53 protein-coding genes, 4 pseudogenes and 1 riboswitch (2 of these 58 only partly in view) are annotated in these 57,671 nt (G+C 36.6%); of the genes and pseudogenes, 15 read left to right on the top strand and 42 right to left on the bottom strand.

Annotated features, from left to right (window positions below; translation table 11 throughout):
• Nucleotides 1-368 carry the end of a YhgE/Pip family protein gene (locus SJW71_RS00880; protein WP_431811654.1) on the top strand. Its footprint begins 1,636 nt before the window's first position, so the window shows 368 of its 2,004 coding nt (coding positions 1,637-2,004); its start codon lies beyond the left edge, outside the window; its stop codon occupies nt 366-368.
• Between the two features lie 254 nt (nt 369-622).
• Here the strand turns inward: SJW71_RS00880 and SJW71_RS00875 are convergent, their stop codons facing one another.
• From SJW71_RS00875 to queF, 5 genes are all read right to left on the bottom strand, one after another.
• Complete coding sequence (locus tag SJW71_RS00875; protein ID WP_274795061.1) at nt 623-1,162, bottom strand: VUT family protein; 540 nt, start codon at nt 1,160-1,162, stop codon at nt 623-625.
• 47 nt (nt 1,163-1,209) lie between these two features.
• Nucleotides 1,210-1,938 carry a 7-carboxy-7-deazaguanine synthase QueE gene (gene queE, locus SJW71_RS00870; RefSeq protein WP_312506368.1) on the bottom strand — a complete coding sequence of 243 codons (729 nt, stop codon included), beginning with the start codon at nt 1,936-1,938 and terminating at the stop codon, nt 1,210-1,212.
• Nucleotides 1,931-2,401, bottom strand: a complete 471-nt coding sequence (gene queD, locus SJW71_RS00865; protein WP_312506367.1) for a 6-carboxytetrahydropterin synthase QueD — start codon at nt 2,399-2,401, stop codon at nt 1,931-1,933. Before queD ends, queE begins: the two co-directional genes overlap by 8 nt.
• A 3-nt stretch (nt 2,402-2,404) precedes the next feature.
• Nucleotides 2,405-3,064 (bottom strand): 7-cyano-7-deazaguanine synthase QueC, encoded by a 660-nt coding sequence (gene queC / locus SJW71_RS00860; protein ID WP_431811653.1) that lies wholly within the window; start codon nt 3,062-3,064, stop codon nt 2,405-2,407.
• Nucleotides 3,065-3,168: 104 nt separating this feature from the next.
• On the bottom strand, nt 3,169-3,669 hold the full coding sequence (gene queF, locus SJW71_RS00855) for a preQ(1) synthase (protein WP_322605765.1): 501 nt from the start codon (nt 3,667-3,669) through the stop codon (nt 3,169-3,171).
• A 123-nt stretch (nt 3,670-3,792) separates the two neighbouring features.
• Nucleotides 3,793-3,839: riboswitch (PreQ1 riboswitch) on the bottom strand.
• 332 nt (nt 3,840-4,171) lie between these two features.
• Between queF and SJW71_RS00850 the strand changes: the two are divergent.
• Nucleotides 4,172-8,106, top strand: a pseudogene (locus SJW71_RS00850) (S8 family serine peptidase).
• 247 nt (nt 8,107-8,353) lie between these two features.
• Here the strand turns inward: SJW71_RS00850 and SJW71_RS00845 are convergent.
• The 3 genes from SJW71_RS00845 to SJW71_RS00835 are packed head-to-tail and all read right to left on the bottom strand — an operon-like array spanning nt 8,354 to nt 10,589.
• Entirely contained in the window at nt 8,354-9,082 is a 729-nt protein-coding gene (locus SJW71_RS00845; RefSeq protein WP_396631789.1) for an amino acid ABC transporter ATP-binding protein, read from the bottom strand.
• Nucleotides 9,083-9,109: 27 nt separating this feature from the next.
• Complete coding sequence (locus SJW71_RS00840) at nt 9,110-9,775, bottom strand: amino acid ABC transporter permease (RefSeq protein ID WP_274795069.1); 666 nt, start codon at nt 9,773-9,775, stop codon at nt 9,110-9,112.
• Nucleotides 9,776-9,806: 31 nt separating this feature from the next.
• Nucleotides 9,807-10,589: a transporter substrate-binding domain-containing protein gene (locus tag SJW71_RS00835; protein WP_274795070.1), complete on the bottom strand. Its 783-nt coding sequence runs from the start codon at nt 10,587-10,589 to the stop codon at nt 9,807-9,809.
• 1,259 nt (nt 10,590-11,848) lie between these two features.
• Between SJW71_RS00835 and SJW71_RS00830 the strand changes: the two genes are divergently transcribed.
• The 3 genes from SJW71_RS00830 (at nt 11,849) to SJW71_RS00820 (ending at nt 13,011) form a co-directional block, all read left to right on the top strand.
• A complete protein-coding gene (locus SJW71_RS00830) occupies nt 11,849-12,211 on the top strand; it encodes a DUF2085 domain-containing protein (RefSeq protein ID WP_431811652.1) in 363 nt (120 codons plus the stop codon).
• 21 nt (nt 12,212-12,232) lie between these two features.
• Nucleotides 12,233-12,514: a zinc ribbon domain-containing protein gene (locus SJW71_RS00825; protein ID WP_431811651.1), complete on the top strand. Its 282-nt coding sequence runs from the start codon at nt 12,233-12,235 to the stop codon at nt 12,512-12,514.
• A gap of 173 nt (nt 12,515-12,687) precedes the next feature.
• A complete protein-coding gene (locus SJW71_RS00820) occupies nt 12,688-13,011 on the top strand; it encodes a zinc-ribbon domain-containing protein (RefSeq protein ID WP_431811650.1) in 324 nt (107 codons plus the stop codon).
• A 192-nt stretch (nt 13,012-13,203) separates the two neighbouring features.
• Here SJW71_RS00820 and SJW71_RS00815 read toward each other — a convergent pair whose 3' ends face one another.
• Entirely contained in the window at nt 13,204-13,413 is a 210-nt protein-coding gene (locus tag SJW71_RS00815) for a TM2 domain-containing protein (protein WP_431811649.1), read from the bottom strand.
• A 375-nt stretch (nt 13,414-13,788) separates the two neighbouring features.
• Nucleotides 13,789-13,878, bottom strand: a pseudogene (locus tag SJW71_RS00810) (purine-nucleoside phosphorylase); the annotation flags it as partial.
• A 206-nt stretch (nt 13,879-14,084) separates the two neighbouring features.
• Between SJW71_RS00810 and SJW71_RS00805 the strand changes: the two are divergent.
• Nucleotides 14,085-14,434: pseudogene (locus SJW71_RS00805) on the top strand (transposase); the annotation flags it as partial.
• 11 nt (nt 14,435-14,445) lie between these two features.
• Here SJW71_RS00805 and rlmH read toward each other — a convergent pair.
• The 9 genes from rlmH to SJW71_RS00760 all read right to left on the bottom strand — a co-directional run bounded on the left by rlmH (nt 14,446) and on the right by SJW71_RS00760 (nt 24,060).
• Entirely contained in the window at nt 14,446-14,925 is a 480-nt protein-coding gene (gene rlmH / locus SJW71_RS00800; RefSeq protein ID WP_274795071.1) for a 23S rRNA (pseudouridine(1915)-N(3))-methyltransferase RlmH, read from the bottom strand.
• 90 nt (nt 14,926-15,015) lie between these two features.
• On the bottom strand, nt 15,016-15,180 hold the full coding sequence (locus SJW71_RS00795) for a CxxH/CxxC protein (protein ID WP_431811648.1): 165 nt from the start codon (nt 15,178-15,180) through the stop codon (nt 15,016-15,018).
• A 235-nt stretch (nt 15,181-15,415) separates the two neighbouring features.
• Nucleotides 15,416-16,708: a S1C family serine protease gene (locus SJW71_RS00790; RefSeq protein WP_431811647.1), complete on the bottom strand. Its 1,293-nt coding sequence runs from the start codon at nt 16,706-16,708 to the stop codon at nt 15,416-15,418.
• Nucleotides 16,709-16,875: 167 nt separating this feature from the next.
• Nucleotides 16,876-17,664 (bottom strand): MBL fold metallo-hydrolase, encoded by a 789-nt coding sequence (locus tag SJW71_RS00785; RefSeq protein WP_274795076.1) that lies wholly within the window; start codon nt 17,662-17,664, stop codon nt 16,876-16,878.
• Complete coding sequence (locus SJW71_RS00780) at nt 17,664-18,491, bottom strand: two-component system regulatory protein YycI (RefSeq protein WP_274795077.1); 828 nt, start codon at nt 18,489-18,491, stop codon at nt 17,664-17,666. The genes SJW71_RS00785 and SJW71_RS00780 overlap by 1 nt, the downstream gene beginning before the upstream one ends.
• Nucleotides 18,478-19,803 carry a YycH family regulatory protein gene (locus SJW71_RS00775; RefSeq protein ID WP_322611482.1) on the bottom strand — a complete coding sequence of 442 codons (1,326 nt, stop codon included), beginning with the start codon at nt 19,801-19,803 and terminating at the stop codon, nt 18,478-18,480. The genes SJW71_RS00780 and SJW71_RS00775 overlap by 14 nt, the downstream gene beginning before the upstream one ends.
• A complete protein-coding gene (walK, locus tag SJW71_RS00770; protein WP_274795079.1) occupies nt 19,800-21,665 on the bottom strand; it encodes a cell wall metabolism sensor histidine kinase WalK in 1,866 nt (621 codons plus the stop codon). The genes SJW71_RS00775 and walK overlap by 4 nt, the downstream gene beginning before the upstream one ends.
• A gap of 5 nt (nt 21,666-21,670) precedes the next feature.
• Complete coding sequence (yycF, locus tag SJW71_RS00765; protein WP_274795080.1) at nt 21,671-22,384, bottom strand: response regulator YycF; 714 nt, start codon at nt 22,382-22,384, stop codon at nt 21,671-21,673.
• 212 nt (nt 22,385-22,596) lie between these two features.
• A complete protein-coding gene (locus tag SJW71_RS00760; RefSeq protein WP_312506361.1) occupies nt 22,597-24,060 on the bottom strand; it encodes a M23 family metallopeptidase in 1,464 nt (487 codons plus the stop codon).
• Nucleotides 24,061-24,439: 379 nt separating this feature from the next.
• On the opposite strand from SJW71_RS00760, the gene SJW71_RS00755 reads away from it, so the two are divergent.
• A complete protein-coding gene (locus tag SJW71_RS00755) occupies nt 24,440-25,303 on the top strand; it encodes a YitT family protein (RefSeq protein ID WP_274797396.1) in 864 nt (287 codons plus the stop codon).
• A gap of 47 nt (nt 25,304-25,350) precedes the next feature.
• Here the strand turns inward: SJW71_RS00755 and SJW71_RS00750 are convergent, their stop codons facing one another.
• The 8 genes from SJW71_RS00750 to rpsF form a co-directional block, all read right to left on the bottom strand.
• A complete protein-coding gene (locus SJW71_RS00750) occupies nt 25,351-26,640 on the bottom strand; it encodes an adenylosuccinate synthase (RefSeq protein ID WP_274795082.1) in 1,290 nt (429 codons plus the stop codon).
• Between the two features lie 236 nt (nt 26,641-26,876).
• Nucleotides 26,877-28,238, bottom strand: coding sequence for a replicative DNA helicase (gene dnaB, locus SJW71_RS00745; protein ID WP_004233370.1), 1,362 nt, complete (start codon nt 28,236-28,238; stop codon nt 26,877-26,879).
• Nucleotides 28,239-28,251: 13 nt separating this feature from the next.
• On the bottom strand, nt 28,252-28,698 hold the full coding sequence (gene rplI / locus SJW71_RS00740) for a 50S ribosomal protein L9 (protein ID WP_274795084.1): 447 nt from the start codon (nt 28,696-28,698) through the stop codon (nt 28,252-28,254).
• Nucleotides 28,698-30,668: a DHH family phosphoesterase gene (locus SJW71_RS00735; RefSeq protein ID WP_274795085.1), complete on the bottom strand. Its 1,971-nt coding sequence runs from the start codon at nt 30,666-30,668 to the stop codon at nt 28,698-28,700. Before SJW71_RS00735 ends, rplI begins: the two co-directional genes overlap by 1 nt.
• 13 nt (nt 30,669-30,681) lie before the next feature.
• Nucleotides 30,682-31,623: a YybS family protein gene (locus tag SJW71_RS00730; RefSeq protein ID WP_274795086.1), complete on the bottom strand. Its 942-nt coding sequence runs from the start codon at nt 31,621-31,623 to the stop codon at nt 30,682-30,684.
• 227 nt (nt 31,624-31,850) lie between these two features.
• Nucleotides 31,851-32,087: a 30S ribosomal protein S18 gene (gene rpsR / locus SJW71_RS00725; protein ID WP_012296211.1), complete on the bottom strand. Its 237-nt coding sequence runs from the start codon at nt 32,085-32,087 to the stop codon at nt 31,851-31,853.
• A gap of 40 nt (nt 32,088-32,127) precedes the next feature.
• Nucleotides 32,128-32,697 carry a single-stranded DNA-binding protein gene (gene ssb, locus SJW71_RS00720; protein WP_274795087.1) on the bottom strand — a complete coding sequence of 190 codons (570 nt, stop codon included), beginning with the start codon at nt 32,695-32,697 and terminating at the stop codon, nt 32,128-32,130.
• Between the two features lie 43 nt (nt 32,698-32,740).
• Nucleotides 32,741-33,028: a 30S ribosomal protein S6 gene (rpsF, locus tag SJW71_RS00715; RefSeq protein WP_274795088.1), complete on the bottom strand. Its 288-nt coding sequence runs from the start codon at nt 33,026-33,028 to the stop codon at nt 32,741-32,743.
• A gap of 177 nt (nt 33,029-33,205) precedes the next feature.
• Between rpsF and SJW71_RS00710 the strand changes: the two genes are divergently transcribed.
• Nucleotides 33,206-33,775, top strand: coding sequence for a DUF3267 domain-containing protein (locus tag SJW71_RS00710; RefSeq protein WP_322605760.1), 570 nt, complete (start codon nt 33,206-33,208; stop codon nt 33,773-33,775).
• Nucleotides 33,776-33,824: 49 nt separating this feature from the next.
• Here SJW71_RS00710 and SJW71_RS00705 read toward each other — a convergent pair whose 3' ends face one another.
• The 4 genes from SJW71_RS00705 to SJW71_RS00690 all read right to left on the bottom strand — a co-directional run bounded on the left by SJW71_RS00705 (nt 33,825) and on the right by SJW71_RS00690 (nt 37,225).
• The gene (locus SJW71_RS00705; RefSeq protein WP_274795090.1) at nt 33,825-34,910 is read right to left on the bottom strand and encodes an acyl-CoA dehydrogenase; all 1,086 of its coding nucleotides are present in this window, start codon (nt 34,908-34,910) and stop codon (nt 33,825-33,827) included.
• A 39-nt stretch (nt 34,911-34,949) separates the two neighbouring features.
• On the bottom strand, nt 34,950-36,050 hold the full coding sequence (gene ychF / locus SJW71_RS00700; protein WP_274795091.1) for a redox-regulated ATPase YchF: 1,101 nt from the start codon (nt 36,048-36,050) through the stop codon (nt 34,950-34,952).
• A gap of 97 nt (nt 36,051-36,147) precedes the next feature.
• Nucleotides 36,148-36,348, bottom strand: a complete 201-nt coding sequence (locus tag SJW71_RS00695; protein WP_274795092.1) for a DUF951 domain-containing protein — start codon at nt 36,346-36,348, stop codon at nt 36,148-36,150.
• Between the two features lies 1 nt (nt 36,349).
• A complete protein-coding gene (locus SJW71_RS00690; protein ID WP_274797397.1) occupies nt 36,350-37,225 on the bottom strand; it encodes a mechanosensitive ion channel family protein in 876 nt (291 codons plus the stop codon).
• Nucleotides 37,226-37,316: 91 nt separating this feature from the next.
• Between SJW71_RS00690 and yyaC the strand changes: the two genes are divergently transcribed.
• A complete protein-coding gene (gene yyaC, locus SJW71_RS00685; protein ID WP_274795093.1) occupies nt 37,317-37,949 on the top strand; it encodes a spore protease YyaC in 633 nt (210 codons plus the stop codon).
• Here the strand turns inward: yyaC and SJW71_RS00680 are convergent.
• The 11 genes and pseudogenes from SJW71_RS00680 to rpmH all read right to left on the bottom strand — a co-directional run bounded on the left by SJW71_RS00680 (nt 37,866) and on the right by rpmH (nt 48,462).
• Entirely contained in the window at nt 37,866-38,582 is a 717-nt protein-coding gene (locus SJW71_RS00680; protein WP_274795094.1) for a DUF554 domain-containing protein, read from the bottom strand. The genes yyaC and SJW71_RS00680 overlap by 84 nt on opposite strands.
• Nucleotides 38,583-38,660: 78 nt before the next feature.
• A complete protein-coding gene (locus SJW71_RS00675; RefSeq protein WP_274795095.1) occupies nt 38,661-39,509 on the bottom strand; it encodes a ParB/RepB/Spo0J family partition protein in 849 nt (282 codons plus the stop codon).
• Nucleotides 39,502-40,263, bottom strand: coding sequence for a ParA family protein (locus SJW71_RS00670; RefSeq protein WP_274795096.1), 762 nt, complete (start codon nt 40,261-40,263; stop codon nt 39,502-39,504). The genes SJW71_RS00675 and SJW71_RS00670 overlap by 8 nt, the downstream gene beginning before the upstream one ends.
• 223 nt (nt 40,264-40,486) lie before the next feature.
• Nucleotides 40,487-41,386, bottom strand: coding sequence for a nucleoid occlusion protein (gene noc / locus SJW71_RS00665; RefSeq protein ID WP_322611483.1), 900 nt, complete (start codon nt 41,384-41,386; stop codon nt 40,487-40,489).
• Between the two features lie 179 nt (nt 41,387-41,565).
• Nucleotides 41,566-42,282, bottom strand: coding sequence for a 16S rRNA (guanine(527)-N(7))-methyltransferase RsmG (gene rsmG / locus SJW71_RS00660; RefSeq protein WP_431811646.1), 717 nt, complete (start codon nt 42,280-42,282; stop codon nt 41,566-41,568).
• A gap of 109 nt (nt 42,283-42,391) precedes the next feature.
• On the bottom strand, nt 42,392-44,284 hold the full coding sequence (gene mnmG, locus SJW71_RS00655; RefSeq protein WP_274795100.1) for a tRNA uridine-5-carboxymethylaminomethyl(34) synthesis enzyme MnmG: 1,893 nt from the start codon (nt 44,282-44,284) through the stop codon (nt 42,392-42,394).
• A gap of 28 nt (nt 44,285-44,312) precedes the next feature.
• Nucleotides 44,313-45,698: a tRNA uridine-5-carboxymethylaminomethyl(34) synthesis GTPase MnmE gene (mnmE, locus tag SJW71_RS00650; RefSeq protein WP_322605758.1), complete on the bottom strand. Its 1,386-nt coding sequence runs from the start codon at nt 45,696-45,698 to the stop codon at nt 44,313-44,315.
• Between the two features lie 251 nt (nt 45,699-45,949).
• Nucleotides 45,950-46,753, bottom strand: coding sequence for an RNA-binding cell elongation regulator Jag/EloR (gene jag / locus SJW71_RS00645; protein WP_274795102.1), 804 nt, complete (start codon nt 46,751-46,753; stop codon nt 45,950-45,952).
• A pseudogene (gene yidC, locus SJW71_RS00640) lies at nt 46,754-47,521 on the bottom strand (membrane protein insertase YidC); the annotation flags it as partial.
• A 361-nt stretch (nt 47,522-47,882) separates the two neighbouring features.
• A complete protein-coding gene (gene rnpA / locus SJW71_RS00635; protein WP_274795104.1) occupies nt 47,883-48,227 on the bottom strand; it encodes a ribonuclease P protein component in 345 nt (114 codons plus the stop codon).
• Nucleotides 48,228-48,327: 100 nt separating this feature from the next.
• On the bottom strand, nt 48,328-48,462 hold the full coding sequence (rpmH, locus tag SJW71_RS00630; RefSeq protein WP_004233310.1) for a 50S ribosomal protein L34: 135 nt from the start codon (nt 48,460-48,462) through the stop codon (nt 48,328-48,330).
• Between the two features lie 558 nt (nt 48,463-49,020).
• Between rpmH and dnaA the strand changes: the two genes are divergently transcribed.
• From dnaA to gyrA, 6 genes are all read left to right on the top strand, one after another.
• Entirely contained in the window at nt 49,021-50,415 is a 1,395-nt protein-coding gene (dnaA, locus tag SJW71_RS00625; protein WP_396631744.1) for a chromosomal replication initiator protein DnaA, read from the top strand.
• A gap of 170 nt (nt 50,416-50,585) precedes the next feature.
• On the top strand, nt 50,586-51,722 hold the full coding sequence (dnaN, locus tag SJW71_RS00620) for a DNA polymerase III subunit beta (protein ID WP_274795106.1): 1,137 nt from the start codon (nt 50,586-50,588) through the stop codon (nt 51,720-51,722).
• Between the two features lie 112 nt (nt 51,723-51,834).
• Nucleotides 51,835-52,059, top strand: coding sequence for a S4 domain-containing protein YaaA (yaaA, locus tag SJW71_RS00615; protein ID WP_274795107.1), 225 nt, complete (start codon nt 51,835-51,837; stop codon nt 52,057-52,059).
• 3 nt (nt 52,060-52,062) lie between these two features.
• Nucleotides 52,063-53,178: a DNA replication/repair protein RecF gene (recF, locus tag SJW71_RS00610; protein ID WP_274795108.1), complete on the top strand. Its 1,116-nt coding sequence runs from the start codon at nt 52,063-52,065 to the stop codon at nt 53,176-53,178.
• A gap of 92 nt (nt 53,179-53,270) precedes the next feature.
• Nucleotides 53,271-55,205, top strand: coding sequence for a DNA topoisomerase (ATP-hydrolyzing) subunit B (gyrB, locus tag SJW71_RS00605; RefSeq protein ID WP_274795109.1), 1,935 nt, complete (start codon nt 53,271-53,273; stop codon nt 55,203-55,205).
• A gap of 25 nt (nt 55,206-55,230) precedes the next feature.
• Nucleotides 55,231-57,671, top strand: partial view of a DNA gyrase subunit A gene (gyrA, locus tag SJW71_RS00600; protein ID WP_274795110.1) — the 5' portion only. Its footprint extends 25 nt past the window's final position; 2,441 of the gene's 2,466 nt are visible here — the first part of the coding sequence; it begins with the start codon at nt 55,231-55,233; the stop codon falls past the right edge of the window.

The raw sequence follows: 57,671 nt of genomic DNA, 5'->3' as shown, positions 1-57,671 counted from the left end.
TACCGTTATTTATCCTATCAAGTATTATCGTGTCATTTACTTTCATGACCTTCATCCTGATGCTTATTATTCTCTTAGGGAATCTTGGTAAATTACTAGCTGTCACTCTCTTAGTATTTCAACTAGCAACCTGTGGCGGAACTTTCCCAGGAGAACTTGAAAATCCAATGTTAGCTAGGGTTGGAGGGTTTTTACCGATGGCCCACTCATTGAAAAGCTTCCAGGAGGTTGTTTCTCTCGGTGGCTGGTCAAACTTAATCACACAAGCATGTATATTACTTATTTACCTTTTACTCGCTTTCATCATCGGCTGGACTTCAAGTCATATACAGCATAAAGAACCAGCAGCCTTAGAAATGGTAAAGTAATAATTCGAGAATAATACTTGTTGAACTTGCTAGATAAAATAAAAATAGTATTTTTAAACTTTGAAGAAAAAGTACCAGCCCATGAGGACTGGTACTTTTTTATAATTTCTGTTGCTTAAGTTATGGTCCGACGCAACTAGTATAAGACTATATTTCTTAAAAAATATAGAAAAGGAAATGCAATACTTCATCTAAAGCCATGTTGTTGAAACACTTCTTTTACAGAAAAGCTCTCTTCATCATATTTCAAAAAATTATCCTGAAATAAGACGTTTTTCTTTCATTGCACCAACTTGGCCTAAAATTAGTGCACCGAACATTTGAATAATCGTTTTCACAATAATTTGTCCAAAAATGGCGGCAGGCACCGCTTCCCAAGGCAACATATTAGCCCCCAATGGACTCAAGCCGATTACTACGAAAATAGCAGAATCCAGAAATCCTCCAACAATTCCACTGTAGAGCACACGCCATGCCATTGGTAATTTCAATCGACTATAAATTTCTGTATCAGCCGTTTCAGCGACAACAAATGATAGGGCTGACGCTACCACAATCAAAAGTGTATCCCCTAGAAGGAATGACACTACTGCTGATAAAATTAAAGCTGTAATAATAACTATATATGTCTTTGCTCTACCATATTTATTTTGCACAAGATCGCGAAAAATAAAAGTCGCTCCAATTAAAAGCGTCCCCATTGGCACGATAAACATACCAAAATGTAACGGCGCAAATGCTGCCGTTACCACATTAGCAACGACAATAGATAATAAATAAAATAGTATTCTCATCCTATTACTCCTCAAATCAATTTCAAGACATTATTGTAATGGCACCCCTATACACCTCTTTTATTCCCCCAAACAAGGGCATGTAACTGTGGTAGTACTTTGACATCTCTTAATTCTTCATCCTTTATTACTCGATCAATGAGCTCATGATATTTATCTAATAAATGGATAGCTATTCGTGAATTATCAATCGACGTAAGATCATCGTTACCAACTTGGAGATAAAAAGGAATCGTTGGATAACGATGATGAATTTGTTTAGCATAGTCGTAATCCTCTTGATTAAAAACGACTATTTTGAGGGATGTATGGTGATTACTGTTTCGATTTTTAAGTTTTTCGAAGATATTTGAGAGCATCGAATAGTCCGTAGTCATTCCAGAACTAGGTGGCTTTGGTGAAATTGTCAGCTCATCAATCTCATACATCCATTTTTGCCATCTACTTCCCTGCGTTTCCACACTAACCTTTATGTTGTTTTCTTTTAAAATCGCAATGAGCTCTTGCAAATTTGGATAGAGTGCAGGATTACCGCCCGAAATCGTAACAAATGAAAATCCACTGCCACCAAGACGTTTTAATTCAGACCAAATCTCTTCTGCTGTCATTTGGACAATAAGATGCTTTCCGCTACCATCCCACGTAAATGATGAATCACACCAGGAACAAGAATAATCACAACCTGCAGTTCTTACAAACATTGTCTTCTGGCCAACTACCATTCCCTCACCTTGAATTGTTGGTCCAAAAATTTCGATAATAGGTACTTTACTCAACTTCCATCCACTCCCGTCTTGCTTCTGCATAGCTTGTAGGAGTTTCGTAAAGCCTGATAAACTCTACACACGCACCGTTATATCCTTCATCAAGCAAGGCCTCAGTCAGCTTTTCGTAAATCCAAACAACAATGTTCTCTGCCGTCGTATTCATAGGTGGAAGTGTTTCATTTAAATAACGGTGATCCAAATGAATCTCTATTTTTTGTTTCCATATCTCTTTTATATCGCCAAAATCAATCATCAAACCACGTTCATCTGTGTAGCCACTCAGTCCTAATATGACACGATAGGTATGACCGTGCAGATTTTTACATTTCCCCTCATAATGATGTAAATGATGAGCAGCATCGAAGGTAAATTCTTTGCTTACGAGAACACGCTTTGCATGGTATTTCAATTGATTTCTTTGAATATCCTCATCTATTTTTTGGAGCCTCTCGACGATTTTATAATCTGACATGTCTTAAAACTCCTTCCTATAACTCAAATACTCATCAAGCCCTTTTTTTCGCAGGTTACACGCTGGGCATTCACCACAGCCATCTGCTATGACACCGTTATAGCAAGTTAACGTTCTTTCTCGAACAAACTCAAGCGCCCCAAGCTGATCAGCAAGCCCCCAAGTCTGTGCCTTATTCAGCCACATCAACGGTGTATCAATGACAAAAGAATCATTCATAGATAAATTTAACGTTACATTCAAGGATTTAATAAAAATATCTCGGCAATCCGGATATCCGCTAAAGTCTGTTTCACACACACCCGTTACAATATGCTTTGCTCCCACTTGGCTCGCTAAGATGCCAGCAAATGAAAGAAAAAGTAGATTTCGACCAGGCACAAAAGTTGATGGAAGCTCACCATTTTCTCCGTCCTTCACCTCTATGTCTTGTCGTGTCAATGCATTCGGGGCAAGCTGATTCAGGAGTGACATATCCAGAATGTGATGCTTGACACCAAGCTCCTCTGTTATCACCTTCGCACATTCAATTTCCAGACGATGCCTTTGACCATAATCAAAAGTTACTGCCTCAATCTCTTTAAAACGTTCTTTTGCCCAGAACAAACATGTTGTGCTGTCCTGACCTCCACTAAATACAACAATCGCTTTTTCCTTCTTCATCCATAAAGACTCCCTTATATCGAAAAAACAGCACTCTAAGAAAAAGTGCTGCTTTCTTCTTAGTTTTTTTAAGAGGGTAGCTAAAAACCTCTTTCTTGCTTCACTTATCGATTATCAATTTTTTCTGGGTTAAGATCGTGGTTCATTAAACGATAATTGGCTATTTCTTCGTATTTAGTTCCTGGCTTCCCATAGTTACACCATGGATCGATCGAGATACCACCTCGTGGAGTAAATTTCCCCCAAACCTCTATATATCTTGGGTCAAGTAATGTAATTAAATCATTCATAATGATATTAACGCAATCCTCATGGAAATCTCCGTGATTTCTAAAACTGAATAAATACAATTTTAGTGATTTACTCTCAACAATTTTTTTATCAGGGATATACGAGATATACATCGTTGCAAAATCAGGCTGATTTGTAAGCGGACATAAACTAGTGAACTCTGGACAATTAAACTTAACGAAATAATCTCGATTGGAATGAAGATTATCTACTGCTTCCAAAACTTCAGGTGCATAATCATATGAATATTGTGTACCTTGGTTACCCAACAATGTTAAATCCTTTAGTCCTTCTTCATGACTTCGACCAGACATAAAAAAACCTCCTTGTAAAATGTTTCCCAACACTTTTCAAGAGAGGCATTACCAATCATTCTATTAAAACATAAGTAAAAACATAAAAAAGCCACGTCCGATATGGACATGGCATAATGTCATGTTTCCATAGTTTTTTATAGAGGGTATCAGCTATGAACCTCTCCCGTACAAGTCCGGGCACATTCTTTTCTTCCATATCGTACAAAAAATAATACAGAACGTCAAATAGATTTTAAAAAAATCTTTCCTATTTGTGCTTTACTAATTAAATTGACAAAATGAATATATTTCTGTAAGTCCTTTCTCATTTTAAAGTTCTATTTTTTAATTACATTACTAGGAAAATAGAATTAAAATATAATTGATAAACTAATACTTATTATCAATATTTTGGTATACTCAAATATTCCGATATTCGAATTACTACTCCTGTGATAAATTTGAATTATCACACTTTTTTGTTTAGTGTGATAATTAAATGTGGAGGGAGAAATGAGTTTTGAAAAAGTTTACGTTTATGAAGTTTTTAAGTAGTATTATAGCTTTCGTTATGGTGCTTTTTCTATTGGTTCCATTATCGAGCGCAAGTGCTGAAGAATCTAAACCATTTAAACAGGATAGTCAAAGTGAAAGTATACTTCAACTTAAGGCGGCTATCGCTGAACAGCTAAGCTTGTCTAAAGATGGTCCAACTCTTCACGAAAGCTTACAAAATGTATCAGGCAATCAAGAAGTTGCAGTCATCGTACATTTATCTGAAACGCCTGTGGCACTAGAGCAGGGAATGAGCCAGGTGAAAGGCCAAAAGTTCTCTAATGCGCGAGCAAATGAAGTACGTTCAAATGTAAAAGCTCAACAAGCAAAAGTAAAAAAAGAGTTAGCTACTAAAAATGTTCAAATGACTCAAGGCTACACATTTGATACTGTTTTAAACGGTTTTGCGGCAACAGTGAAAGCAAATGATCTCCCGAAACTGCTTTCAATAGAAGGAATTACATTAATCGAACCTGATGCAATTGTTTACGCATCAGAAGATAATACAATGAAATCATCGGAACTTATTAAGGAAGATCAATTAGAGGCCCAAATGAACACAAGTATTTCTTTCCTTGGGATCGAACAGCTGTGGAATGAAGGAATTGAAGGACAAGGAATAAAAGTAGCAGTATTAGATACTGGTATTGACGCAGATCACCCTGAATTCGCTGGAATTTACAAGGGGGGAAAAACTTTATTCCAAATTCATCAACTTACACGAAGCCTCGAGCAGATGACGATGCATCGGAAACATTGCCTTCTGAGCGTCCTGCCGGAACACCTGAATTTAATGAAAAAGGAAGCTCGTTCTATACTTCTCACGGTACCCATGTTGCTGGAACCATTGCAGCAATCGGAGCAAACAAATTTGGTATTAAAGGAATTGCTCCAAAAGTAGACCTTTATGCTTACCGTGTTCTTGGTGCATATGGAAGTGGAGCTACATCTGGTATTGTTAAAGCAATTGAAACAGCTGTAACAGAAAAAATGGACGTTATTAACCTTTCTCTTGGTGGGGGAGCTAACTCTGAAACGGATGCTGGTTCATTTGCTATTAATAATGCAATGATGGCTGGAACAATCGGAGTAATTGCGACAGGGAACTCCGGCCCAAATCGCGGAACAATGGGCACGCCTGCAACCGCTCGTTTAGGAATTGCTGTCGGTAACACAACAAATCCTGAAACAAAGTATAACGGGGAAGTAAATGTTACAGTTGGTGACTACAACTTAACAAAACAGCTCCCATTAATGGGAACAACTTTTGGAAGGGATTTAGCAACACAGCTTCAAGGAGAATTTGACCTAGTTGCTATCCCTGGAAACGGGGAAGTAAAGGACTTTGAGGGAATCGATGTAAAAGGTAAAGTGGCATTGATCTCTCGTGGCAGTATCGCCTTTGTTGATAAAATTGCGAACGCAAAGGCAAATGGAGCTGTCGCAACAATTATTCATAACTTTGCTGGTGGAACAAATGCACCTAATATTTCAGGTACATTCCTTGGTGATTCATTTGCTTTTCTACCAACATTTGATATGTCCCAAACGGATGGCGATGCAATTCGAGCTGCATTAGCAGGCGGAACTGGAAAAGTTAGCTTTAGTCAATTTACTTCCACACAGACACTAGGAGATGAAGTAAACGATTCAAGTTCCCGTGGACCATCTACACCAAACTTTGATATTAAACCAGATGTAAGTGCACCTGGAACAAACATTATGTCAACGATTCCAATGTATAAAAAGGATTTCCCTGATGCAGATTATGCAGAAGCATATGATCGTAAAACAGGAACTTCTATGGCAACACCGCATATTACAGGTATTGTTGCATTACTTAAACAAGCAAATCCTGATTGGAACGCGTTCGACATAAAAGTGGCGCTTTCTAATACAGCAAAGGTTTTAGATAAAACAAAATACGATGTGTTCTCTCAAGGAGCAGGTCGTGTAAATGCTTATGCTGCAGCGCATCCAGAAATTCTTGCCTATGCACTGGATAGTGCAATTTTAGATGGAACTGGAGCTGTTTCAGAAAACTTGAAAGGTACAGTTACGTTCGGTCCACAACCACTTAAAGATCAGGATATTTCCGTAACAAAACAAATTTTAGTAAAAGATATAAAAGGGAACGGCGGTAATTATAACGTATCAATTGATGTGACAAAAACATTTGGTGATGCAACTGTTACAGTCGACCAGCCAACATTTAACCTAGCTGGTGAGCAATTGTTAAATATTAAATTAACCGCTTCACAAGCTACTGCACCAAACGGCTCTGAAATACTAGGGTATATTCACATCAGCGGTGGAGCTACAGAAATTTCATTACCATTCGCAGCTGACTTTGGCAGCGAGGCAGTAACTGAACTTAAAGATTTAAAGATTACAGAAACAGACCTATCCTTCAACGGTGATGGAGTGAAAGATTCAGCTGTCCTTTCATTTACATTAACTGGAGATGTAACAACTAACTATATCGAGCTTTGGGATATTATGAATCCTCAAGGTGGAGAATATGGTGACGGCTACATCGGCTATCTTCACGCAGGTACTGCACTAGGAAAAGGATCTTATACGCTGAATATTGCTGGGCAGTACAAACCATGGGGACCAGAACCTGCCACAAAAATTCCAGATGGTCTCTATACAATTGACTTTACTGGTCTTGCGGCATCAGGAGTAGTGTCCGATTATGTTGGACCAATTATCGTGAAAACGACGAAACCAGAAATTACTGGTTCAGTTACTGAAGGTGTCGCTACAGGACAGGTAACAGATAAGTATATCGACTACAATGAAGAGTTATATTTATACGGTTTAAATTACAATTTAAATGATAAATTAAAAGCTTCCTATATTTCGACGATTAATGGCGAAGTACAAGCACCAGTTCCTTTTGAATTAAATCAAGACGGTAGCTTCACATTCCCAGTAACAGCAGAAACTAATGCTGTATCTGTAAAAATTGAAGACGCTGCCGGGAATGTTGGTGAAGCCTTAATATATGAAAAAGATGTAGTTGAACCAAAAGTAACGCTTTCTGTCAATCCAACAGAGTTAAACCTAACAGCTGGAGAAACTGCACAACTTACGGTAACAGAGACATCTACTCCTCCAGAAGGTGAAGCAACAGAGGAAGATGTAACTTCAAAAGCTACTTATGTGGTTGGAGATGAAAATGTTGCAACAGTAGCAAATGGATTAGTAACTGCTGTAGGTGAGGGCACGACTACGATTACTATTTCATACGGTGATAATGAAGCTAAGATAAATGTTACAGTTAAAGCACCTGTTGTAGAAACACCAATCGTAACACTAGAAATTGACCAAGCTAAGGTTGAAACTAGAATAGGTAAAGAAGTTTCAGTTAAGATTACTGAAGTAACTACTTTTGAGGGAAAAACAACAGAAAAAGATGTTACAACGCTTGCAACCTACGAAGTAACAAACGATAAAATAGCTTCTGTAAAAGCGGGGGCTGTAAAAGGAAAAGGTCAAGGTACTACGACAATTACAGTAACGTATGGTGATCACACATTAACATTTGATGTGGTGGTTGAAAAGCCTGGTAACGGTAATGGCAACGGCAACGGTAACGGTAACGGCAACGGCAACGGTAACGGCAACGGCAACGGTAACGGCAACGGTAACGGCAACGGTAACGGCAACGGTAACGGCAACGGTAACGGCAACGGTAACGGCAACGGTAACGGCAACGGCAACGGCAACGGCAACGGCAACGGCAACGGCAACGGTAACGGCAACGGTAACGGCAACGGTAACGGCAACGGTAACGGCAACGGTAACGGCAACGGCAACGGCAACGGCAACGGCAACGGCAACGGCAACGGTAACGGTAAAGATAATAATGAAGTTACCGAGGTTGAGTTATAATTAATTTTAGTTCAAGCAAAAAGAGAAATTGCGCTGTGCAATTTCTCTTTTTGCTATTAAATTTCCATGGTTCGCCTTAACTAGTCTAATTGCAGTTTTTTCGTACATGCTTTATAAGAAATTTAATGATGTGATTTAACTAAATTTTAGTTATTAATATAAAGAATGCTTCTTTCCTCTATAAATTAACAATTTAGTGCTTCAATATAAGAGGTCCTTCCTTTCATATAGGCAGGACCATTTAGTTTTATTTAAGCATTGTCGCAGTTAAAAATTCCCGAGTTCTCTCCTCTTTCGGATGGTTAAAAAATTGTTCAGGTGTGCCGCGTTCAATAATTTTCCCATCATGCATATACACAATCCAATCAGCTACTTCTCTTGCGAATCCCATTTCATGGGTTACAACAACCATTGTCATACCTTCTTCAGCCAAGTCTTTCATGGTTGTTAAAACCTCTCCCACAAGTTCGGGATCGAGTGCCGATGTTGGCTCATCAAAAAGCATAATGTCTGGTTCCATCGCAAGTGCTCTAGCAATCGCCACCCGTTGCTTTTGCCCCCCTGATAGCTTACTAGGATAGACATCCGACTTATCTTCCAAACCTACTTTTTTCAGTAATTGTTTTGCTTTGATGATAGCTTTCTCTTTGCCTACACCCTTTACCATAATAGGTGCTTCAATAATATTTTCCAGAACCGTTTTGTGTGGGAATAAGTTGAAATTTTGAAACACCATACCTACCTTTTCTCTAATCTTGTTAAGGTCATCTGTTCGTGGATTGACTTCATTTCCCTCAATTATAATATGGCCGTTATCCTTTCTTTCTAAAAAGTTCAAACAGCGAAGGAGGGTGCTTTTCCCTGATCCGCTCGATCCTATTAGACAAACAACATCGCTCTCGTAGACTGTCATGTCGATATTTTTCAATACATGTAAGTCTCCGAATGATTTATTCAATTGTTTTATTTTAATCATTTCCTTAGTGTCCAATCTTTTCAGCTCCTATCTGTCGCTTACTGTTAATTTTAGTTCAGTTCGTTTCACTACAAATGTCATCAACGCTACCAGTAATAAATAGTAGACTGCTACAATGAGTAAATAAGTCATTTCATCAAAATTATTTGACCCAAGTGTTGTCGCCACATTAAACAGCTCATTCATGGAGATAAATGCGGCTAACGAAGAATCTTTTAAGCTTATGATAAATTGATTGCCTAAAGGCGGTAATGCTCTACGGAATGCCTGTGGGAGAATAATCCTTCTTAATGTCAGTGTCTTTGTCATTCCCAAAGAGCGTCCTGCCTCAAACTGGCCTTTATCGACTGACTGAATTGCTCCCCTAAGAATTTCAGAAATATAAGCTCCATTATGTAACGCTAGAGCAAGTGAAGCAGCCCAAAAATCAGGAAGAAGGAAAATCCCGCTAATTCCAAAGTAGAGGATAAATATTTGAACAATCAGCGGTGTTCCGCGAACCAAATAGACATATATATCTGAAATAAGTTCTAAAATTTTTATATTAGAAATTTTTAATAAGGCAAAGGCAAGTCCGATGACGATTCCAAGCAAGATAGAAACCACCGTCAGCTCTAATGTTAAAAGCATAGCTTTAAAGAATACACCTTTTGTTTCCATTAGTATATGAAAAAAATGCGAAAAACTTGGCAAAGTACTACTTCCTTTCTTTTATAGCATTCGTTTATTCTGATTTTTTGGTAATGTCCTCACCAAAATATTTGATACTGATTTGAGTCAATGTTCCATTTTCCCGAAGTTGCTCCAAAGTTTCATTTACTCGCTTCAATAGCTTTGGATTATCCTGGGGCAGGACGATTGCTTGTTCACTGCGATTAATTAATTGCTGTCCTTTAATCTCAAACCCTTCCTTTTCAGCAGTTTTTCCTGTAACAAAATCTGTGATTACTGCATCATGACGTCCGCTACTCAACGCCTTTAATGCTGTAATATCGCTGTCATATGTTTTTATTTTGTCTGTATACTTAGAAGCTGTATCGGCATATGTTGATCCTTTTGCAACCGCTACTTCCTTTCCCTTTAAATCTTCAACAGTCCTTATCTTACTATCCGGTCTGGTGAAAATTTTTGGTCCTGAATAATAATACGGGGTAGAGAAAGAAACATGTTTACTTCGCTGTGGGTTAATCGTGTGGCTTGCAACGGCTGCATCTGCTCTGCCTGTTTTTACCCCTTCAACAATCCCTTTGAACTTGATTCGTTTCTGAACCGGCTCAAGGCCCATTTCCTTTGCAATCGCTTCACCAACCTCAATATCAAAGCCCGACATTGTGAGATCGTCATTTATATAACTAAATGGCTTAAATTCACCAGAAGTAGCAAAAACAAATTGATTTTTATTTATTAATTCAGATCCGTCTTCAAGCTTCTGCTTCTCAGCACAACCAGACAAAAAGCAGACTACAATTGTACTAAAGACTAATAGTAACTTCTTATTCAACAACATGTTGGCTATAACTCCTTTCTTTTTCGATTATTCCTTCAATACCTCTTGCTATATAACTTGCTTATGATAGTTAATACCCAATCTACTCCCGATAAAACAAAAAAGTATCAGGCACTTTTAATAGCACCCGACACTTTTCTACAAAATTCGCATTATATAATTATCTTTCAAGTCTTCTCTTTCCTCTAAAAATGCAGCATTTTAGATGTATAGGACTAAGAAAATCTTCCTTACTTATGATACGGTTCGCTGTGATATATCAAAATTAGGTTTGCATTAAATTGCTTTAATTGTAATGCTCTTTTCCACCGCTCTAATTTTTGAAGATTTTTTACCATCTCTGCCAAAAACTTTGGAAACCCCATTTCGATGCATTTATCTTTTACAAATCATTTCATCTACCGAAATGTCCTTTTGCGTGAATTCCCTTTCTTGATAACCAATTCTATTTCTCTGTACCACGAGTTTCAATTTTTTAATGACACGGCACCGCTTTGGCTTCTATAATTCTTCATTCTTTCATAACACTTTTTAACTGATGCTCCCTCGGCTCGTTGCTAATACCTCATTCCCCCAAGGACCAAACGATTATTAAGTTTTTTTAGCAACTCTATAAAAGTCAAGACATATGAGTTATGGTTTAACTTGCCCAATTTCGTACGCTACTTTAATACAATCGTAATGAATCTTTTTATCTTTGCCAGTAAGATTTTCAATTATTTTTTCTTCTATGCCCGTATAATTTTCTTCATTAGCTAATTTATGTGCCAGCTCAATAGACTTAGTTGAGGAGCTAACAGGTTTGCAACTAACATATTATCCCTCATTTATTAAATTTAGTTTATGTAGATGCACATTCTCACATATAACCATGAATCTATATGAGGTTCTTAGCACTATTTAAGTTCGATAATTTGTATTCAATTATATGTTTTGATAATCGGTTAATAAAATTGATACAACCTCTTCATTTTTACAAATACCAATTATGTTACTTATTCTATCTGAATGGTTAGCTTCTGTTGATAAACGGAACCCAAATATAAATTAACGCAGCTTCAACTTCCTTCGCAACAAGCTCAACAAAGTCCTCATAATCCTCTGTCGTATGCGCTTTTGAACATTAATCAAAACAACTCTAAAATCTCATCAATTACTATTTAAAATTATTGTATCTTAAAACTAAAATATGTAGTATATTCCATAATTTCTATTTATATTATATACTATACGCTAGAATAATAAAGGAGTTTATAAATTTGGCAAATAATATTAATTTTTTATTGCGGGTTATTTTCTTTTGCCATCAAAGACCAGACCGTTCATTCTATTATAAAGGGAGGAAATTCCCACTATGTGCAAGATGTACTGGTATGGCAGTAGGTTATCTCTTATCCACAATATTAGTCATACTTTTAGGCTTATTTGATTTATGGATTATAGCCTTATTAATTTTACCAATGGCTATCGATGGTATAGGACAATTATTTGGTAAATGGACGAGTAATAATAATAGACGGTTCCTTACTGGATTGCCTGGTGGAATCGGTATTATTTATATTTTCTACACTATTGGTTATCAATTTTTCTTATTTGGTCAATATGTTGGAAGAAATCTTTAACAAACTATTGGAGGTACTATTATGTATTGTACAAACTGTGGCGAACATATTTCAGAACACGCAGAAATTTGTATCCATTGTGGTGTCCGCGTAAAAAATGCAAGTGGTGAAGACAAACCAAACTGGGGTGTTAACATAATTACACTTTGCTGCGTCCCACTTGTTGGATTAATTATGTTCTTTATTTGGAAAAACGAAAAACCAGTTGCTGCTAAATCAGCTTTAACGTTCTTCTTTATTAACATAGGAATTACCATATTATTCTATATTGCAATGTTCATTATTGGATTATCAAGTAACTAAATCGAGTAATTACATATGTAATGTATTAAATGCAGTAAACATATTTCTGATTTAACAAAAGTTTGCTCTAAAAGTGGCGTATGTTATACGTTACCGGTGCTGCACTAATTGCTATTACACTAAGGCAAACAAGATGGTAAATGGGAATTTTCTAATATGCAGGGGGTTTTGATATGTATTGTCCTAATTGCGGTTCTAGCATTAACGAGAATGCCGAAATTTGTATACATTGCGGTGTTAACGTATTAAAATTTAGCAACCAAGTAACTGCAGCAAAAAATGATACACCAAACATTTGGATTAATGTACTCAGTTTATGCTGTTTCCCTTTACTTGGAATTATTATCTATTTTGTATGGAAAGATACACAACCAAAAGCAGCAAAATCAGCTTTAATTTATGCATTGTTTGGTATAGCTATTTCAATTATTATAATGATTATTTCATTTGTAATAGGATTTACAGCAGGAATGGTGGAGGATAGCTATTATTACTAATAAATAAGGATTGTTTCATTTTAATTTAGCTGCAATATGCCGTTATCGTAAAGTATAACAATAGGATTTGCTCAATCCGCCGCTTAAAAATTAAGAAGGGTAGACATTTCGAAAAGTCTCCCTTCTTTTTATCGTATTACTATAAATAAAAACAACAAGCTTAAAATATGTATATACAAGCCTATCGTTTTTTTATGAAGATTTAATAAGGTTGCCGTCTTTATCAGTAAATTTACCAACGATAATCATTATCAAATCAATTAACGTCCAAATACCGAGACCTCCTAATGTGATAACCATTAAAATACCTGTACCGATTTTACCAACATAAAAACGATGAATACCTAAACTTCCTAAAAAGAAACAAAGTAATAATGTTGCTACGAAACTTTTGTCTGACATATAAATACCTCCTAAAAATTCATAAATCCTATAATAAAGACCATACCCAATAAGTATATTACAAAATAAGTATTTTTCAACATTTTTTTCCTATAAACTTGTTCTACAATATTGATATTTTACTTTCTATAAGAATAGTCCTTTAGAAGGTTGATAATGTATCATTGACCATTACCATTTATATCCACCCCTGCTCCTTGATATTCAGGAGGTTTTTGTTTTGTGAGCTGCCACTAAACACTCCATTCTATAAATACTAGGATAGTTTAATTAAATAATGTTAGTCTACTTCACACAATCTTCTATGCATCTTGGGCATGTTTATACCTAGAACAAGCTAATGGCACGCATGGTAGAAAGAAATATTGTTCTGAAGTAATAGCCTGTGTACCCCAGCATACCTCGAATTTCATTGAAATGAACAGGTTTTTCTATAGAGTTTTCAGCTATAAACTTTGCACGAAGTGTTCTTGTAAAAGTATAGTTTCTATGTGATCTCCCTAAAGCATTCAATCCAAATTTTCTTAAAAAAAACCGCACCTATGAATTGCACCTCCAATTGTTAGACACAACTAACAATTGGAGGTGCAGTTTTTTTATGATCAAATATACTGCCGAAGATAAATTATAAGTTATTGAGTGCTACTTCACGTATACAATTGGCTCTTGACCTCGAACGTTTACCTGAGCTCCACCAGTTACTCATGAATTCCGATCAAGGCTGGCATTATCAAATAAATAAATATCGTTGCGCCTTAGAATCAAGAGGGATTGTTCAAATTATGTCTCGTCAAGGAAACTGTTACGACAACTCTGTCATAGGGAATTTCTTTGGAATTATAAAATCCAAATTCCTGTACATGAGGGAATTTGAAGTATAGAGCATTTTTAAATAGAATTAGAAAAATATATAAATTACTATAATAATAAACGAATCAAGACAAAATTAAAAACGAGTCCGGTGCAATACCGAACTCATTTTACTCAAACTGCCAATGAAATAACCGTGTCTAGCTTTTAGAAGTCACTTCCTTACTTATGATACGGTTCACCCTTCATAATCCTAAAGCTTCGATAAATCTGTTCCACTAGCACGAGCTTCATGAGCTGGTGCGGTAGCGTCATTTTGCCAAAGGATTGTAGTTCGTCGGCTCGTTTTAGGACATCTTCATGTAGGCCGAGGGAGCCACCGATGACAAAGGTGATTTTACTTTTGCCGTAGGTCATAAGAGATTCAATATCCGCTGCCATTTGTTCGGAGGTTTTCATTTTGCCGTTAATAGCTAGAGCGATCACGTAGGCATCTTGGCTAATTTTAGCTAGTATGCGTTCCCCCTCTTTTTTCTTGACGATGTCCATTTCGGCTTCACTTAGTTGTTCAGGCGCCTTTTCGTCTGGTACCTCAATCACATCTATTTTTGCGTAGCCGCCTAGACGTTTTACGTACTCATCGATACCCATTTTTAAGTACTTTTCTTTTAGTTTGCCGACTGATACAATCGTTATATTCACACGTTATCCACCTTTACAATTCATTTACAAACAAATTATCCACAAAAGTTATCAACATATCCACAAGCTCCACCTATATATTGTGTAAAGTTATTTACTTGATACAATATATTCCGCAGGCTGTTCACAGTAGCTACACTTTGTGGATAACTTTTTATCCTCTTTGATTTTATCCATAATTGGGAACTCTTTTTGCTCTGCTACAAACATGTCTAAAGCGTGATCTATATGACTTTCACAGCTGTACTTTTCCATTTTTTGATGTCTCCTTATTTTCCGAAATTTCCACAAACTTATTCACAAATCAGTCTATGTTATCCACAATCTATTGTAACAAAGGAATGGCATGTATGGAAGAAGTGCCTTTTTCTCACGATTTCATGGTATTCACAATTTTCTAGTTATCCACAATATTTCATTAAAGTTTTTCCTCATCCTCATAAAAAAACGATGGGGATTTTTTAGATCACCATCGTTTTTTTCATACTCTTTACAATGTATTACCGTTTGTTAATGTTAGTGATAGTTCGACTAATTTACCTTGACGGTACACTTTTAATGTTAGTTTATCACCAATTTTTTTGTCATTATATAAATGTTTGCGTAAATCAATTGTTGTTTCAATTTTTTGACCATCCATTTCAACAATAACATCATATTGTTGAACACCTGCTTTTGATGCTGGTGAGTTATTCATAACATCTGTTACAACAACGCCTGTTGTCACCTCTGCAGGTAATTTTAATGTTTGTTGCTGATAGAATGATGGGACATCTGTTAAATCAGCCAGTGAAACTCCCATTGTTGGACGTTTCATTTCTCCATTTTTCTCTAATTCCTCGATAATTGGAATAGCTGAATTAATTGGAATAGAAAATCCTAAACCTTCCACTGAGGATTCAGCAATTTTCATGGAGTTAATCCCTACTAATTCTCCAGCTAAGTTCACAAGTGCTCCCCCGCTATTCCCTGGGTTAATCGCAGCATCTGTTTGTAATACTTCTTGTTGCCAATCTTCTGTGCCATCACCATTTAAGTCTACCGGTACAGAGCGGTCTTTACCTGAAACAACACCCGTTGTAACAGAGCCATAAAATTCTAGACCAAGTGGGTTCCCAATGGCAATGACCGTTTCCCCTTGTTTTAAAACATCTGAGTTCCCGAATGTCGCCACTGTTTTAACATTTTTAGAGTTAATAGAAATAACTGCAAGGTCAGTCCAAACGTCATGACCGACTAGTTGTGCAGGTTCTTTTGTTCCGTCTTGCATTGTGACCTCTATCTGCTTGGCCCCTTCAATAACGTGGTTATTTGTGACGATAAAGGCTTTATCACCTTCGATTTTATAAACAACACCTGAACCGCTGCCCGCTTCTTTTGTAGTTGTTGATGGTGGACTCCAAAAACCTCCACTTGTTACTTCTTGAATATTTGCAATACCAACAACTGCATCTGAGGCTTTGTCTACCGCTGAAGTAACATCTGTCGTTACCTCTGTTGCAACTTGGTTAATTGTTGTATTATTTTTTGCAGTACTACTTGATGTTGTTCCAGGCATTTGATTGACAAGTCCTGGTAACATAAGCCATACAAGTAATGCTCCTATAATAACACCAATCAAACCACTAAAGAAATAACCGCCTTTTCCTCCGCCTTTCTTTTTAAGACGCTTGGCCTGCATTTCCTGCTCCTCACGCTCTAACCTTTCTTGCAGCGGTGATTTCGGTATTTCATCCTTTTTTAAGAAATCACTGTTTTTATCATCATCTTGAAAGTAACTCATGTTCCTCATCCTTTCATTTACTGCTATTTGTTTAATTGTTACCCTAATCTTACGATTCAAACATTAAAATCAGATGAAAAACAATTAAAATGGACATAAAAATAGCTGCTCAATGCACATTGTGAAATGCATTGAACAGCATCAAGTTTTCCCTAAATACCTTATGATTAAACCGTGACTAATGTTGTAGGTTCCTCTGCATCTGTATCAAAAAGATGCACATGCTCACCTACAAGAATGCCACAAGATTGCAATGTTTGTGTGACGCTCATACGTGCCAACTCTTTCATATTATTATCCTTACTTAAATGCGAAAGATAAATATTGGTCGTCTTATCAAACACAACTTCACTCATTGCGATAGCGGCATCCTCATTAGAAACGTGTCCTACATCACTTAAAATACGACGTTTAATCGACCAAGGATAACGTCCCATTTGAAGCATATTAACATCATGATTACTTTCAAAAACAAAAGAATCTGCACCACGTATAATACCCTTCATACGATCACTGACATAGCCCGTATCTGTAATAATGACAAGCTTACGATCATTCTCATGGAAAGTGTAGAACATTGGATCTGCTGCATCGTGAGAAACGGCAAAGGATTCAACGGCTAAAGAACCAAAATGTTTCACTGTGTCCATTTCAAATTCAAAGCGTTGCTCTATAGGAATGTCGCCAACTAGCCCGTCCATTGCCTGCCACGTTTTGGCGTTTGCATAAATTGGTACATTATATTTTCGTGCCAGTACACCAATCCCTTTAATATGATCACTATGCTCATGTGTAACAAAAATACCACTAAGCTGCTTCATATTACGGTCGATTTTTGTAAAAAGCTGCTCCATTTTTTTCCCACTAAGGCCAGCGTCGACGATAAAAGAGTAGTCGTCATTTTCTACATAAATCGAATTTCCTGTACTGCCACTAGCTAAAACACTAAATCGCATTATTCAACTCCCCAGTCTTCTTCTTCGCTCTCTTGCTTGTCCTCCTGGATCTCGATGACTTTGCCTTCAACTGCATTGACAAAATACTCTTCCTTTTGTCCATCAGATAATTTCACTTGAACTTCCCATGTTGGCACTAATACCTGAGTTCGAGTTAATTTAACAAGCGTGGAGTAACCTAACTTCATTTGCGTAATACGCGAGTCTGGCTTGAGCGTTCCCTTTGCATATAAAGTTTGAATAATTTGAAGAGGCGGAATGACAGTTTCCTGTTGTTCCATTTCCTCAATATTATCAATCATTGTTTGTTCATACATCGTTACTTCATTGTTAGCATTCCACTTAATTTTTAATGAACCATTATAATAAAACATTCGATTATTGGTTTTCTGGAAAAAAACAGCGACTCGTTCTTCCCTGTCTACTTTCCATAAGGCGTAAGATTCTCCTTCAGTTATGTTTGCAAGGACAAAATCCGTAAAGCTTGCATCATCACTCACATTACGTAATTTAACAGGTTTTATAAAAATAGCACGAGCCTTTGAATCCGCCTTTGAATCCTTAATATTAATTTGTTGGTTGCTATTACTAAATTCAGCTGTTGTGAATTTATGGACTTGAGCTGTCATATACGAAGCAGTTTCAATATTATTTGGTAGTGTGCCATACGTAATATTATCATCTTTTAAACGAGCTTCTATTGTTTTTTCACCTGGAACCTCAATATCTTTCGCTTCATTATAGCGATTTACATAAAGGGAATACAAGAAGATGTTTAGAATTAAAAAAACGAATATAAAAATAGATTTTGTTCTATTCCAATCCATTTTTAACACCTCCTAATACTTCAGGAGTTAGTTTAATCCAAGATCCATTACGAATGACAAACCAGCATGGTTCAAATGTAAATATATTAAGTTCTTGGTTTTGCGTTAAATAATAACCCAAAACAATCTCATCAATATCAGCTAAGGCAATATTATTTGCGTTTTTTAATCTCTCGGCAATATTTACTCCAGAAGGCAATTCTTTTATTTCCTTTTCTGCTTCAATATCCATATCTAAGGAAAAGTATGGACGCTTATAATGGAAAATCCGGCTATCTCCCCAAATTGTCGTCATCCGGGTAATGACATGATTGCTATAGACCGGTAAACCTTGCAAATATAATTGATAATCCATTTGATTTTTATTGGTACTTGTTGAAGCATAGCGGAAATCTGCAGTAAATCCACCATGCTCGTTAATAAATTCAAAGCTATCTTTTAGAAGTTTTGATGGCTCAATTCTAATACCGCTCTCTGCAGCTGGATAAACATAATTTAATGACTTTAGATTTGTATCTAACGTCATTAATGACATACCATCTGTATATTTTTCAGAAGACGCACTTTCAATATTGCGCCGTACAATATTTGGATCTGTAAATAATACATTTTTAAATAATTCTGGTGAGATTTCTTCAATATAGTACGTAAATTTTACAGATTCCGTTTTATTGTTATCTACATAAAGAGATGTCTGGCTTTCTCGCTCAATTTCTTTAAAAGTGCCATATTTTTTTGCAGGCTCTATGACTTCCTGTATAAATTGATTCATGTTTGGCACGCTGACATGTGATCGGAATAATGATTGGTTATTACCACTAATGTAATAAATCATTAAATCCTTGCTATTATAATTGCTCCAATCTATAATCATACGATTAAATGTTGTTTCTGGTAATTCCTTATCCGTAAACTGAAAAATCGTGTTAAAGGCTGAAAAAGGAATCTCTCCAGTGAAAAAGATTGTCATGCGATTATTTGTGCCAATAATTTGATTGACATAGTTTGCAGAAAGATTATTGTTAACAGGTACTAAGTCTAATACATTCCAGCCTTTAAATACTTTCATAATATCTTTCATAGCTGCGTTAGATACTGTACCTTTAAATTCCTCATCGGAACGGAAAATAGCCTTGTATGGACGAATAACATCCTCCATATCTTTTTGAGGCTTAATTAGAATTTCCTCTAACTCTGTTTTTTCTATATATTTATAATCAGGTGTATAGGTCCAGATCAAAAAGGTTAAAACCACACTCAGCATGACGAGTAGAAATAGTACAACAGATTTAACTGGTTCTATATATTTCATTCCCACTCACCTGCCTCACCAAATTCATCTGCATCATATGGTAATGTGAAGAAAATGGTTGTACCTTGTCCTTCCTCACTTTCAGCCCAAATCTTACCACCATGAGCCTCAATCATTTCCCGAGCAATAGCCAATCCTAATCCTGTTCCTCCCATTGAACGAGCTCGTGCACGATCAACGCGATAGAAACGATCAAAAATACGACCTACGTTTTCTTTAGGAATCCCCATACCATCATCTGAAATCATGACTTTCAGCATATCCCCTTGTCCAGTAAAGCCAAAGCGAATATTACCACCATCCGGTGAGTATTTGATTGCATTTGAAATAATATTATCAATAACCTGAGTCACCTTATCCGTATCAATTTCTACATAAAAGGACGTTTCAGGGAATATTCGTTCAAATTGTACTTTATCGGACTTAGACATTTCAAATCGGTCAATTATACGATTAAAGAATGAATTAAATAAGACAATATCTTTATTCAATTCGTAGTCTGCACTATCCATTCGTGATAATTGCAATAAATCATTCACTAGACGAATCATACGCTCTGTTTCAGTTTGCGTTACATTTAAAAATGTAGGAGCGATATTTTCATCTTTCCATGCCCCATCTGCTAGTGCCTCTAAATAACTACGCATTGTTGTTAATGGTGTTCTTAATTCATGTGATACATTCGATACAAACTCTCGTCGATCCATTTCTATCTTTTCCTGCTCCGTTATATCGTGTAGTACAGTAATAAGACCATTAATAAAGCCTGTCTCTTTTTGAATAACGGAGAAATTGGCACGTAATATATAGGGAGCATCCGCTGTACTAAAGTTTAAATTGATTGCATCACTCATATAAATCAAGTCTTCAAAACTATATTCCTGATCGATTCCCAATACGGAAGCAATAGGGCGACCTAATGTAATATCCCTTGAAATATGTAGCAACTCAAGTGCAGGATCATTAATTAAAATAATACGTCCCTTACGATCTGTTGCAATAACCCCATCTGTCATATTACTCAGAACCGAATCGAGCTTACGTCGTTCAGCTTCTGTGGTCGATTGTGCCTCTTGTAAACGATTAGTTAAATGATTAAAGGTTATCGCTAGCTGTCCGATTTCATCCGTACCATATACGCGTACTTTTCTGGAATAGTTTCCCTTCGCCATTGCCTGAGCTTGCTTTCGCATATCAGCAATTGGCTGTGTAATTGTTCGTGCAACAAGAATACCTAAAAAGATCGTAAAGACTAACGACATTGCTGTGCCGCCAAGGAAAATACGATTAATTTCGTTCATTTGTTCAAAAACAGACTCAATATTCGCTTCAATATATAGAACACCGATAATTTCATCATCTGGCCCTGCACCCGCTCGAATCGGGTTCGCCAATACCCATACTCGATTCCTTGTTTTGTTATCAAGTTTAATGATATCAAAGAGCGTTTCAGCCGATATCGCACGTCGTACAAGGTCTGTGTTAGAGCGTTGTCCAATTAAATTTTGATTCTCAAGCTCAGATGTTGCTAGTATCCTTTGTCTATCATCAATGACACGAATTTCTAGAATATCACCATTCGAAACATCCCTTAAACCAGTAGAAAACTCCATGACAATTGACTTTAAGCTTTCCTCTAGTTTTGGCATGCTTTCATCGCGTTCCTTTAAAATTTCCTCACGGAGACTATATTGCATCAAGTCAACCCGCTGGAAAATAGAATCTTGGAAGTTGCTCTTCAAATTTTGTTCTAATTGACGTGCGAAATAGATACCGATAATTTGTAAAGCAAGTAAGATTAATAAAATATAAATCAGCACTAATTTGACATGAATGGATTTAAAGAAGCTTACTTTCTGCATTCCTATTACTCCTGTTCAGGATTTCGTAAATAATAACCTACACCACGTCGTGTGACAATCCAAGCAGGATGACTAGGATTATCCTCAATTTTTTCACGTAAGCGACGAATTGTTACGTCAACAGTTCGCACATCGCCAAAGTAATCATAGCCCCATACCGTTTGTAGTAAGTGCTCACGTGTCATTACTTGACCAATGTGTTTTCCTAAATAATGAAGTAACTCAAATTCACGATGTGTTAATTCGATTGTTTCATCACGCTTCATTACTAGATATGCATCTGGTTGAATTACAAGAGATCCTACCACAATCTCATTTGACTCTTCCTCAGCCTCTTCTGCCACAGGAGCAACCACTTGTAAACGGCGCATATTGGCTTTTACACGCGCAATAAGCTCACGAGTACTAAATGGCTTTGTTACATAATCATCTGCACCCATCTCTAATCCTAATACTTTATCAATTTCAGAGCCTTTAGCTGTTAGCATAATTATAGGGAAATCGTATTTTTTACGTACCTCTCTACAAACTTCCATTCCATCACGCTTCGGCAGCATGATATCTAAAAGCATTAAGTCGGGTTGCTCTTCCTCCACTTTCTTTAACGCTTCATCTCCATCATAAGCACAAATAACTTTATAGCCTTCTTTTATTAAATTAAATTGCAAAATATCTGCGATTGGTTTTTCATCGTCAACAACTAATATTGTTTTGTTCATACATTCTCTCCCTTTCGCTTTTTATCTATTCTAAACAATGTGTATTTGTAAATTCACTACTCTTAACTCTATCATGCTTTCGAGTTCTATGCATTAATCGATATTCAATCCATCCAATACTGTGACATAAAAGGATATATTTCAACAATTATTTCTCGGGAAATAATAGAAAAAGACAGTCCACTATTCGGACTGCCTTCTATTCAACACGTTTATCGACCTACATAAGATAATGGATTTTCTAATGAACCGTTCTTTTCAACTTCAAAGTGCAAATGAGTACCTGTAGAATTACCAGTTGAACCCATTATGCCGATTACAGAACCTTTTTCCACTACTTGTCCCACTTCAACATTAATTGAAGATAAATGTCCATAAAGCGTTGTATAACCATTATTGTGATTAATAACAATACGATTACCATAAGTGCCTGAAGAACCAGCCGCAACAACTATACCATTATCAGCAGCTAAAATATTATAGTTACTTGGACGAGCGATATCAATACCACGATGGAAGGCTCCCCAACGTTCACCCATACCACTTGAGATATAGCCCCCAACTGCTGGCCATGCAAATTCGCCAGTACCTCGTGAAGAAATTACCTTTGTGCCAACTACTTCAATTTGATCTACTGGTTGTTGAATGATTTTTTCTTCTAATGCTACTTTCGATGTTTGCGTACCGTTTTCAGATGTTAATGCATAGGTTGTTTCTTTTTTTCCATTAGCGCCTTCTTGTTTAATCACTTTTTCGCCTTTATACATAGTCGGGTCTTCTTTGACCACTTTTTTAAATGGAATTACATCTGCAACTTTCTTTTCCTTTTTTACCTCAATTGTGACAAATGGCTTTGCCACTGTAACATTTAATGCTTGCCCAATTTGTAAAACTGTATCCACAGTAATACCAGGGTTCAAAGCTAATAGTTCACTAGTTGTTAAATTGTGTTTTTTAGCAACCGAACCTAATACATCACCTGATTGAATTTTATATGTTTCTTGCTCTAGATGACCTGTCATTAAATATTTTACTGCTTGCTCAGGCGATAAAATATCAGTTGGTGTAACCTTTTGTGATAATCCTGAGACTCCCTGTTTAAAGGAAATATCTAAAAGACGCGATTCACCATTTTGCAGTTCAGGTAAATTATTAATAGATTGTTGGGTATTCGCTAGTTTATCTAATTCTTGCTGAGAAACATATTGTAGCTTTAACAGCTGAACAGTTTTTTCATAAGCCTCTGTATTCTTTAACGATACGACTGGTTTATGATCAACTAATAATGTAAATGCATCAGACTTCGCTACTAATGATTGCTTAAGCTTTGATAGTGTTTCTGCATCTTTTGTTTCATTCACAAAAACTTGTTCTGGGATTATTTTAACAGCTGAACTAGCGTCAATAGAAAGCCCTTTAAATTGCTGACTCGCTGCTTTTTCTTTAGATGCAATGATATCTTGAATTACCTTCTCATCAGATACTGCACCAATATATTCATTCCCCACATAAACGTGGTAAATTTTATTTAAGTTTTCTTTGTCATATTCCTTGGCAAAACCCATATTAATCGTTAGGCTTGTCATTAAAACTGCAACGATTGAAGCCTTTTTAAAAGAAGAAAAATTGTAGGTGAATCTATTGTTTTCTTCTTTTCTTTTAAAAAACGAATTCATCAATAAAGCCCCTTCCAACTTTACCCTTCAGTAGGATGATTTACCCACAAGGATTTTTTGCACCCTTATAATGTACCATAAAGAAAATAACGTTTGAATAATTTCACCCTTTTGTAATGTAAATGTATTATTTAACTACTAATTGTTACATAGAATACATTTTAGATACTTTTTATTTATTGATATTTTATCTACATATTAGGTAATTAATGAAGTGAATGCTGAATAGTGAGTATACTAATCTCTAAATTTTTTCAAGGGAATTTTGACTTAATACTTTTTACTTTTTTAATATTCCGATAAAATATAAGAGAAGGTACACTATTTGATTGGAGCGATTAAATTGAGTGATTCACAAACCGCTGATAATCCAACAAAAATGTTGAGACATCAGAGAACGAATATGCATAAAATTTTCCTAAGAATTATTATGGTGTCACTAGGTGCGATTATAATGGCATTGGGCTTAGAATTATTTTTAGTACCCAACCACATTATGGATGGAGGCATTGTCGGTGTTTCCATCATTACATCTCATTTATTAAATTTACCCCTTGGTATTTTCATCTTCATTTTAAACTTACCTTTTATTTTCTTAGGCTATAAACAAATTGGTAAAACTTTCGCACTGTCTACAGGGCTAGGTATTACCGTACTCTCCTTAGCAACCCTTGTCTTACATAACATACATCCATTTACGGAAGATACATTATTGGCTACAGTTTTTGGGGGAATGATTTTAGGCGTTGGTGTCGGAATTGTCATTCGATATGGTGGTTCTTTGGATGGAACTGAAATACTAGCCATTCTTTTTAATAGCAAGACGCCTTTTTCAGTTGGAGAAATTATTATGTTCTTCAACGTCCTTATTTTCACAGTGGCAGGTTTTGTTTTTAATTGGGAACAAGCAATGTACTCCATTATTGCATACTATATTGCCTATAAAATGATTGATATTGTGATTCAAGGATTAGAGGAATCAAAATCCGTTTATATCATTAGTGACGACATTGATGAAATAGGACAAACAATTATGGATCGACTTGGGCGTGGTGTTACTTTCCTTCATGGGGAAGGAGCTTATACTGGCAACGATAAGAAAGTCATCTTCACAGTTATTACTCGGTTAGAAGAATCTAAGCTAAAATCAATTGTCGCTGAGATAGATGATAATGCCTTTTTAGCCATTGGTAATATCGCAGAGGTAAAGGGTGGTCGCTTTAAGAAGAAGGATATTCACTAAAAAATGGGCGTACCACTTATGGCACGCCCATTTCCATTTATCTTAAATTATGCTTCCCAAACATCAACTAAAACGTTTGTTTGCTCACGAGCAGGTCCAACTGAGAACGTAGCAATTTGAATTCCTGTTAACTCACTAATACGTTCTACGTAGCGGCGAGCATTATCAGGTAGTTCATCTAAAGTTCGGCAGCTTGTTACATCCTCAGACCAGCCTGGAAGTTCCTCATAAATTGGTTCACATTGTTCAATAATATGAAGATTTGCTGGGTACTCTGTTATTGTTTCACCTTTATAATTATAGGCAGTACAGATTTTGACTGTTTCTAAGCCAGATAAAACATCAATAGAGTTTAGAGCAAGATGTGTGATACCACTTACGCGACGTGAATGACGAACAACTACTGTATCAAACCAACCTACACGACGTGGACGTCCTGTTGTTGTACCGTACTCGCGACCAACCTCACGAATTTGTTGTCCTACTTCATCAAATAACTCTGTTGGGAAAGGACCATCTCCTACACGAGAAGTATAAGCCTTTGATACACCAATAACACTTGTCACTCGTGATGGACCAACACCAGCGCCAATGGCTACTCCACCAGCTACGGGATTTGAAGAAGTTACATATGGATACGTACCTTGATCTACATCAAGTAAAATACCTTGAGCCCCTTCAAATAACACTTTACCGCCTTCATCAAGTACATCATTTAAAATTTTAGATGTATCTGTTACATATTTTGCAATTTCTTGACCGTAACCATAGTATTCCTCAAAAATTTCTTCGAATGTTACGCCTTCAACTTCATAGAATTTCTCAAATAATTTATTTTTAATGGCTAAATTATGACGTAGTTTTTCCTCAAAAATATCTTTATCAAGTAAGTCAGCCATTCGAATTCCGATACGTGCTACTTTATCTTGATAACAAGGCCCAATCCCTTTACAAGTTGTGCCAATTTTATTTTCCCCACGACTAGCTTCGTCAGCGATATCTTGCTTAATATGGTAAGGCAAAATAACATGTGCACGATTAGAAATACGTAGATTATCTGTATCAATACCACGTTCTTGTAAGCCTTTAAGCTCTGTTACTAATGACTTTGGATTGACAACTAATCCGTTACCAATTACTGAAGTTTTTTCTTTATAGAAGATCCCTGATGGAATTAAATGTAGTTTATATGTTTCACCATCAATTTTAATGGTATGTCCTGCATTATCCCCACCTGCAAATCGAGCGATTGCATCGGCTTTTTGCGAAAGGAAATCTGTAATTTTACCTTTTCCTTCGTCTCCCCACTGTGTTCCTACAACTACTACTGATGTCATAATCAGCACCTCCGTTAGATACCTTTGTATCTCAATTTTTAAGCCTAAATCATTGTAACAATGATAGAAACGCCCCGTCAATAAAAAAAAGTTAAAAAACACGAACATATAATCAAAAAATCTGATTCAACGTTCGTGTTTAATAACAGAATGATATGAATATTATCGAACATTCAGATTAATTCAATCTATGGGTAATATTTCATTACTTAAGAGGCAACTTATCTGAATGATGACTAATCACGCGGCGGTGGTGGTGGCATTTGTGACCAATCCACATTAATGAATTTATTAAATTCCTTTTTAAAAGCAAGTGTAACTGTTCCTGTTGGACCATTACGTTGTTTGGCAATAATAATTTCGATCATATTTTTATTCTCAGATTCTTTATCGTAATAGTCATCACGGTATAAAAAGGCAACAATATCAGCATCTTGCTCAATACTTCCCGATTCACGTAAGTCACTCATCATTGGTCGTTTATCTTGTCGTTGCTCAACTCCACGTGATAGCTGTGATAGTGCAATAACAGGAACCTTTAATTCACGGGCTAATCCCTTTAAGGAACGTGAAATCTCTGATACCTCTTGCTGACGGTTTTCTCCTGGCTTACCACTACCTTGAATTAACTGTAAATAATCAATTAAGATCATTCCAAGTCCATTTTCTTGTGCTAAACGTCGACATTTTGCACGAATTTCATTGATACGTACACCTGGTGTATCATCAATAAATATCCCTGAATTCGATAAACTACCCATTGCCATCGTTAGTTTACCCCAATCTTCCGTAGTTAAAGCACCTGTACGTAAAACTTGTGCATCTATGTTACCTTCTGCACAAAGCATACGCATTACTAGTTGTTCTGCACCCATCTCTAAAGAAAAGATCGCAACATTTTCACGTGCTTGCACGGCAACACTTTGCGCAACGTTCAACGCAAAGGCGGTTTTCCCTACAGATGGACGTGCCGCAACAATAATTAAGTCGTTGCGTTGGAAGCCAGCAGTAATGTTATCTAAATCACGGAAGCCAGTAGGTATTCCTGTTACTTCTCCCTTTTGTGATTGCAGTTGCTCAATATTATCAAAAGTTTCCACAAGCACATCTTTAACATGCTTAAAGTCACCTGCGTTCTTTCGATTGGCAACCTCCATCATTTTCTTTTCTGCTTCACCTAATAACGCCTCTACTTCGTCCTCACGCGTATAGCCGTCCTCGACGATTTTCGTAGCTACACGAATTAAGCGACGTAATAGTGCCTTTTCCTCAACAATTTTTGCATAATGTGCGACATTGGCAGCTGTAGGGACAGCATTGGCGAGCTCTAGTAAATAAGATAGCCCGCCAACGTCTTCAATCTCTTTTTTAGCTGATAATTCTTCCGTAACTGTTACAACATCTATCGCTTTTCCTTGATCACTCAAACGCAGCATCGTTTCGAAAATTTTCTTATGGGCATTTAAATAAAAATCATCGGCCAATAAAATTTCTGATGCTGTTATTAACGCCTGTGGTTCAAGGAAAATAGCACCGATAACCGATTGCTCCGCCTCCCGGTTATGCGGTGGAACGCGGTCCATCATCGGTTCACTCATGGATCGTCGCTCCTTATTCTTCCGTTACATGTACTTTTAATGTTGCTGATACTTCATGATGTAGTTTTACTGGAACATTTGTAAAACCAAGTGCACGAATACCTTCAGGTAAAGTCATCTTACGTTTATCAATTTTAATACCATGCACTTTTTGTAATGCATCAGCAATTTGCTTTGTAGATACTGAGCCAAATAGACGGCCACCTTCACCAGATTTTGCTTTTAGCTCAACTGTTAATTTTTCAACTTTTTCTTTTAACGCTTGTGCTTCAGCTAATTCAGCAGCAGCATTTTTAGCTTCTAATTTTTTTTGTCCCTCTAATTGACTTAATGCTTGAGCATTTGCTTCTGCAGCATAGCCATTTTTAATAAGGAAATTTTGTGCATAGCCATCAGCTACGTTTTTAATTTCACCTTTTTTTCCTTTTCCTTTAACGTCTTTTAAAAATACTACTTTCATTAGTCCGAACTCCCTTCAATGACCTCATTTATGGCCTCTTCTAAATGTTTTTTCACGCCATCAATGGATTTAGCATCTATTTGGCAGGCGGCATTCGTTAAATGTCCACCACCGCCGAGCCTCTCCATGATTAGCTGTACATTGACCTCTCCAAGCGATCGTGCACTTATACCAATTTTTCCATCTGCTCGATGCGCAATGACAAAGGATGCACTTACATCTTTCATAGTTAGCAAAATATCTGCTGTTTGTGCAATTAAGACAGAGTCATACACTTTCGAATCTTCACCAACAGCAACAGCAATTCCAGGTTTTACAAATTTGACTGTTTGCACAATTTTAGAGCGCTCAATATATGTGTCCACATCCTCTTTTAAAAGGCGCTGCACTAATACTGTATCCGCACCGTTCGTCCGTAAATAAGAAGCCGCTTCAAATGTACGTGCTCCCGTTCGAAGTGTAAAGCTTTTGGTATCGACAATAATACCTGCCAGTAAAGCAGTGGCCTCTAGCATATTGATCTTCGCACGCTTCGGCTGATATTCTAGTAGCTCTGTTACTAGCTCAGCCGTAGACGACGCATACGGCTCCATATAAACAAGTGTAGGATTTTCGATAAAGTCTTCACTACGACGATGATGATCGATCACAACAACCTTTTCAGCTAGTTTTAATAAGTGTGCATCAATTACTAAATTAGGCTTATGAGTATCCACGATAACAAGCAATGATTTTTCTGTCATTTTCCCAGCAGCTTCTTCAGGTGTAAGGAAATTTTCATAGAAATCCGATTTACTCTCGATTTCATTCATTAGTCGTGTAACGCTACCGTTTAATTCATCAAAGTTTATAATGACATAACCCTTTACATCATTCATTTGTGCCATTTTCCGTACACCAACAGATGCCCCAATAGAGTCCATATCAGGATTTTTATGTCCCATTACAAACACTTGGTCACTGTCTTGAATTAAATCACGCAATGCATGTGAAATAACGCGCGCTCTAACACGTGTACGTTTTTCAACTGGATTTGTTTTCCCACCGTAAAATTTAAGTTTACCAGTAGGTTGTTTAATCGCCACTTGGTCTCCACCACGTCCTAGAACAAGATCAAGACTCGATTGTGCCAATTCACCCAACTCTACTAGCGAGGATGATCCAGCTCCTACACCAATACTTAATGTTAATGATAAATTCTTTTGAGCTGTTTTTTCTCGAATGGTATCTAAAATAGCAAATTTTTTCTTTTCCAGCTCTGTTAAAATAGATTCGTTTAACACTGCTAAAAAGCGATCTGATGATATTCGTTTTACAAATACGCCATGCTCAGCAGCCCACTCATTGACAATTGATGTAACCATCGTATTGGTTAAACTACGTGGTTGGTCATCCATAGCTTGCGTGATTTCATCGTAATTGTCGACAAATAATATAGCGATAACTGTACGATCTGCGTAGTATTGCTTTTCAATGGCAATCTGTTCTGTTATATCAAAGAAATACAGTAGACGTTCCTCTTTTTTATAATAAACACGATATTTCCGATCACGTAGTGTAATCGTAGCCTCATTTGTTTCTTCGGTCTTCATTAGTACATAGATGTCATCAGATATATTAACAATACCTTCTCCAACTAATGACTCCATATTTAAAATGCCTTGCATATATGGATTGGACCATTCTATTTCATATTGCTCGTTAACCAGCAATATGCCAATCGGCATTTCTAGCAATGCCTCTTCTCCTACTTTTTTCATACGGAAGGAAATGGATTCAATATGCTTCTCAGTTTCTTCAAAAGCTATCTTTTCGACCTTCCATGTGTAAGCCATCAATAAAACAAAACCTATTCCATAACCGATACCTATCCCGATATTCCAAATACATAGAAGCACGAACGTCACAATTCCAAATATGGAAAGAACAAAAAGCGGATAGCGAATTGGTCGTTTTCTAAAAGTACCCATTACAATCAGCCCCTTATTCTTTAGTCTTCCCCTTTACAAGTGAACGTACGTCAAAGCCTAAATCAACGATACCGAGTAAGATCATGAAGGATGATAATGGAATAGCTAACAAAGTAGCAACCCATTTTACCCCATTTGGCATCCCTTTTTTTGAAATGAAGTAATGGATAAAAGATATCCCTTGTAGAATGAGTAACAACCATAATATATAAGAAACATTCAATACAATTATATCTAACGTAGATCCGGCCTCTGGACGCATAAATAAATTAATGCATAAAACAATCATGTAATACCATAAAATAGAGCGTGGTAATCTCATATTTTGAAACGGAGCAAACTTAGGAATATCTACTCCCAGTCGTTTTAATGCAGGTAAGTTTAATGTAATGATAATAAATCCAGCAAAAAATGCTGATATTGTAATCGTTGCAGGCATAGTTAGCTCAATTGTTTTAAACATTGCCTCAAGCTGTTCTGGATTTATAGCTACCTGGCCAGTGACATTCTTTGCAAATTCATTTGATTGCTCGTAATTTTGTCGAGCTACTTCTAAACTCATATTAATAAAGTCTATTCCCGTCAGTTTTACATAAGCAATATAAACAATTGCCATGGAAATTAGATTAGCAATCCCCGTCGACATAAATAAAAAGAGCTTACTTTTCTTCAAATAAATTGCGTTACCCATTACGACACCCACTAGCCCTAAAATAAAGGCAAATGGTAGCATGGATATTCCACTTGTTATCGTGGTTAGGATACAGCCTACTATTGCAACAAGTATGGATGTGGAACGCTTGTAATTTGCGCTATACCAAGCAATCGGTAGTGGAGCAAATATTAAAGCTACTATAAAGATGAATGGTACATATGCAGAAATAAGCATTAATATCGTAAAAAGTGCAACCATCATTGAGCCTTGGACAAGCGCTTTTGTTTGATTATTCGGCATTGAAAACCTTCCTTTTTTTCAGTCAAACTTACTATCCTTTATTGTACCATTTTTTCATAGTGTTGAACAAAAATCGCTTAGATCACTATATGCTTTGTTATCAATTTTATCAAACAACTGCCAATTCCAGTTTACCATAACAAAAAACCAGCATACCCCGATACGAATATCGTAATATGCTGGTATTTAAAATTGATGTAAGGTCAGTTACCTTAACGTCATCAATCTTATTTATCTTCTGCTACGAATGGAAGTAATCCCATGATACGAGATACTTTGATAGCTGAAGTTAATTTACGTTGGTACTTAGCGCTAGTGCCAGTTACGCGACGTGGTAAGATTTTACCGCGCTCAGAGATGAATTTTTTTAATAAATCTACATCTTTATAGTCGATATGCGTAATGTTATTAGCAGTGAAGTAGCAAACTTTACGGCGTTTGCGGCCTCCGCGACGTGGTGCCATAGTATGTCTCCTCCTTATCTTTTTTTATATTATAGAAGCATTAGAATGGAAGATCATCCTCAGATACTTCTATCGGTCCTTTGCTATTCGCAAATGGATCCTCATCTACACGTGTATAATTCGGCTGATTCATAGGTGGTTGATTTTGTTGATAAGTATCGCCGCCATAGGAACCCTGCCCTGGCATAGCGCCACCAAACTGTTGTTGTGGTTGACCACCGCCATATGACGGTTGGTTATTACCGTAAGTTTGTCCACCACCGTATTGAGGAGCAGCAGCGCCGCTACCATTACGTGGTTCTAAAAACTGTACGCTATCCGCCACGACATCTGTTGTATATACTCGCTTACCGTCTTGTCCTTCATAACTGCCCGTTTGGATACGACCTTCTACCCCAATTAAACTTCCTTTTCGCATGAAGTTCGCTAGGTTTTCGGCCTGTTTTCGCCATGCAACACAGCTAATGAAATCAGCTTCGCGTTCACCTTGTTGATTTGAGAATGCACGGTTTACAGCAACTGTAAATCTTGTGGACGCAATTCCGTTCGGTGTATAACGTAGCTCAGGATCTTTTGTTAGTCTTCCAACTAATACGACACGGTTTATCATCAGAATACAACCTCCTTTTCAGCGTTTTGTTAAAAGTCAATAATTAAGCTTCTTCGCGAACTGCAATGTGGCGAATGATGTCTTCGCTAATGTTAGCTAGACGTGTATACTCGTTAATTGCTTCTGAAGGAGCGTTTACTTTCACGATTTGGTAGTAACCTTCGCGGAAGTCTTGAATTTCATAAGCTAAGCGGCGTTTGCCCCACTCTTTTGATTCGATGACTTCTGCACCGTTAGAAGTTAAGATTTCGTTGAAACGTTCAACTAAAGCTTTCTTCGCTTCGTCTTCAATGTTCGGACGTACGATGTACATTAATTCGTATTTTCTCATCTGTTTACACCTCCTTATGGACTTAGGCTCTCCTATGTAAGGGAGCAAGGAGCAAGTAATATTATTACTCACATCAATGAATTGTAACATATAGGTACTTATCTTTCAAGTCGCAAACTAATAATTCGGTATATAATAAGAATATATATTGTAATCTTCCATGAAAGGGGCGATTCAATGCTACCAAATAAAGAGCCAATTGTTATTGAATTAGATATAAAAAAATTGATGATTGATAATTTGGTTATTACAGGTGGTCTTGTTATATTATTTACAGCCATTCAATATATTTGCTTTAAAGATTTTCATTTTTCTTTTTGGAATATGATTGTTGGTACAGTACTCTTTGTGATTCTATACATTATTTTTATTGTTCTACATGAGGTATTTCATTTAATTGGTTTTATGTTTTTTGGCAAAGTACCCTTGAAGGCTTTAAAATATGGCATAAATTTAGAGCTTGGTGTTGCTTATGCGACTACAGTACAACCTCTCTCCAACCAAGCAATGAAAAAGGCATTATTACTACCTTTTTGGACGACTGGTGTTCTTCCGACAATTGCTGGGTTTTATTTTAATAGTACCGTTTTAATAATCGTAGGAGCTTTTTTAATGGCTGGTGCAATAGGTGACTTTGCCATGTATAAAGAATTAAGGAAATATCCAAAACAGGCTCTTGTACGAGATGATCCTAAATTACCGAAACTTTACGTATATACTCAACAGAACGAAGATAACTCACTATAAGTTAGAATCTGTAGCATTGAGATAAATAGCTGCAGATTCTATCTATTCTTTAAGGCGTTAAAAATCCGTGCTGAGCTGCGGTATATAAATTTCTCCATATACGATTAAGCGTAGATGTTTCTGTAATAGCCTCCATACCAAGACTTCGTATTAAATGATTTGCTATGTCAACGCAAGCAGCAGCAATCTCTTTACTCATTTGTGTAAATTGAGATTGTTCATCTTCTGTTAAAAGGACACCCTGTTGGTGTTTTTGCCAATATAAAGTCAATGTTGTATAGAACCGCTCCTCATATTGCTTATAATGCTTCTGCTGCTGCATCAATAAAAATTGTAATGCCCCAATCCGTTCAGCTCGATTGATATCATGATTTCGTTGCTTTGTTAATTTATATGCTTCTTCTAAGAAATTTTCGGTAATACCAAGACAAACGCTTAAAAACGAAGCCTCCGCAAAAGTTACAAATGGAAAGCTATGTACTGAGTTGCCATAACTATTTTTTATTGCTCCTAGTTGAAACGTTGCTTCTTCGGGTACCCAAATATTATTCACACGAATCGTATGACTGGCTGTTGCCTTCAATCCCATCGCACACCAATCATTCAATATCTCAACGTCTTGTGGACTCACTGAACAACTAATAATTTCATCTTTTTTGATCCCGTCTTCTTCAATAAAGCAGTTCATTGTAAAAGTAGACGCATAATTGGAGCCACTGCAGTACTTCCACTGTCCCGTTACAACATAACCACCCTCTTCTTTCACAGCTATTCCTGTTGGATAACCACTACCTGCTATGACTGCATCCTTAGGCATAAAAATTTTCTCACAAACATTTGCACTGAAGGTTGGAATAAACGCATTCCCCCCTGTACCAATTGTAATTAGCCAACCAAAATTCCCATCTATAGCTGACATCTGCTGAAATACTTTTACACCTTCCACTAAATCTAAATCCTTACCACCTAATTCTTTTGACATGAACAATTTAAACAATTTTTGTTCATAAATAAAATCAAGTACATCTTGTGGTAGCTTTCCAAGCTGCTCAAACTCTAACCCACGTTCTTTAATCTGTAAAAGATTCATTTGTATAACTGCCCCCATTACTAAAAATTCTGATAACGGATCCATCAAAAAAGGGCAACCATTGTAGATTGCCCCTGTCCATTTTTATACATTAAAGCGGAATAACATAATATCGCCGTCTTGTACTTCATAATCTTTACCTTCAAGTCGAACTTTACCAGCTTCTTTAGCTGCTGCTTGAGAACCTGCCTCTAGTAAATCATCATAAGCAACCGTTTCTGCTCGAATAAAGCCACGTTCAAAGTCAGTATGAATAATACCTGCACACTGTGGCGCCTTCATACCTTTACGGAACGTCCAAGCACGTACTTCTTGTACACCTGCAGTAAAGTACGTTGCTAATCCTAATAAATCATAAGAAGTACGGATTAGCTGATCTAAACCTGATTCTTTAATGCCTAGTTCTTCTAAGAACATAGCTTTTTCTTCATCATCAAGCTCGGAAATTTCTTCTTCGATTTTTGCGCAAATTGTAATTACTTGAGCACCTTCAGCTGACGCATACTCACGTACTTTTTTCACATACTCATTGTTGTCTGCATCTGCTACTTCATCTTCTGAAACGTTTGCAACATAAAGCATTGGTTTAATTGTTAGTAAATGAAGACCTTTAATTACTTTTAGCTCATCATCTGAAAGTTCTGCAGCACGTGCTGGTTTACCGTTTTCTAATTGTTCTTTAATTTTTAGAAGTACTGGCTCTTCAATCATTGCATCTTTATCTTTTTGTTTTGCCATTTTACTAACTCGTTGTATACGTTTATCTACTGATTCTAAGTCAGCTAGCGCAAGCTCTAAATTAATTACCTCGATATCATCAATTGGATCTACTGCACCTGATACGTGTGTAATGTTTTCATCTACAAAACAACGTACAACCTGACAAATTGCATCCACTTCACGAATATGAGCTAGGAATTTATTCCCTAATCCTTCACCTTTGGAAGCACCTTTTACAATTCCTGCGATATCTGTGAATTCAAATGCAGTTGGCACAGTTTTTTTCGGTACAACTAATTCTGTTAATTTATCTAAACGTGCATCTGGTACTTCAACGATACCAACGTTCGGATCAATCGTTGCGAATGGATAGTTTGCAGCCAATGCGCCCGCTTTTGTAATTGCGTTAAATAATGTTGATTTTCCAACGTTAGGTAAACCAACGATTCCAGCTGTTAATGCCATGAATGGACACAACCTTTCTATACTCAGTTCAAATTTTCTCTCATATAACCTTATCTATTATATTGATTCGCTCATAAAAAGTCTAATATGCCTGATGTTAAGCCTCATTAGCAGATATTAAAACCTTTTTCATTTTTTTCTCAAATTCACGGCGCGGAATCATGACACTATGCTGACACCCTTCACATTTAATACGGACATCTGCGCCCATACGAATAATCTTCCATTTATTTGTACCACATGGATGTTGTTTTTTCATTTCAACGATATCATTTAAACCAAATTTTTTAGCTTCCATGTTATTCACTTCTCCCCTCATCTTTTCCATAGAACATCATTTTTGGATAGGCCATTGGTATGTTATTTTCTTCAAAAAGTTTTGTAACATCACGGCGAATTGTACGTGCAACGCCATATTGTTGCTGTGGTAATGTTTCAGCCGCTATACGTATTGTTACCTCAGTCCCTTTAACATTTTGCACACCTAAAAAAACCGGAGTCGTTATTAATTCCTTATGCAATGTAGGTAATGTCTCTAAATACTTATTAATAACCGCTTCAGCTTTCCCAAAATCAGCAGCTGTGGTCATTTGTAAATCTATAAAAATTTTGGAGTTGTTAACAGAATAATTGACGACCTCACCAATTGCACCATTTGGGATGATGAACTGCTCCCCCGTGGCTCCATTAATTTTTGTAGTACGTAAACCTATTTCTACAACTGTACCTTCTGCTGCATTTATTTTTATATAATCCCCTACACCAAATTGATCTTCAAAGATAATGAAGAATCCAGTAATAACATCCTTTACTAAACTTTGAGCACCAAAACCTATTGCTAAACCAACAATCCCTGCACCGGCCAATAGCCCTGCTACCTTTATATTTAAAGAAGAAAGAATTCCTATAATCGCTGAGAAGTAAACTACATAAGAAATCACACTTTGTAATAATCTTGCAATTGTTCGTTGACGTCGCTCTGAGTGGTTTAATGGGGAACGCATTCGTATTAAGAACACTTTTTTAATAAATTTTTTACCTAATCTTACAGCTAACCATGATGCTAATAAAATGAGCACAATCTCTATGGATGCATCAATCACATGATCCCAAAGTTCCTCAGATGTGAGCTTATCCCAATATCTCTCCATTAACTTTTTTTTATTCTCTTCCATCATTACCACCTCTTGAATAACTTGCTAAAAATTTGCGTATACTGCATAAAAATTGAGCACTTCTAAATATAAAAAGAAAGTGAGTTTTTTTATGAATACTATACCAAATATGTTACTACCTTATTCCCTTCATCACGAGAGTAAAAATGCTGTTTGGCAATTAAGCACATTATTTTTAGAACATATACCGTTTCATCATGAACGTTTAATTTTTTGTTGTATTGGTAGTGACCGCTGTACAGGTGATACACTTGGACCATTAACAGGTAGCTTTCTAAAAAAATCAGTTAGCTTTCCCTATGAAATTGTTGGTTCTTTAGAAGATCCTTTACATGCTCTAAATCTTGATTCTACTATGCAACAGCTACACAATCATACTACAAAACCTTTTATTATTGCGATTGATGCCTGTCTTGGCAGTGAGCAAAATGTTGGCCATATTTCAGTTCAAAGCGGTCCTATTTTTCCCGGCAAGGCTGTAAAAAAAGAATTACCTCCAATCGGAGACATTTCCGTTAAAGGAATCGTCAATATTGGAGGCTTTATGGAAATGCTTGTTTTACAAAATACAAGACTTCATATTTCTTATGCTATGGCAGAAAAACTTTCTAGAGCTTTATTATTAGCTGCCCACCGTTATTCACTGAAAAGTGTAGAAGATGGCAACCATAACGCCAACAACGATAATACCTGGCAGCAAGTTAGCAGCTTTGATTTTAGCTAAACCAGCAATGTTTAACCCTATTGCCATAATCATTACGCCGCCAACAGCAGTCATTTCAGTAATGTACATTTCTAGCGCCGCATCAGGTATAAAGGAGCTTATAACGCCCGCAAAAAGTGCAATTAAGCCTTGATAAACAAAGACAGGTACAGCCGATAGCATAACACCTATACCTAATGTGGATGCTAAAATAATGGATGTAAATCCATCTATTAATCCCTTTGTAATTAAAACATTGTGATCATTACGTAGACCACTATCGAGTGCACCGATTACAGCCATCGACCCAACAACAAAAATTAGAGAAGCAGTGACAAAGCCCTCTGCGATGCTTATTTGGTTTTGATCATTCCGTTTTGTTCGAAATAATGACTCGACCCATTTTCCAAGCCGATTCATTTGCTTATCTAAATCCAACCACTCACCTATTACTGTACCTACAACTAAACTTACTACTAATATAATAAAGTTATCACTTTCAAAGCCCATTTTTATCCCTAACAATGTGACCGCTAAACCAATAATGGATAGGACCGTAGATTTCATAGATTCAGGAATATTTTTAAAAATGCGCCCCACTAATGCACCTGCTATAATTAGCACAGCATTAATCAATGCCCCTAGTATTACCACACTTAAGCCTTCCTTCTCTCTAAAAAATAGAGAGCGCCTGTTTGCTTGGCGCTCTGATTAAGTTATAGAAATATTATTTTATTCTTCCTGTAAGTTCAAAATTTCTAAAATACGTTCTAAATCATCTTCGGAATAAAATTCAATTTCAATTTTTCCTTTATTGTTTGTTTTTTTGATTTGTACATTTGTTCCAAAATAATCACGTAATTGGGATTCTTTGGCTGCTACAAAAATATCTTTCTTCTTTGGTGGAATTGTTTCACGTGAAACTTCTTCATTGATACTTTGTACTAGCATTTCAACCTGACGTACATTCAAGCCTAGGTTAATTACCTTATTGGCTACTTCTGAAATTCTTCTTTTATTTTTCAAGCCGAGTAAAGCCCGTCCTTGCCCCATTGATAACATGCCTTCATTCATCAATTTTCGAACATCTTCTGGTAAAGCAAGTAGACGAACGTGATTGGCTATATGTGGTCTACTTTTTCCTAGCCGCTTAGATAATTCTTCTTGTGTTAAATGTAGGTTTTCCATTAAGCTCTGATAGGCTTCTGCTTCTTCAATAACTGTTAAATCCTCACGTTGGAGATTTTCTAAAATGGCTAGCTCCATCATTTGAGCATCTGATAGCTCTTTAATAATGACAGGAATAACCTCTAATTCAGCTAAGAGACATGCTCTATAACGGCGTTCCCCAGCAACAATTTCAAATTTACGTCCTTTTTTTCGAACAGCAATTGGCTGCAAAATACCATGCTCTTTAATAGAATCTGCTAGCTCCTGTAAACTTTCCTCATCAAAAATTTTACGAGGCTGATATGGGTTCGCAACAATTAAATCCAATTGGATTTCTTCTACTTGCCCACTTTGTTCTAAAGACTCTCCTGGAAATAGTGCACCAATGCCCCTTCCTAAACCTTTAGCCATTTTTTATCACTTCCCTCGCCATCTCCAAATAAACTTCTGCACCTCTAGATTTTGCGTCGTAAGTGATGATTGGTTGACCATGACTTGGTGCCTCACTTAATCGCACATTACGAGGAATGATCGTTTTATATACTTTATCTTGGAAATATTTTTTTACTTCATCAATAACCTGTAAACCTAAGTTTGTTCGTGCATCCAACATTGTTAAAAGAACCCCATCAATATAAAGCTGCTGGTTTAGATGCTTTTGAACAAGTCGAACAGTGGATAATAATTGACTTAGCCCTTCCAATGCATAGTATTCACATTGAACCGGGATAATCAGTGCATCTGAAGCAGTTAATGCATTAATTGTTAAAAGTCCTAAAGAAGGAGGACAGTCAATAATAATATAATCGAAATCTTCTTTAACATTTTGCAGTGCATGTTTTAATCGCACTTCTCTTGAAATAGTAGAAACCAACTCAATTTCGGCACCTGCAAGTGAAATTGTTGCTGGCACGATTGATAAATTTTCAACATTTGTTTTTTGAATGACATTTTCTACATCTTCGTCGTCAATGAGCACATCATAAATACAGCCCTGTATTTCTCCTTTATTAATACCAAGTCCACTTGTTGTATTCCCCTGCGGATCAGTATCAATTAAAAGCACTTTCTTACCTAAATAAGCTAGGCAAGCGCTCAAATTGACCGAAGTTGTTGTTTTACCTACGCCACCCTTTTGATTGGCGATTGCTATAATTCTACCCATTTAAAAGCACCTGCTTTCATCTATCAAAGTTTACTTTGACAAATCATTTGTAAAATCACTCTTTAATCCGCTATCTAACTCTCATTCTATCAAAAAAATTGAAGAGAGTTGTATAAAATATTAAGAATATATACAAAAAAGGAGATATCTCATTTATCTTTCTGAGATATCTCCTCTGTACAGTGTTCGATAAAGCTCTAAATTACTTTTTTAGAATAATTTATTACACCTTTTTCTTTTTAGGTATCTTCACTGTAATTTGATAATATTCTTCTGTATCTTCTTCTTCTGTTTTCACCGTAATACCGCTTTTTGTTACCATTGTTAACGATTGTTTAATCGTATTTAAAGCAATGCGTACATCTTTACTTATAGCTTTTCTCTTTGGCTTTGCTTTCTTTGGTGCCGATTCTTCCTGCTCGTCTGTTACTGGATTTAATATTGTCTGAATTTGTTCCTCTAATTGACGAACGTTCCAATCATTATCAATCGTTTGTTGTAAAATTTCTAATTGTAATGGTTGATCTTTTACTGCGATTAATGCACGTGCATGTCGTTCAGATATTTGGCGCTTCAAAATGGCTTGCTGCACTTCTTCCGGCAACCTTAATAAACGTAATTTATTGGCTACAGTGGATTGTCCTTTTCCAAGTCGTTGGGCAAGTGCTTCCTGTGTAAGCTCATGAAGCTCTAATAATTTTTGATAGGCTACCGCTTCTTCAATTGCAGTTAACTCTTCACGCTGTAAGTTCTCTATTAACGCAATAGAAGCTGTTTCCTTATCAGTTAAATTACGTACAATAGCAGGGACCTCTGTCCATTGTAGCTTTTTCATCGCCCGATAACGACGCTCACCGGCAATGATTTCATATTGATTTTCTGATGTTTTACGTACAACAATTGGCTGAATCACACCATGTGTATGAATGGTTCTTGATAATTCCTCAATTTTTTCATCATCAAAAATAGTACGTGGCTGAAAACGGTTAGGTACAATTTGATTAATAGGCAACTTTATGACTTCTTCCGCTGCATGAACCGCCTCTGCTTGTTCTACTTCATTTTTCACAATAGGCTCCGTTTTACTCCCGCCTCCAAAAAAACGTGAAAAAGGACTTTTCATCCAAGTGGCACCACCTTTAAGTAACTATCTTGCTCTGTGTCATTCTATTATTATTTATTATATTTCTTCAAATGTATATAGTTCATAGATGTCTTTTGCGTGAACCATCCATAACTAGTATGTATGCTCAAAATAGAAAAAATATTTTCTACTTTGAGAAGTTTCACATGAAACACTAATTATTGAATCGGTGTTTTATTTGGTACACCTGGCTTACGCGGGTATTTTTTCGGTGTTCCTTTTATTTTATCAAATATATATAAAATGCGGTCACTTTCTTCAATAGGTAGCTTGAAAGAAAATTCTTCTCTTAGTTTAACACCTAATGTTGTTAAAGCTTTTTTAGCATCCTTTAATTCTTCTGCCCCAGCTGCAGCTTTTAAAGCAACAAAATATCCATCTTGTTTTGCTAAAGGTACGCATAACTCCGATAACACTGATAACCGAGCTACAGCGCGTGCTGTTACCACATCAAATTGTTCACGATATTTTACATTTTGACCAAACTCTTCAGCTCGTGCGTGTACAAAATGCATATTTTCTAATTGTAACTCTTCACTTAGATGATTTAAAAATGTAATTCTTTTATTTAAAGAGTCGACAATTGTGACGTGTAAATGTGGGAAACAGATTTTAATAGGTATACTAGGGAAACCTGCACCTGCTCCAACATCACAAACAGTGGTTACTTTGGAAAAATCAAAATAGAAAGAGGCACTAATTGAATCAAAGAAATGCTTTAAATAAACGCCTTCTACATCTGTAATAGCCGTTAAATTCATCTTTTCATTCCACTCGACAAGTAGCTCAAAGTACTTTTTAAATTGAGAGATCTGCTTATCTGAAAGTACAATGCCTTTCTCTTTCAGTGCCTCTATAAATTGTTGTTCGTTCATGTAAAGTCTCCTTTATTAATCTAGCTATCCTGTTCTACCAATAGGATAACTTTAAAAATAGGAAGCGGGCACAATGGTATGCCCGCCCCTTATTTACTTTACTGTCTTATTAGCTGCTTACTTTCGCAATTTTACCTTGTTCAATGTAAACAAGCAGAATGGATATATCTGCTGGATTAACTCCAGAAATACGAGAGGCTTGGGCAATAGAAAGAGGTAAAACCTGTTTTAATTTTTGACGTGCTTCTGTTGCTAAACCAGAAATAGCATCGTAATCAATATTCTCAGGGATTTTTTTATTTTCCATTTTGTGTAGCTTCTCTACCTGTTGCAATGCCTTTTCGATATAGCCTTCATATTTAAGCTGTATTTCAATTTGCTCTTTCACTTCATCTGACAATTCAATTTCTGCCGGAATTAAAGAAGATATTAACTCATAATGCATTTCAGGACGTTTTAATAAATCTGCGCCACGAATACCATCTTTTAATTCACTACCACCAACTGAACGAATAACAGATTGCGTTGTCTCATTTGGTTTAATAATAACTTCACGAAGACGTGCAATTTCCTTTTCAATCAGCTCTTTTTTCTCATTGAATTTATTATATCTTTCTTGTGGAATCATCCCCATGTTATATGCAAGCTCGATTAAACGTAAATCTGCGTTATCGTGGCGTAACAATAGACGATATTCTGCACGAGATGTTAATAAACGATACGGCTCATTTGTCCCTTTTGTTACCAGGTCATCGATCAAAACGCCAATATAGGCATCAGAGCGACTTAAAATTAACTCTTCTTTACCAAGGACATTCGCAGCAGCATTCATTCCTGCCATTAAGCCTTGTGCGGCTGCTTCTTCATAACCAGATGTACCGTTAATTTGCCCAGCTGTATATAAGCCTTTAATACGTTTTGTTTCTAATGTTGGCCATAATTGTGTTGGCACTATTGAATCATATTCAATTGCATAACCAGCACGCATCATTTCCGCATTTTCTAAGCCAGGGATAGATTTTAGTAAACGTGTTTGAACATGCTCTGGTAAACTTGTTGATAAACCTTGAACATAGACCTCACGCGTGTTACGACCTTCTGGCTCCAAGAATATTTGATGTCGTGGCTTATCATTAAAGCGCACAACTTTATCTTCAATCGACGGACAATAACGTGGACCTGTCCCTTTGATCATCCCTGAATACATCGGTGAAAGATGTAAATTCGCTTCAATAATTTCATGCGTTTCAGGACTTGTATATGTTAACCAGCAAGGAAGTTGATCCATAATGAATTCAGTTGTTTCAAAACTAAATGCACGTGGAACATCATCTCCTGGTTGAATCTCTGTTTTGTCATAATCAATTGTACGGTTATTTACACGTGGTGGTGTACCTGTTTTAAAACGAACTAAATCAAAACCAAGCTCTTTTAAATTATCAGCTAAACGGATCGAAGGTTGTTGATTATTAGGACCGCTTGAGTATTTCATATCACCGATAATAATTTCACCGCGTAAGAAAGTACCTGTTGTCACCACTACTGTTTTAGCACGATAGACGGCTCCAATTTGTGTAATGACCCCTTTCACTTCTCCATCTTCAATAATTAACTCTTCAACCATTCCTTGATGGATTGTTAGGTTTTCAGTTTCCTCCAACACACGTTTCATCTCTTGTTGGTATAAAACTTTGTCTGCTTGTGCGCGCAATGCACGTACTGCTGGACCTTTCCCTGTATTTAACATTCTCATTTGTATATGTGTTTTATCAATAACTTTCCCCATGACGCCACCTAAAGCGTCAATTTCACGTACGACGATTCCTTTGGCAGGGCCACCGATAGATGGATTACACGGCATAAATGCAATCATATCTAAATTGATTGTTAGCATTAATGTGTTTGCGCCCATTTTAGCCGCAGCATGAGCAGCTTCTGAACCTGCGTGACCTGCGCCAATTACAATAACATCATACGTGCCTGCCTCATATTTTGTTGGCATGCTCGTATCTTCCTTTCCCTTTATAAATTTATTTTCCTAAGCAGAACTGTGAAAATAACTGATTAATTAGGCTTTCTTGTACTGTGTCACCAATAATTTCACCAAGTATTTCCCATGTTCTTGTTACATCAATTTGTACCATATCTACTGGTACACCATCCTGTGCAGCTGCTATTGCATCTTCTACTGTTGCTTGTGCTTGGTGCAGAAGAGCAATATGTCTTGCATTTGAAACATATGTTAAATCGCCCGCTTCGATTTGTCCTTCAAAGAATAATGCTGCAATGGCTTCCTCTAATTCAGTAATGCCCTCCTCCTGTAACAGAGAAGTCGTGACAATACGGTGGTCACCAGCTAATTCTTTAACACGTGCTAAATCTATTTTTTGCGGTAGATCTGTTTTATTAACAATGACGATGTAATCCATCGAATCAATTGTTTCGAAAAGTCGCTCATCCTCTGCAGTCAATTCATCTGCATAGTTTAATACAAATAAAATTAAATCTGCTCCACGAAGAGCTTCACGAGAGCGTTCTACACCAATTCGTTCAACAATATCCTCTGTTTCCCGGATACCTGCTGTATCCACTAAACGAAGTGGAACACCACGTACATTGACGTACTCTTCTATAATATCACGAGTCGTACCTGCGATATCTGTCACTATGGCCTTATTTTCTTGTACTAAGCTATTTAAAAGCGAAGATTTCCCTACATTCGGACGACCTAAAATAACAGTTGATAATCCCTCGCGCAAAATCTTTCCTTGAGAAGATGTTTGTAGAAGTTTAATAATTTCATTTCTTACCCATGTACATTTCTCTACTAATACAGGGACCGTCATTTCTTCTACATCATCATACTCCGGATAATCTATATTAACCTCTACCTGTGCTAATGTCTCTAGTAAAGCTTGGCGTAAATCACCAATAAGTCTCGACAATTTCCCATCCATTTGGCCCAAAGCAACATTCATCGCACGATCTGTTTTTGCTCTTATCAAATCCATAACAGCTTCAGCCTGTGAAAGATCTATACGTCCATTTAAAAAAGCTCGTTTTGTGAATTCACCTGGCTCAGCTAATCTTGCTCCATTTGTTAAGGCAAGTTTTAATACGCGATTGACTGAAACTAGTCCACCATGACAGTTTATTTCTACAACATCCTCACGCGTGAATGTTTTAGGTCCACGCATCAGCGATAGCATAACTTCCTCTACTACCTCATTTGTTTTAGGATCAACTAAATGCCCATAATGAATGGTGTGCGAATCTTTCGTAGTTAAACTTTTTCCACCGGGTGATTTGAATATTTTATCTGCAATCGTTACTGCCTCGTCCCCACTTAAACGAACGATGGCTATGGCACCTTCACCCATTGGTGTGGATATCGCAGCAATTGTATCGAACTCCATTTAATGACCTCCTCAACGTTATCCACATGTGGATAATCAAAACCGACCAATACTTACTAACACCTTAGACTAACATATTTTCTGCAAAATCTAAAGTAAGGATCATTTCCAAATGTGGATAAAATCATTTTTATAGTTAATCTTATTTTCGACAAATATCGATATTCTCTGTCACATTAAAAAGGTCATTTTATCACGCAGATAAAATGACCTTTCAAAATATATTGTCTGTATGATTTTTGAGCAACAGTCTAACGGTTTTTTACTGGTTCAATTACTAAATAACGATTAGGTTCTGTGCCTTCTGAATACGTTTCAAGATCTAGACGATTTGCTAATTGATTATGAATTATCTTTCGTTCGTAAGACGGCATTGGTTCAAATGCCACACGTTGATTTAAGCGTAATGCTTTATCCGCCATTCGATCTGCCAATAATTCTAATGCTACTTGTCTACGTTCGCGATAGTTTTCTACATCTAATTTCACCATTAAAAATTGCTTAGCACTTTTATTTAATATTAGTTGCGTTAATTGCTGTAAGGAATTTAGTGTTTGACCTCGTTTCCCGATAAGCAGTGCCGCCTTCTCACTTTTTAATTGAAATAATACATATTTCCCTTCACGAGTCGTAGCAATATCAAGATCATGAATATCCAGTTGTTCAGCAATGCTTACTAAATACGCTTTTGCATCTTCAATTGGATTTGCTGAATCTACTTCTTCATTTTGTTCTTTTACGACTTGTTGAACAGCTTCGATTTCACTTGGTTGTTCAGAAACTTGTGAACTTATTGTTTCAACATTATCTACTGCCAGTGGTTCGTCTAATTGTGTCGTATTTTGCGGTTCGGCTTTTTCGTTTTCAATTGTCGGAACCTGAACTTCCTTTATAGTTACACGTACTTCTGCAGAACGTGCACCAAAACCTAAAAATCCTTTTTTACCTTCTTGTAAAACTTCAACATCTACTTGTTCACGGGTTTTGCCAAGTTTCTGTAACGCCAATGAGATCGCTTCTTGTGTTGTTGCGCCTATTTGCGTAAGTTGTTTCACTTTTTTAGCCCCTCCATTTTGAGCAGGTTGTGTTTTATCTTTATTCCAAGGTTTATAAATAAACAGGTTTTGGAAAATCGAAATAATATTCCCGATTACCCAATATAGTGATAATGCAGCTGGTAAGGCCATACCAAAAGCAATGATCATGAATGGCATAATATACATCATAATTTTCATTTGAGGATTATCCATTGCTGGTCCTGTACGCAATACGATAAATTGCATTAAACCTGCCGTAATTGCTAATGCAGGTGCAGGATCTGCTAACGGGAAGATAAAGAAATTCCCTAAATCAAATGTAGATGTAGCATTCATACGACTAATTGCATGATAGAAACCAATTAAAATTGGCATTTGAATGATTACTGGTAAACATCCAGCAAGTGGGTTTACTCCAGATTCACTCATTAGCTTCATCATTTCTTGCTGATATTGTTGCTGTGTCTGAGCATCCTTAGAAGCATACTTCTTTTGCAATTCCTTCAATTTTGGCTGAATTTCTTGCATCTTTTTAGAGCTCTTTGTTTGTTTAATCATTAAAGGTAAAATTGCTAAACGAATAATAATTGTTACGGCAATAATCCCCCATGCATACGTACCGAGCAGATCAGCAAAGTATTTTATCGCTGATACCAACGGCCAAACAATGAATTCATTCCAGAAGCCTGTGCTGTCTTTGGAAATTGGTTCATTGAATTCTGTACAACCAGAAAGTAGTAAGGCTACTGATACTAGTGACAAAATTACCCAATGTTGTTTTTTCAACCTTCTTCCCCCTACAATTACTATTCACTTTTTCTTAATTCTATATGCATTTTTTCATTCACAGACAGTTTCCTACCACAAGATCTGCCGGCTACTTTACCTAAATTCTGTCAGCGTTTTGGACGTCCTCAATAAAGATAAAGTTATCAGTTATTTTATCACGCCTATAACGTTCACTCTACTAAATATTCTAACTACATAAATTTATTCATAAGTTATGTTGCGAAATTTACATACTTTTAGTGAAATACAGTATTTCATATACCCCTATGCGTATATTCCCCTTACTTATTATCGTATGCAAATTCGCTGTACACTACTATTAACAGGACAGACATTTTTCACCACTTGCTTGCATACATTACACTTTCTTCATAACCTTTGCGATTCGTAGTACATGCTGCAAACTCTGTTTCACTTCATGAAAATCCATAGTGGCCGCCGGTTGTCTGGCGATAATAACATAATCCATATTCGGCTTTAAATCATTCTTTAATTCCTGAATACTTTGTCGAATATAGCGTTTTATTTGGTTGCGTGTTACCGCATTCCCAAGCTTTTTACTAACTGATAAACCTACACGAAATTCGGTTTGCCCCTCTTTTGCTAAAAAATAAACGACAAACTGACGATTAGCGAAAGATTTACCTTTTTTAAACACCTTTTGAAAGTCATCATTTTTTTTCACTCTTTGGCGTTTTTTCATTTCTTTCACCTGCTATTAGATAATATCTTTTGATCCTCATTTCTAGGTTTACCAAAAATAAAGAAAAAAAAGACCACTGATGTGGCTCAGTGGACTTATTTTATGCTGATAAAACTTTTCTTCCTTTACGACGACGAGCAGCAAGAACTTTGCGTCCGTTTTTCGTGCTCATACGTGCGCGGAAACCGTGAACTTTGCTGTGCTTACGTTTTTTTGGTTGGTAAGTACGTTTCATTTATATAGACACCTCCTGAATGAGTTGAATTTTTCAACATACAGACTCGAATATTATATAAAGTATCTAGTTATTTTGTCAATGTATTTCATAAATTTCTTTTAGTCATCCACTCTACTTATTTTTTTATTCATCTCAATTTCTATTTAGTTAACATTTGTATTCTCATAAATAACGATTAATTATTTCCCATGAACATAAAATATTTATCCACAGAGTACTTGTTTTTTTTACACAGAGTTGTGTATAGTATTTTTTGCATTATTTTTTATCCACAACAATTATCTACAGCTTTTTCACATAAGCAGTGCTTGTGGACAACTCTGAAGTGCATAACTACAAGCTATGTGGATAAGTTTCATAAACTATTGAAATAGCTTTGTTTTTCTGATACGATTACTGTGCTTCACTTTGTTGAAAACTGAAACGAACATTTTAATTATCCACAACTGTTAATATGCTGTGGATAATTTTTATCACAGCCTTTGGTTAACTTTTATCCACAACTTGTGATTATGTGGACGAGTTGTAAAATGAACGTATTTACCATTTCTATAAATGCGATTTTTTTATGTATTGAACACTGTAAAGGAGATTAGCAGCTTGGAACATTTAGAAGAACTATGGAATAATGTCCTGGCTCAAGTTGAACAAAAAATTTCTAAACCAAGCTTCGAAACGTGGCTTAAGTCTACAAAACTACTATCTTACAATGGTAGTGGTTCTACTGTAACGATTGCTGCGCCAAATTCGTTTGCTCGAGACTGGCTTGAGAATCATTATATTCATTTGATTACAGGTATATTAACGGAGCTTACAGGCGAAGACTTGCTTATTAAATTTGTTGTTCAAAAAAACCAGGATTCGGACGATTTCGATTTGCCGGCGCCGATTATCCAAGCAAAAAATAACGATCACCATGATATTTCACCAGGTATGTTAAACCCGAAATATACTTTTGATACGTTTGTTATTGGCTCTGGTAACCGCTTTGCACATGCTGCCTCGCTAGCAGTCGCTGAAGCCCCTGCGAAAGCTTATAATCCATTCTTTATTTATGGGGGAGTAGGGCTTGGTAAGACACACTTAATGCATGCAATTGGCCATTATGTTTTAGAGCATAATCCTAATGCGAAGGTAGTCTACCTATCATCTGAGAAATTTACAAATGAATTTATTAACTCAATTCGTGATAATAAAGCACTTGATTTTCGCAATAAATACCGCAACGTGGATGTACTGCTAATTGATGATATTCAATTCCTAGCTGGAAAAGAATCAACTCAAGAAGAATTTTTCCACACTTTTAATACTTTACATGAAGAATCAAAGCAAATTGTTATATCAAGTGATCGACCTCCGAAAGAGATTCCTACATTGGAAGATCGGCTACGTTCACGTTTTGAATGGGGGCTAATAACTGATATTGCGCCACCTGATTTGGAAACTCGTATTGCTATCTTGCGTAAAAAGGCAAAAGCAGATGGTCTAGAGGTTCCAAATGAAGTAATGCTTTATATTGCGAACCAGATTGACTCCAATATTAGGGAGCTTGAAGGTGCGCTTATTCGCGTCGTCGCCTATTCTTCACTGGTAAACAAAGATATTACGGCAACATTGGCAGCCGAGGCTCTAAAGGACATTATCCCTAACTCAAAGCCACGGACTGTGACAATATTAGACATTCAGAATGCTGTAGGAGAGCATTTTAATATACGTTTAGAAGATTTTGCTGCTAAAAAACGTACTAAATTAATTGCATTTCCACGTCAAATTGCTATGTATTTATCACGCGAATTAACAGATTTTTCGCTGCCGAAAATTGGCGAAGAGTTTGGTGGCCGTGACCATACGACTGTCATCCATGCACACGAAAAAATATCTTCTATGTTGAAAAATGACGTTCAACTTCAACAAGATGTTAAACAAATTCGTAGCATGCTAGGGAAGTAATCGCTGTGGACAATCCAACTATTTAAACACAAACTTATACACAGTCTATCTACATGTGGATAGACTGATTTTATTCATAAAACTATACTTATCCACAAATCCACAGAGCCTATTACTATATCTTTTTTATTTTATATAAATAAATAATATAAATATGTGAGGGAAAACGAATGAAATTTGATATTTTACGTGACCGTTTATTAGAGGGTTTAAATGATGTCATGAAAGCCGTAAGTTCTAAAACAACTATTCCAATTTTAACTGGGATTAAAATTGATGTAACAGAAGAAGGCATCCGCTTAACAGGTAGTGATGCAGATATTACAATCCAAACTTTTATTCCAGTTGAAGAAGATGGACAACAAATTATTCACATTGCAGAAACCGGATCTATTGTTGTACAAGCACGTATGTTTAATGAAATTGTACGTAAATTACCAACAAATGATGTTGAAATTCAAGTAACACCAGGTTTTCAAACACATATTCGCTCAGGAAAATCTGAATTCCATTTAATTGGATCTGATGCTGCAGAATATCCTTTACTACCAGAATTAACGGAAGATCAAAAATTTACTATTCCTGCTGATCTATTAAAAACAATTATTCGTGAAACAGTGTTTGCTGTTGCCACTTCAGAAAGTAGACCAGTGTTGACAGGTGTAAACTGGCAGATTAAAAATGAAACTTTAATCTGTGTTGCAACAGATAGTCATCGTTTAGCAAGACGTAAAGTCCAACTGGAAAATTTACCGAAAGTTGAACATAGCGTAGTGATCCCAGGAAAAAGTTTGAATGAATTAAATAAAGTACTTGAAGATTCTACAAATTTAGTGCAAATCGTTATTACAAGTCAGCAAGTATTATTTAAAACTGGCGATGTATTATTCTTCTCTCGCTTACTGGAAGGGAATTATCCAGATACAACACGTTTAATTCCTGAAGAATATCAAACGAATGTAACAATTAATGGGAAATCCTTGTTGCAAGCTATTGACCGTGCTTCACTTGTGGCAAGAGGTGATCGTAACAATGTTGTTCGTTTTGAAATTTTAGATAATCAAGCAGTTGAAGTTTCTTCTAATTCACCTGAAATTGGTAAGGTGCAAGAAGAAATTCCTGTTGAAGCGTTAGAAGGGGAAAGTTTGAAAATTTCCTTCAGTGCGAAATACATGATGGAAGCATTAAAAGCAATTGATGGTCAAGATGTGGTCATTCAATTTACTGGGGCAATGAGACCATTTATTTTACGTTCTGTTCATGATGATGCTATTTTACAATTAATTTTACCTGTAAGAACTTACTAAGATTATAAGATCCGTTAAGATAGTCGCTAATTGTGACTATCTTTTTTTACTTATGGCGTAATTTTAGGTATGATAGAGAGATAGACAGTCTGTATTCGGAGGGGAACACACTATGCAGGACATTAAAATTGATGAGGAGTTCATCACGTTAGGGCAGCTATTAAAAATTACTGATGCCATTAGTTCAGGTGGAATGGCCAAGTGGTTTTTACAAGAAAATGCTGTATATGTTAATGGAGAAGTAGACGATCGTCGAGGTCGAAAATTACGTGACGGTGACGTGGTAAATATTCCTGGCTGTGGTCGTTTTCAAATCGTAGGACCAACTGGACAGTAAATTATGTATATTGAGCAAATAAAACTTACAAATTACCGTAATTATGATGCCTTAGCTTTAGACTTTTCTCCAAAAATTAATGTTTTCATTGGTGAAAATGCACAAGGAAAAACAAACGTTATGGAGTCCATCTATGTTTTAGCAATGGCTAAATCCCATCGAACTACGAACGATAAAGAATTAATACGTTGGGATTCAGACTATGGTAAAATAGAAGGGGCCGTAAAAAAAAGGCATGGTATTTTACCGATCGAACTTACGATTACAAAGAAAGGTAAAAAGGGCAAGATAAATCATATAGAGCAAAGTCGCCTCAGTCATTATATTGGTCAAATGAACGTCGTTATGTTTGCGCCAGAAGATTTAAACGTGGTAAAGGGGAGTCCGCAAATACGTCGACGTTTTATTGATATGGAGATTGGGCAAATTTCGCCTGTCTACTTACATGATTTATTAACCTTTCAAAAAGTTTTAAAACAACGAAACCATTTCTTAAAGATGAACCAGGGCAAGTCCTTATCAAATGATGTGATGTATGAGGTCTACAATGAACAATATATTCACGCAGCTACCCAAATTATTCGTAAAAGATTTCAATTTATGGATTTGTTGCAAGAGTGGGCGGAACCTATACACGCAGGTATATCGCAAGGTAAGGAAACATTGGTTATAAAATATCGTACGGTAGCTGGTATTGAAAAAGAACACTCTACTAGCGAAATTGAAAATACTTTACATCAAAAATTGATTGAAGCGAGAGAACGTGAATTTGACAGGGGTGTCACATTAGTTGGCCCACATCGTGATGATTTGCAGTTTTTAGTAAATGGCTATGATGTTCAAACTTATGGCTCACAAGGACAACAACGTACTACAGCGTTATCTTTAAAGCTTGCTGAAATTGAATTAATTAAACAAGAAACAAATGAAACACCCATACTACTTTTAGATGATGTTTTGTCGGAACTCGATGATTATCGTCAATCGCATTTATTAAATACCATTCAAGGTGAAGTCCAGACCTTTGTTACAACTACAAGTGTAGATGGAATTCATCATGAAACGATGGAACAAGCTCAACTGTTCCACGTGAAACAAGGAGCGATTGATAAAAGTTAGCCAGGGTAGTTTTTTAGATTACAAAAGAATGGTAATAGTCAGCTCGGTTGACTGTTCATTCATTTACACACAATGATGTTATGAAGGAGTAGATGAAAGCCGTGGCTATAGAGAACGAAGGTTTACAAAACCAAGCTTATGAGGCTGATCAGATCCAGGTATTAGAAGGTTTAGAGGCAGTACGTAAAAGACCAGGGATGTATATCGGTTCTACAAGCTCTAAAGGGCTTCACCATTTAGTATGGGAAATTGTTGATAATAGTATCGATGAAGCTCTTGCAGGATTTTGTACAGATATAAGTGTAACAATTGAAAAAGATAACTGGATTCGCGTAGAAGATAATGGACGTGGGATTCCAGTAAGTATTCAAGAAAAAATGGGTAAGCCAGCTGTCGAAGTTATTATGACAGTTTTACATGCTGGTGGTAAATTCGGCGGTGGAGGCTATAAAGTTTCTGGTGGTCTTCACGGAGTTGGGGCATCAGTGGTGAATGCACTCTCTGTGGAAACAATTGTTCAGGTTCACCGTGAAGGTCATATCCATGAAATTAAATTCGAACGAGGAAAGACAGTTCAAGAATTAACGATTATTGGTGATACAGATCACAATGGTACAACAACACGTTTTAAAGCTGATCCAGAAATCTTTAAAGAAACAACTGTTTATGAATTTGACATTTTAGCTCATCGTATTCGAGAGTTAGCTTATTTAAATCGTGGCATTAAGATTACCATTGCTGATGAACGTGAAGATCAAGAACGTTCAACTACATACCACTATGAAGGTGGTATTCGTTCCTATGTAGAACATTTAAACCAATCAAAAGAGCCTATTCATGATCCAATTGATGTTCTTGGCGAAAAGGATGGAATCACAGTAGAAATTGCTATGCAATATAATGCTGGATTCTCCTCTAATATCTTTTCATTTGCTAATAACATTAATACGTATGAAGGTGGTACTCACGAGTCTGGTTTTAAAACAGCACTTACACGTGTTATTAATGATTATGCACGCAAAAGCGGATTACTAAAAGAATCTGATGCAAATCTTACAGGTGAGGATGTACGTGAAGGATTAACAGCTATTGTCTCTGTAAAACATCCCGATCCTCAATTTGAAGGACAAACGAAAACAAAGTTAGGGAATTCTGAAGTAAGTCAAATTACCAATTCATTATTCTCAGATGGCTTTGAACGTTTTATGTTAGAAAATCCGACAGTAGCTCGTAAAATTGTCGAAAAAGGTTTAATGGCAGCACGTGCACGTGTAGCGGCTAAAAAAGCTCGTGAGTTTACTCGTCGTAAAAATGCACTGGAGGTTTCAAGCTTACCAGGTAAATTAGCTGACTGTTCTTCAACAAATCCAGCTGAATGTGAAATCTATATTGTTGAGGGTGATTCTGCCGGAGGATCTGCTAAATCAGGACGTGATCGTCACTTCCAAGCAATTTTGCCTCTACGTGGTAAAATTCTCAATGTTGAAAAAGCCCGACTAGATAAAATTCTATCGAATGCAGAAATCCGTGCAATGATCACAGCTTTTGGTACAGGTATTGGAGAAGAGTTCAATTTAGAAAAGGCGCGTTATCATAAAATCATTATCATGACTGACGCCGATGTTGACGGAGCACATATCCGTACATTACTTTTAACTTTCTTCTTCCGTTTCCTTCGACCTCTTGTGGAAGCAGGCTATATTTATATTGCGCAGCCACCACTTTATCAAGTTAAACAAGGTAAGCATGTTGAATACTGCTATGATGAGGAAACGTTAAAGGAAATTTTAGAGCGTCTACCTAAAATGCCAAAACCAAATGTACAACGATATAAAGGTCTTGGTGAAATGAATGCTGAACAACTTTGGGAAACAACAATGGATCCAGAGCACCGCACATTATTACAAGTAGAATTAGATGATGCAATTAAAGCAAACCAAGCATTTGAACGTTTAATGGGCGATGAAGTTGAACCTCGTCGTCAATTTATCGAGGAAAATGCCGTATACGCTAATTTAGATATTTAGTTTTTCTTGAAAGGAGGTCTACACTTTGTCAGAACAAGAACGCTCCGGTGTTAAAGGAATTAATATCACAGAAGAAATTGAAACATCCTTTCTTGATTATGCAATGAGTGTAATTGTGTCACGTGCATTACCTGATGTACGTGATGGATTAAAACCAGTTCATCGTCGTATTTTATATGGGATGCAGGAGTTAGGAAATACAGCAGATAAGCCTTATAAAAAATCAGCACGTATTGTTGGGGATGTTATGGGTAAGTATCATCCACATGGTGACTCTTCCATTTATGATGCAATGGTACGTATGGCGCAAGATTTTAGCTATCGTTATATGCTAGTAGATGGTCATGGAAACTTTGGATCTGTTGATGGTGATGGGGCAGCAGCCATGCGTTATACTGAATCACGTATGTCTAAAATAGCCATGGAAATGCTCCGTGATATCAATAAAGATACAATTGACTATACAGACAACTATGATGGATCAGAAAAGGAACCTATCGTTTTACCGAGTCGCTATCCAAACTTATTAGTGAACGGTGCTGCAGGGATTGCTGTTGGTATGGCAACAAATATCCCTCCACACCAATTGGGAGAAACAATAGATGCCGTTATAGCTCTTTCCGAAAATCCAGCTATTACAACAGAAGAATTAATGGAAATTATCCCAGGGCCAGATTTTCCTACTGGGGGATTAATCTTAGGACGTAGCGGTATCCGCAGAGCCTATGAAACGGGTCGTGGTTCCATTATTATTCGTGCAAAGGTTGAAATTGAGCAAAAGTCCAATGGTAAGGAAACTATTCTTATTCATGAATTACCTTATCAAGTAAATAAGGCGAAGCTTATTGAAAAAATTGCAGAGCTAGTACGTGATAAAAAAATAGATGGTATTACAAATTTACGTGATGAATCTGACCGTCGTGGTATGCGAGTAGTCATTGAAATTCGTAAAGATGCCAATGCTAATGTTGTCTTAAATAATTTGTATAAACAAACAGCTATGCAATCAAGCTTCGGTATTAATATGCTGTCATTAGTAAATGGACAGCCAAAAGTACTGGGCTTAAAAGAGATGCTATACCATTATTTAGAGCACCAAAAAGTAATTATTCGTCGTCGTACAGAATTCGACCTTCGTAAAGCAGAGGACCGTGCTCATATTTTAGAAGGTTTACGAATCGCTCTAGATCATATTGATGAAATTATTGCTATTATTCGTGGTTCACGTAGTGGTGAAGAAGCGAAACCACAATTAATGGAGCGTTTTAATTTATCAGAGCGACAGGCTCAAGCTATTTTGGATATGCGTTTAGTTCGCTTAAGTGGATTAGAGCGTGAAAAAATAGAAGCGGAGTATCAAGAGCTTCAGATTCTAATAGCAGAATTAAAGGCCATTCTAGCTGATGAAGCGAAAATTGTTGATATTATTCGCACTGAAATTTTAGAGTTGAAAGAACGTTTTAATGATACACGCCGTACTGAAATTACATCAGGTGGTTTAGAAATGATTGAGGATGAAGACCTAATCCCTGTAGAAAACTCAGTTGTTACTTTAACGCATAATGGCTATATTAAACGTTTAGCTGCGAACACATACCGTAGTCAAAAACGTGGTGGCCGTGGTGTACAAGGAATGGGAACAAATGAAGATGACTTTGTAGAGCATCTAATGAATACCTCTACTCATGACACTATTCTATTCTTTACATCAAAAGGTAAAGTATTTAGAGCTAAAGGTTATGAAATTCCTGAGTTCGGTCGTACGGCTAAAGGGTTACCAATCGTTAACTTACTTAATATAGAAAAAGGCGAAAAAGTAACAGCTATGATTCGTGTGGGATCGTTTGATGAAGATGCATACTTTATCTTTACAACAAAAACAGGGATTACGAAACGTACACCTGTCTCTCAATTTGCTAACATCCGAACAAATGGTTTAATAGCTATTAGCTTACGAGAAGATGATGATCTTATTTCTGTGCGTTTAACAGATGGACATAAACAAGTTATTATTGGTACACGTGATGGTATGCTTGTTCGTTTCCAAGAAGATGATATTCGTTCTATGGGTCGTACAGCTGGTGGGGTTCGAGGTATTAAACTGCGTGACGGTGATGAAGTCGTTGGCATGGAGATTGTTGAACCAGGACAGGAAATTCTCGTTGTTACCCAAAAGGGTTATGGTAAACGTACTTCAGAAGAGGACTACCGTTTACAAAGCCGTGGCGGTGTAGGTCTGAAAACAATCCAGATTACAGATAAAAACGGTCCAATGGTAGCTGTAAAAACAGTTGATGGTTCTGAGGATCTCATGCTTATTACAATTAACGGTATGCTTATCCGCATGGATGTAAATGATATTTCATTAATTGGGCGTAGTACACAGGGAGTTCGCTTAATTCGATTAGGAGATGACGAATTGGTTGCAACTGTGGCTAAAGTTGAAAAAGAAGAAGAGTCTCAAGA

The organism is Lysinibacillus sp. FW12, from assembly GCF_050817245.1.
Taxonomy (GTDB): Bacteria; Bacillota; Bacilli; order Bacillales_A; family Planococcaceae; genus Lysinibacillus; species Lysinibacillus irui.
Note: the sequence above shows the minus strand (reverse complement) of the source record. Positions and strands in the feature narration are given on the sequence as shown.

What these genes read in the sequence shown, in the direction of transcription:
- walK (WP_274795079.1), bottom strand. Translation starts at nt 21,665, where the DNA reads ATGCAGAAAGTAAGCTTCTTTAAATCCATTCATGTCAAATTAGTGCTG.
- ychF (WP_274795091.1), bottom strand. Translation starts at nt 36,050, where the DNA reads ATGGCATTAACAGCTGGAATCGTTGGTTTACCTAACGTTGGAAAATCA.
- dnaA (WP_396631744.1), top strand. Translation starts at nt 49,021, where the DNA reads ATGCGATTTTTTTATGTATTGAACACTGTAAAGGAGATTAGCAGCTTG.
- yycF (WP_274795080.1), bottom strand. Translation starts at nt 22,384, where the DNA reads ATGAACAAAACAATATTAGTTGTTGACGATGAAAAACCAATCGCAGAT.
- queD (WP_312506367.1), bottom strand. Translation starts at nt 2,401, where the DNA reads ATGTCAGATTATAAAATCGTCGAGAGGCTCCAAAAAATAGATGAGGAT.
- mnmG (WP_274795100.1), bottom strand. Translation starts at nt 44,284, where the DNA reads ATGCCAACAAAATATGAGGCAGGCACGTATGATGTTATTGTAATTGGC.
- yyaC (WP_274795093.1), top strand. Translation starts at nt 37,317, where the DNA reads ATGAATACTATACCAAATATGTTACTACCTTATTCCCTTCATCACGAG.
- rnpA (WP_274795104.1), bottom strand. Translation starts at nt 48,227, where the DNA reads ATGAAAAAACGCCAAAGAGTGAAAAAAAATGATGACTTTCAAAAGGTG.
- SJW71_RS00790 (WP_431811647.1), bottom strand. Translation starts at nt 16,708, where the DNA reads ATGAGTTACTTTCAAGATGATGATAAAAACAGTGATTTCTTAAAAAAG.
- SJW71_RS00875 (WP_274795061.1), bottom strand. Translation starts at nt 1,162, where the DNA reads ATGAGAATACTATTTTATTTATTATCTATTGTCGTTGCTAATGTGGTA.
- SJW71_RS00735 (WP_274795085.1), bottom strand. Translation starts at nt 30,668, where the DNA reads ATGGGTACTTTTAGAAAACGACCAATTCGCTATCCGCTTTTTGTTCTT.
- SJW71_RS00780 (WP_274795077.1), bottom strand. Translation starts at nt 18,491, where the DNA reads ATGGATTGGAATAGAACAAAATCTATTTTTATATTCGTTTTTTTAATT.
- SJW71_RS00755 (WP_274797396.1), top strand. Translation starts at nt 24,440, where the DNA reads ATGTTGAGACATCAGAGAACGAATATGCATAAAATTTTCCTAAGAATT.
- SJW71_RS00820 (WP_431811650.1), top strand. Translation starts at nt 12,688, where the DNA reads ATGTATTGTCCTAATTGCGGTTCTAGCATTAACGAGAATGCCGAAATT.
- SJW71_RS00835 (WP_274795070.1), bottom strand. Translation starts at nt 10,589, where the DNA reads ATGTTGTTGAATAAGAAGTTACTATTAGTCTTTAGTACAATTGTAGTC.
- yaaA (WP_274795107.1), top strand. Translation starts at nt 51,835, where the DNA reads ATGCAGGACATTAAAATTGATGAGGAGTTCATCACGTTAGGGCAGCTA.
- SJW71_RS00775 (WP_322611482.1), bottom strand. Translation starts at nt 19,803, where the DNA reads ATGAAATATATAGAACCAGTTAAATCTGTTGTACTATTTCTACTCGTC.
- gyrB (WP_274795109.1), top strand. Translation starts at nt 53,271, where the DNA reads ATGAAAGCCGTGGCTATAGAGAACGAAGGTTTACAAAACCAAGCTTAT.
- ssb (WP_274795087.1), bottom strand. Translation starts at nt 32,697, where the DNA reads ATGATAAACCGTGTCGTATTAGTTGGAAGACTAACAAAAGATCCTGAG.
- rsmG (WP_431811646.1), bottom strand. Translation starts at nt 42,282, where the DNA reads ATGAACGAACAACAATTTATAGAGGCACTGAAAGAGAAAGGCATTGTA.
- SJW71_RS00825 (WP_431811651.1), top strand. Translation starts at nt 12,233, where the DNA reads ATGTATTGTACAAACTGTGGCGAACATATTTCAGAACACGCAGAAATT.
- mnmE (WP_322605758.1), bottom strand. Translation starts at nt 45,698, where the DNA reads ATGGAGTTCGATACAATTGCTGCGATATCCACACCAATGGGTGAAGGT.
- SJW71_RS00705 (WP_274795090.1), bottom strand. Translation starts at nt 34,910, where the DNA reads ATGGATCCGTTATCAGAATTTTTAGTAATGGGGGCAGTTATACAAATG.
- SJW71_RS00695 (WP_274795092.1), bottom strand. Translation starts at nt 36,348, where the DNA reads ATGGAAGCTAAAAAATTTGGTTTAAATGATATCGTTGAAATGAAAAAA.
- SJW71_RS00760 (WP_312506361.1), bottom strand. Translation starts at nt 24,060, where the DNA reads ATGAATTCGTTTTTTAAAAGAAAAGAAGAAAACAATAGATTCACCTAC.
- SJW71_RS00795 (WP_431811648.1), bottom strand. Translation starts at nt 15,180, where the DNA reads ATGGAAAAGTACAGCTGTGAAAGTCATATAGATCACGCTTTAGACATG.
- SJW71_RS00675 (WP_274795095.1), bottom strand. Translation starts at nt 39,509, where the DNA reads ATGGCTAAAGGTTTAGGAAGGGGCATTGGTGCACTATTTCCAGGAGAG.
- rpsR (WP_012296211.1), bottom strand. Translation starts at nt 32,087, where the DNA reads ATGGCACCACGTCGCGGAGGCCGCAAACGCCGTAAAGTTTGCTACTTC.
- rpmH (WP_004233310.1), bottom strand. Translation starts at nt 48,462, where the DNA reads ATGAAACGTACTTACCAACCAAAAAAACGTAAGCACAGCAAAGTTCAC.
- recF (WP_274795108.1), top strand. Translation starts at nt 52,063, where the DNA reads ATGTATATTGAGCAAATAAAACTTACAAATTACCGTAATTATGATGCC.
- SJW71_RS00845 (WP_396631789.1), bottom strand. Translation starts at nt 9,082, where the DNA reads ATGATTAAAATAAAACAATTGAATAAATCATTCGGAGACTTACATGTA.
- dnaB (WP_004233370.1), bottom strand. Translation starts at nt 28,238, where the DNA reads ATGAGTGAACCGATGATGGACCGCGTTCCACCGCATAACCGGGAGGCG.
- rpsF (WP_274795088.1), bottom strand. Translation starts at nt 33,028, where the DNA reads ATGAGAAAATACGAATTAATGTACATCGTACGTCCGAACATTGAAGAC.
- rplI (WP_274795084.1), bottom strand. Translation starts at nt 28,698, where the DNA reads ATGAAAGTAGTATTTTTAAAAGACGTTAAAGGAAAAGGAAAAAAAGGT.
- SJW71_RS00785 (WP_274795076.1), bottom strand. Translation starts at nt 17,664, where the DNA reads ATGCGATTTAGTGTTTTAGCTAGTGGCAGTACAGGAAATTCGATTTAT.
- SJW71_RS00750 (WP_274795082.1), bottom strand. Translation starts at nt 26,640, where the DNA reads ATGACATCAGTAGTAGTTGTAGGAACACAGTGGGGAGACGAAGGAAAA.
- SJW71_RS00730 (WP_274795086.1), bottom strand. Translation starts at nt 31,623, where the DNA reads ATGCCGAATAATCAAACAAAAGCGCTTGTCCAAGGCTCAATGATGGTT.
- SJW71_RS00710 (WP_322605760.1), top strand. Translation starts at nt 33,206, where the DNA reads ATGCTACCAAATAAAGAGCCAATTGTTATTGAATTAGATATAAAAAAA.
- noc (WP_322611483.1), bottom strand. Translation starts at nt 41,386, where the DNA reads ATGAAAAGTCCTTTTTCACGTTTTTTTGGAGGCGGGAGTAAAACGGAG.
- dnaN (WP_274795106.1), top strand. Translation starts at nt 50,586, where the DNA reads ATGAAATTTGATATTTTACGTGACCGTTTATTAGAGGGTTTAAATGAT.
- SJW71_RS00670 (WP_274795096.1), bottom strand. Translation starts at nt 40,263, where the DNA reads ATGGGTAGAATTATAGCAATCGCCAATCAAAAGGGTGGCGTAGGTAAA.
- SJW71_RS00690 (WP_274797397.1), bottom strand. Translation starts at nt 37,225, where the DNA reads ATGGAAGAGAATAAAAAAAAGTTAATGGAGAGATATTGGGATAAGCTC.
- queC (WP_431811653.1), bottom strand. Translation starts at nt 3,064, where the DNA reads ATGAAGAAGGAAAAAGCGATTGTTGTATTTAGTGGAGGTCAGGACAGC.
- queF (WP_322605765.1), bottom strand. Translation starts at nt 3,669, where the DNA reads ATGTCTGGTCGAAGTCATGAAGAAGGACTAAAGGATTTAACATTGTTG.
- SJW71_RS00815 (WP_431811649.1), bottom strand. Translation starts at nt 13,413, where the DNA reads ATGTCAGACAAAAGTTTCGTAGCAACATTATTACTTTGTTTCTTTTTA.